The sequence below is a fragment of the Paraburkholderia sp. GV068 genome, assembly GCF_003058125.1.
GTDB classification, from domain to species: domain Bacteria; phylum Pseudomonadota; class Gammaproteobacteria; order Burkholderiales; family Burkholderiaceae; genus Paraburkholderia; species Paraburkholderia graminis.
Window position 1 is genome coordinate 1 of sequence record NZ_QBUB01000026.1, and the last position, 57,671, is coordinate 57,671.

Genomic DNA, 57,671 nt, shown 5'->3' on the forward strand with positions numbered 1-57,671 from the left:
GATAGTGCGGATTACCCGTGTGAAAGTAGGTAATCGTCAGGCTCCCCAGCAGTGTCAGAAACCCCACCCCGCAAAGGTGGGGTTTCTGCGTTTACACGGCGGAACAAAGGGCGGAACAAAGGGCGGAACAAAGGGCGGAACAAAGGGCGGAACAAAGGGCGGCAAAATGCGGCGCGCCGTCACGGCCCGCCCATGCGCAGAGCGCCCGCATAGCCAGTCAGTTCCAGATACGCCCGCCCGAGCTCCGCGCCATCGCGGCTCACCCGCGCCGCGCCTTCCCAGTACACCGCGCCGGTGGACTGCCGCGAGTCCAGTTCCTGATCGTCCATCAGCGGATCGAGCTGCCAGGTCAGCGCGCCGGTCCTCACCGTCATCGCGACCGGATACGGCGTGTCGGTGCGCGGTGAACGCCACGTGCGGCGCGGCGTGAACTCGACCTCGTTCGGGGCGAAAGTCGTGACATGTCCATCACGATCGCGCATTGCAGCGTGCGCCCAAATAGCGTGTCCGTCGCGGCCGCGCACCTTGAAGGCCATTAAAGCCGATCCGTCGAACAGATTAGCGCCCAACCAGTCCCATCCCACTGCATTCGCATCGAGCAGGGTGCTCGACCATTCGTGATCGAGCCATGCAACGCCTGTTACCGCAGTGACGGATTGCGATGAACCGCCTCCAGTGACAGGCCTTGTGACGCTGCCCGACACACGCAGTTGCGGCTCGCTGTAGTAGTAGCTCGCCTGTTCCGGTCGCGGGCCCTTGCGGGAGTAGCCGCGCTCGCCTTGAATCAACGGTGCCTGTGTCGGTGTTAGCGTGAGATGCAACGTGAATTCGCCCGCATCGACGGCGACATCGTAGCGGCCATCCGCGGCACGGACGATTTTCCATGCATCGAGCTTCACGTCGGTGTTGGCGGGCTTCGCATACGCAAGCCCGAACCCCTGGCGCGCAATCCGTTGATCGTGCACGAGATGACCCAGTGCCGGATCACTCAGCGCCGCGTGCGCAATGATCAATTGAGAAGGCGCAAAAGTACTCGGGTCCGCGGCATCGTGGCCCGTTGCGGACCGGAAGAAAGTGATCTGGAAACCAAGCGGCTTGTTGTCCGGCGTGTTGAGCCAGCCCGTCGCGTACCACCACTCGGTGCGAAAATCGGCGTGAGCGCCAGTGTCCATCGGCAGCACGATGGGACGTTCTTTTGTGACGACGGCAAACTCCGGCGTTTCGCCGAATGCCGGCGAAACAGTGAGTACGGTAGAAAGGAACAAGACAGAAACTCGCGGACGTACACGCCAAAACCGCGCAATGCGAAGCCTGATCTCAACCGCAAGGCGAAGAACCGCCGCGCGCCGCACGAGTCCGCACGTCGACGAGAAGCGCAGCCGCGTTCGCATCACCAGTCCTCCTTGACGGCGCGCAGCGCATCGACGGAAACCGCGCCGCGTCCCGCGAGCACGGCCGTCGAGCACGACGACGCCAGCATCACCAGTGCAACGGTGCCGAGAATAATCCACGGAACATGCAGCGACATGCTCCAATGAAACGATTGCGGATTGACGACGAATACAAGAATCAGGCTGATCGCAAACCCGAGAACGAAGCCCATTGCAATGCCGCATGCCGTGAGCAGACCGCCCTCGAGTGCGAGTACTGCGAGGATCTGCGAGCGCGTTACACCGACATGCCGCAGCATGCCGAACTCACGAGCGCGCGCGAGCGTCTGTGCGGAGAACGTTGCGGCCACACCGAACAAGCCGATAACAATCGCGACCGCCTCGAGAAGATAGGTGACCGCAAAGCTCCGGTCGAAAATCACGAGCGTGCGCGCACGAATGTCGCCGGGCTGCGCGATCTGCAACATCGCGCCGAAAGGTAGTGCGCGCAATCCGGCTATTACGCTTTCGACGCTCGCGCCTCGTTCGACGCTTACCGCGACATCGGTCGCACTCATGTCGGTGGTGAGGCGCCGATAATCGGCGAGCCGTATCTGTATCGCACCGCTTTGCCGCACATAGTCGCGCCACACGCCGGCCACGACGAACGCGTGTCCGCGCTCGCCAATCGGCAAGTGAACACGCTGTCCGAGCTTATAGCCGTATAGATCGATCATTGCTTCGGATACCCAAACAGGTGTTTCGTCGCCGTGCAGATCACGAATACCGAGTACAGGTCCCGTCATTTGCAGATTCGCGCCGGGATCGGCCACATCGATTTCGCGGGCAAGTATCGCGATGTCGGGGCGCGCGGGGGCGAGTGTGATATGCGACGCGCGCGTAAAGGCCGCTCTCGCAACGCCTGGGACGCTTGCAAGCCGGCGCTGCTCATCGGCGCTGAGGCCGCCGGTGTCGCCGTTCTGTGCGACCCGTACATAGAGATCGGCCGATAGCAGATGCACGAGCCAGTCTTCGACGGACACGCGAAAGCTCGCGACCATGATCGCCATCGCCACGATCAGCGCGAAGCTCGACAACACGCCGCCCATTGCAATCGACGCATGACCCGGCGCATTTGCAAGGCGTGCGAGCGCAAGCGTACTCGCGACGCCGCTGCGCGGCCGCGCAGCCAAACCGCGACTCGTTGCACCGAACACAAGGGCGGTCACGCGCGGCATCAATGCAATGCCGCCGATAAGTAACAACGCGACGGCCACATAACCGCCAATGGGCGCGTCGAACCAGGGCGGCGCTTGCGTCAGCAGCGCCGCGATCAGCAGGCATAGCAATGCAGGCCACGGCGTGGCGAGCCGCGCGAGCGCGCCTTCTTCGGCGCCTGCCTTCAGTGCCGACGCGGGCCGTGCGCGTGCCGCCTCGAGTGCCGGCGCGAGACTGCCGAGAACAGCCACCGCGATGCCGAGCGTCAAAAAGAGTGCGCTTGCAAGCGGTTCGAAGCCGACCTGCGGTTGCACGCCGGGAAAATAGCCGCCACCGAGATCGCTGCCAAAAAAGCGCAACGCGCCCGCAGCAAGCGCATAACCCAGCGCAAGGCCGCATAGCGAACCGAGCAAGCCGAGCAGCGCGCCCTCGAAGAGAATCTGACGCAATAGCTGGCCGCGTGTCAGTCCGAGTACGCGCAACATCGCAAACTGCGCACGACGACGCACGACACTCAACGCCTGCGTCGAAAAGACGAGAAACGCACCGGTAAAAAGCGCGACGAGCGCGAGCACGTTCATGTTGATTCGATAGGCACGCGAGAGTCTGTCAGTGCGGCTTTCGACGTCGCGCGTTTCCGCAATGATCCATTGACTACCTAGCTCTTTCTGCAGATCGCGCTTGAAGCGCTCGCGATCAACGCCACGTTTGAGCTGCACGTCGATGCGCGACAGTTTGCCGACCTTGCCGAATTTCCACTGAACGGCCGCGATATCCATGATGGCGAGCCGTTGCCCTGGCCGTGTTCTGGCGATGCCGCCGGCCACGCGCAAATGCACGAGCGCGGTGCCGTTTTGCAGCACGACCTGATCGCCCGTCTTCACATGCAGCCATTGCTGCGCGGCGGTGGAGAGAAACACGGCGTCGGAGGCGAGCGTGTCGAGCGGCTGCGCGGCTGACGGAACGCCGATCAGATCCGGCGCAATGCGGCTCGCCCTGAATACGTCGATGCCGAGCACCGGCAACGCGGCGTTATATTCATGCACGCTGACGTCGAGCGCCAGTACGGGGCTCGCGAGTGCGACGCCCGCTCTTGTGGCCACGCGCGGATAAATGGACTCGTCGAATAGAGGTTGTGCGCCGCGTACTTGCAAATCTGCCTGGCCCGAAAGACTGCGCGCCGCAGCGGAGAACTCGTTGAAGGCTGCACTGTTGATGAGTTGCACTGCATAGCCGAGCGCCACGCCGAGCGCGATCGTTGCAATTGCAACGAGTGCCCGTCCGCGATGACTGCGCCATTCGGCGCCGAGCAGCCAGCGCGCGAGAGTGCGATGCCCGCGCGTGCGCGCGGGGCGGTAGGAATCAGCGGGCGTCATCGACTGAACGCGCTGCAGGTTGCGAGCCGTATTCCGCGGGTGAAAGCGCCTGTGCTTGCGATGCGGGATGCAAGGCGCCGTCGCTGAGAATCAGGATGCGATCGGCGATCGCGGCCGCGGCCTGCGAGTGTGTGACCATCATCGTGGCCGCGCCGGTCGCCTTGCTTTGCGCGCGAAATAACGCGAGCACGCCATGCGCGGTGTCCGGATCGAGGTTGCCTGTCGGTTCGTCGGCGAGAATCAAGGTAGGGCGATGCACGAGGGCGCGCGCGATGGCAACGCGTTGCAGTTCGCCGCCCGACAGTTGCCGCGGAAAATCGTCGCCACGGCCTTCGAGCCCGACTGCCGCGAGCATGTCGAGCGCGGCGGAAACGGGCAGTTCATTTAACAGCAGCGGCAATGCGACGTTCTGCGCTAGCGTCAGATGTGGCAGCACGTGAAAGGCCTGAAAGACAAAGCCGAGTTTCTGACGACGCAAACGCGTCGCGGCATTGTCATCCAGACGCGAAACGGCAGCACCGCCGATCATCACCTCGCCGCTGTCCGCCTGATCGAGGCCGGCGATCAGATTGAGCAGCGTCGATTTGCCGACGCCCGAGTCGCCCATGATCGCCACGAATTCGCCGGGCGCGAGCGTGAAATCCAGATTGGCGAGTACGACTCGGCCGCTGCCGTACTTCTTGCTCAGCCCGCGGCACTCGAGCGCGGGTATCGCATCTTCGTCACGAAACTGCATGCATGGTCCGCAAAGTACTGTTGATCGCTGAGTATATTCGGCTTCTGTAAGGTGCGTCGGCGCATCGGCTTATTAGTGTCGCGCGGCGCCTTGCGCGAAAGTTGGCTGACGCTCGCGCCTTCTTTCGGGCGCGCGACAGAACAAAAATTTTTCGCGCTTTATAAAAAAGCTCTGCGCTACAGGCCGAAAAGAGCAATCGGGGAATGCCGTACGACGAGTACCGCGAGTGCCTTGCATGCGGAGCCTTGAGCGGACCCAAAAAAGTTCTCCCAAAGAGCCGGCAAAAGTCCGCTTCCTTCAGCAACTGCGCGACGTCGCCACCAGGTTTCGTGGGGGATTGTGCAAACGCACATTTTGATCCGTTGCGCAAGAGGCCACCGGCGCAACAATCCATTGCCTACGGCATTCGCGCATTGTTGCGATGCAAAATTATTCTTATCTTGGTAACCTTCCACCCTTGTCATTCGACTGCGGGTAAACGTGAACTCCGGCACTGCCGATTCACGCGAGTCCGATCAATAGAAGCCTACATTTTCGCTTCAATACTTTCCAAATAGAAAGCATTGCGGCGGCGTTTTGTACTCCAAGTTTCGATAGAGCACATGCCATTGCCTCTTCTTAGTCTACTTATCTGGATCCCTATCGTCGCCGGCCTGGTGCTTCTGCGCGCGGGCTCCGACGCCGCACGCGGCCGCACGCGCTGGCTCGCGTTGATCGGCGCCGTTGCGGGTTTCGTGCCGGTGATTCCGCTGGTCGCGACCTTCCGCAATGACGTCACGTCGATGCAATTTGTCGAGAACTTCCGATGGTCGCCGACATTCGACATCGCGTGGCACGTGGGCGTCGACGGTATTTCGCTGTGGCTCGTCGCCTTGACTGCGCTGACGACGATCATCATCGTGGTCGCTTCATGGGAGTCGATCACCGAGCGAACCGCGCAGTACTTCGGCGCCTTTCTGATGTTGTCCGGCTTTATGCAGGGCGTATTCACGTCGCTCGACGGCATGATGTTCTTTGTCTCGTTCGAAGCCACGTTGATCCCGCTCTATCTGTTGATCGGCACATGGGGACATTCCAATCGTTCATATGCCGCAGTGAAGTTCTTTTTCGTGTCGTTCCTCGGCTCGCTGATGATGCTGATGTCGATGCTGTATCTGTACAGCCAGACGCACAGTTTCGATCTCGCGCTGTGGCGCGAAACGCGGCTTGGCACGATGCCGCAAGTACTGATCTTCCTTGGCTTTCTCGCGGCATTCGGCGTGAAAGTGCCGATGTGGCCGTTGCATACGTGGTTGCCCGACGTGCACCTCGACGGCCCCACCGGCGCCGCGGTGATGATCGGCATGCTGAAACTCGGCGGCTATGGTCTGCTGCGCTTCGCATTGCCGATCGCGCCGCAGGCCAGCCATTTTTTCGCGCCGATGATGATCACGCTCTCGCTCGTCGCCGTGATCTACGCAAGCCTTCTCGCGCTCGTGCAGACCGACATGCGCCGACTGCTCGCGTATTCGACGGTGGCCCATATGGGACTCGTTACGCTGGGTCTTTTCGTGTTCAACCGCATCGGTCAGGCCGGCGCGATTGTGCAGATGCTGTCGTATGGCGTGGTGTCCGGCGCGATGTTGTTGTGCACGGGCATGCTTTACGATCGCACGAAAACTGCCGCCATTGACGAGTACGGCGGCGTTGCGAATACGATGCCGCGTTTCGCCGCTTTTGTGATGTTGTTCTCGATGGCGAATATCGGTCTGCCGGGTACTTCCGGTTTTGTCGGCGAATTCATGGTGCTGATGGGCGCGATTCGCTTTAACTTCTGGATCGGCGCAATGGCGGCGTCCACGCTGATTCTGAGCGCGGCTTACACGTTGTGGATGTACAAGCGCGTGATTTTCGGCGCGATCGCAAATGCGCGAGTCGCGGGATTGAAAGATCTCGGTAAGCGCGAGTTTGTATTGCTCGGCGCAATGGCGCTGCTGGTGCTTGCAATCGGACTGGATCCGAAGCCTTTCACCGATGCAATCGATCCGTCTGTCGGTACGTTGCTGGCGCAATCGGAGCGCTCCACGCGTCCGGAGCCGACACATCGCGATGGCGGCGAACACCTGCAAGCAGCGGCGCCCGCAGCGGTTGTTGCGGTGACGCGCACGCCAGGGTGATAGGGTAGTGTAAGGCCGGAATAGTCGATTCCTGTTCGGCAAAATGCGCGCACAATAGACGCGGACGCAGACGCAATATGCGGCATAGGCCGCATATGTCGCATCTGCCGAACGGAGCACGAATCGCACTTTTCATGTAGTCAAACACAGGAGAGCCCATGAGTCAGCAGAAAGCCGTGGAGTATTCCGCAGCGTCACCCGAAGTCAAAGCCGTGTACGACGATATCAAGGAGACGCGTCAGGTCGACGACGTCAACAACTTCTGGAAGTACATCGCGCAGCATCCGCCGACTCTCGCGCGCACATGGGACACTCTGAAAGACGTGATGAAGCCCGGCGCGCTCGATCCGTTAATGAAAGAGCTGCTCTACGTGGCCGTGAGCGTGACGAACAACTGCGGTTATTGCGTTGCGAGTCACACGGCCGCCGCTCGCCGTGCGGGTATGACCGACGAGATGTTCGGCGAACTGCTTGCAGTAGTTGGCATGGCTAACGAAACCAACCGCCTCGCGGTGGGATACCGCGTGCCGATCGACGCAGCGTTCGAGTAGCCCGATTCACGCCTTGCCGCGCCACGCGGCAAGCAAGCCGGGCAAGTCGCTCATGTCCCGAAACACCTGCACGATGCCCGCCGCGCGCAACGCGGCTGCGCTGCTGTGCCCGAATTCATTCGGGCAGTAGCCGAACACCGTCGCACCTGCTGCCACGCCGGCAGTCGCGCCGGTCACCGTATCTTCGACGATCGCGCAGCGCGCCGGGTCCACGTTCAGCGCCGCCGCCGCTGCCAGATAAACATCGGGAAACGGCTTGCTGCGGGGCGTTTCGTGACCGCTAAAGATGCGGCCCTCGAAGCACTCTAGAATGCCCGCCTTCGTCAATTGCAATTCGACTTTCACGCGGTCCGCGCCGGACGCAACCGCAATGCGTCCATTCAACGCTGCATGAATAGCGCGAACCGCTGTGACAGCGCCCGGAATGGCGGCCAGTTCTTTATCGAGCGCTGCGTTGCGGCGCGCGCGGAATTGCATCAGCCAGTCGGTGGTGATCGCCACGCCGGTCTGCGCTTCGATCAACGGCGCTTCGTCCTTCACTGCCTTGCCGACGAAAATCCGCATTGTCTCTTCGATGCTCAATTGCCAGCCTAATTCGCCGAGCATTTCGGTGAGCACGCGGTTCGTAATCGGTTCTGAATCGACGAGCACGCCGTCGCAATCGAAAAGTACGGCGTCGAAGGGGAAATCGGCCATCGGTTGGAGTAGGGCAAGAGGTCGCGGAACCGGCAAGGATACCTCAACGGCTCGCGAGGCGCTGCGCAGCCTCACTCACGAGCCGCCCTCGCGATACCCATCGCTCAGCGTCTTCATAAACGCGATGATGTCCTGAATGTCCTCCTCGCTCATCGCGGGCTGGTCGCCCGGTTTGCGGTCGAAAGGCGCGTCGGAAACATCCACGTTCACGTGATATTGCGCGGGCAAATCGTTGTACTTCTGTACGTGGCCCGATGCATCGCGAGGATAGATTTTTTCCGGCGACGTATTACGCAGATTGTAGAAGTCCATCACCTGCTTCAGGTCGTGATAGACGCCATTGTGGAAAAACACCCTGCGGTTCGCGACATTGCGCAGCGTCGGCGTGAGGAACATGCCGCAGTATTGCGTCTGTTTCGCGAGATCATCACGAAACGGCCCACATACCCCCATATCGAAGAACTTCGGGTCCCTGTTCGCGGGAATGGCGGGATTGCGCGGCACGCCAAGCGCTTCATATTGCGTGTCGGTGAACACGGGCGGCAGGCCGTCCCTGGTCGGCTGACTCAAATGGCAGCCCGCGCAGTTGGCCTTGTCCTTATCGTTGAACAATTGCAGGCCGTGCAGTTCGGCATGCGTGAGCCGCGCTTTGCCTTCGAGCCAATAATCGTACTTGCTCGTGAATGCGTGAAACGACGGATCTTCGATCTGATAGCGGCCCACCGCGAACATCGCCTCGGAGATCAGCAGGCTCGGGTTCGCGGCAATCGCCGGCCCGAAGATCTGTTTGAACTGGTCGATGTACTTTGTCTGTAGCAACTTGTGCGCGACGTCTTCCGGCGTCTTGTTGGCCATTTCCACTGGATTGGTCAGCGGGCCAATTGCCTGGTCCTGCAAAGTATCGGCGCGGCCGTCCCAGAAGAGTCCGCCTTGCGGCACCATCGCCGGAGCGGCGGGCGCGGCGAGGGCGGTCTTCTGTGCGCGCTGCACGCCGGCGGCTTGCGAAGCGAGTTGCGTGAGATCGACGGGCGCGTCGGTGTCGCCCTGATCGGGGCCAATGCTGAACGGCGCCTGCCGATACAGATAAGTGAGCGACGGCGGCGGACGATAACCCGCTTCATTCATATGCGCGCCACCGAGCTGAACCGGAAATGCGTTGTCCGGCGAATAGGAATTCTTTGGCGAGTGGCACGACGCGCAGGATTGCGTGCCCGAAGCCGACAGCGACGGGTCGAAGAAAATCTGCTTGCCGAGCAGTGCGACGGCGCTCAACGGCGCGCGAGCGGGTCGCATTAGATGCACGGGGTGCGGATTCGCGCCGGTGATCTCTTCAACGATTGCGCCGACAGAAGCCGGCATGCGCTCGGGATAAACCAGTGCATACGCGCCAAGCGCAACGGCCGCAATCACGCTGCACGCAGCGCCCCATGCAGCGAGTTTCGGCAGCGAGCGGCGCGTGACAATGGGACCCGGTTCACCGCCGGCGGGAAGGGTCGGCGGCAGGGCGGCGTCTGAAGATCGGTTCATGGCGATGATGACGAATAGTGCTTCGTATACGATGAAAAAAGCGAATCGAGCCAGCATGCGGGGGCTGGCTCGACGCCTGATTACGCTTGTGCGATGAGTTGCGCGCGGCCGTCGAAAGACGGCAAGGTTCGCGCGCAACCCAGGCTCACGCTTACGCTCAGATTGCCGGCGCGGTCGCGAGCTTCGTGCCGAGGTTCTGATCGAGATACAACGGCGGATTGTTGCCCGAGCCCGCGAAGTCGAACATGTTCATGATGCTGCCCGCGGTCGCATCGAACGAACCGCCGCCGATGCGTTGCCCACCCAGCCAGTTGTCCTCGATGAACTTCACGACCGATGCCTGCGTGATCGCCGTGTCGTCGACGAAATTGGCCTTCGCCCACGGCGACACCACGACAAACGGCGTGCGCGTGCCCGGACCGCAACGGCCGTTCACCGCGCCGCCGTTCACGCCTTGCGGCTGCACCGCGCCGGCTGCCGTGCATTGGCCCGCCGCGCTCAGGTTGTCGCTGCCCGCCACCGTCTTGCCGCCCGCCGATTGCGCGGTCGTCGAGTCGAACGACGAACTCGTCGGCGCCTTGTAGCGATGGTCGTACCAGCCGTCCGAATCGTCATAGGCGATGATCACTGCCGTGTTCTTCCAGTCAGGCTGCTGTTGCAGGAAGTTGACGACCTTCGTGACGAATGCCTGTTCGTCGATCGGGTCCGAGTTGCCCGGATGGCCGTCCTCGACAGCCGGCGCCTTCAGGAAGCTGACCGACGGATAGTTGCCCGCCTTCACCGCGGCAAAGAAATCATCGGTGTCGTACTGGTGATGAACCGGCGTTGCCGTGTTATCCAGCGGATCGGTCGCACCGATCACAGCCGTCGACGAAGGACGCGTATGCGCGAGGTTCGCCGTGCTCGCGTAGTACTGGAACCACGCATGGTGCTGCACGTAGTCGGTCTTCGTCGCGTTGAGCACCTGCGAGAACGTCGAGCGCGCGCAGCCGGTTGTGCCGTTTGCGTTGACCGTCTGCAGATTGAAGCCGCCCATGAAGCCGCCCCACGTGATGTTCTTCGCGTTGAGCAGGTCGCCGATATTCTTGTTGTTCGACGACATCGTGCCCGTCACGGTGCTGTTCGCCGCGAGCGTGCAGACGTCGCCCGTGGGGTCCAGGTCGCCGACCATCGTGAAGCCGCCGGCCGAATCCGGAATCGCGTTGCCCGACGTGCCGCCCGCAATGATCACGCCGTTGTTCTGCCCGGACACGACTGCGAGCGCGCCCGGTGTCGACGGACCATACGTGTCGGTGTACGCATTCTGGTTCATCGCGAAGTGCTGCGCGTAGTTCCATAGCGCCGTGACCGTGTTGCCGTCGAAGTAGCCGAGCACCTGGCCCTTCGTCGCAAACGCGCCCGTGCTGCCGGCGATCGTCGAACCGGCCGCCGTGAAGAGCGGGAACGAGTCCATCGCGCCGTTGTTGTACGCGAGCTGTTCCGCGGCGTACGCGTGGTTCTGGCTCGACGTGTTCGCCTGCGAGCGGTCGAGGCGAAACGGCAGCAGATCCGCGGCGGGAAGGCCGAGACCGGCAATCGTCACGGCACCGACCGTGCGGCCCGCCGTATTCGGCGACGTTGAAAGCGCATTCGGATTCGTCGCGATCAGGTTGTTGTTCGCGAGGTTGTTGACCGCCGGTGTGCCCGCGGCTGCCGTGAACTGCGGCTCGCCGACGGGATTCGCCGCTTGCGGATAAGTGGCGAAGTAGTGATCGAACGACACGTTCTCGCCGAAGATCACGACGACGTGCTTGATCGGCGTCGCGGTCGCCACGGCGTCCTGCGCGGTCACCGTGGGCGCCGGCGACGAAGCCGGCGTCGACGACGCGGTCGAATTGACGCTGTGATCGCTGCACGCGGCGAGCGTCAGCAACGCGGCAAACGGGATGGGTAACAGGGTTCTGCGCAACATGTGACAGGCTCCAGATTCGACTTCGCCGTTCAGCGCTTCCATTGATGCACGTGTGGAGTCCGCTGAAGATCTTGTTTATTGGAAATGGTGCTGCGCCTGTCGACGTGCGCGCGGCAGCCCCGACAGGCTGCGCGCATTGAAGCATTCGATGATTAAGATTTAAGGGCGCGCATATTACGCTGGCTCTCGATCGCCATTCATTTGCATAACGCTTGCTGACGGTCTGCTGTCATGCTGTGCCGCGAGCCGCGCGGCAATTGGCGGGCGCGGGATTTGCCCGAAAAACACGAGTCGGCACGCCAGATGCTGCAACACGCGAACCCGGCCCACGCAGTGCGCCGTCTCCACGGTTCGCTGCCGCCATTCGTTACTTCTTTCGAGGACTTTGCCATGACAGTGAAGCTCAAACCCGTCTCCCAGCAGGTCATCGTCATTACGGGCGCGACGAGCGGCATCGGTCTTGCGACCGCGCGTCTTGCCGCCAGCAGGGGAGCGCGCCTGATGCTGATCGCGCGCGACGAGGAAGCGCTCCGCACGCTCGCCACCCAACTCGGCGATCAGGGGGCGCTTGTTGAATACGCGGTCGCCGACGTGAGCAACCAGGCGCAATTGCAGGCCGCCGCGGACAAGGCCATCGCGCGCTTCGGCGGATTCGACACCTGGGTGAACAACGCGGGCGGCTCGATTTTCGGACGCTGCGCCGATGTTCCCATCGACGAGCAGAAGGAGTTGTTCGAGACCAACTTCTGGGGCGTCGTGCAGGGATCGATGATTGCGCTTGCGCACCTGAAGCAGCGCGGCGGTGCGCTCATCAACCTGGGCAGCGAGCTATCCGATATTGCATTGCCGCTGCAAGCCGCTTACGTTGCGTCCAAACATGCAGTGAAGGGATACACCGACACGCTGCGCATGGAGTTGATCGAAGAGCGCGCGCCGGTTTCCGTCACGCTGATCAAACCATCGGGAATTCATACGCAGTTCGTCGAGCACGCGCGCAATCATCTCGACGTGCAGCCGAAGTTGCCGCCGCCCGTCTATGCACCGGACATCGTCGCCAAGGCGATCCTGCATGCGGCGTGCACGCCGGTTCGCGATCTGTATGTGGGCGGCGCATCGGCGGCGATGGTGACGTTCGCGCGTCGCGCGCCGAACCTGTACGACCGTGTGATGAGCCGCATCGGCATTGCTTCGCAACGTACGCAGGAACCGCCGCGCACGCCGGACGGCAATCATGGCGATGACGGCGCGTTGCGCGAGCGTTCGGGACAGAGGCGCAGGGTGCTGGAGTCGAGCCTGTACACGCAGGCGTCGATGCATCCGCGGCAAACCGTCATGCTCGCTGCCGGTGCGGCCGCGGTGTGGATGCTCGCGCGTTATGCGAGGTCGTCGCATGCGGGGCGCGTGTGAGCGGCGCGCCGTTGGACTTGTGATTCACATACCGGGACAAAGGGTAGCGCCGTATGCGCGTAACGCAGTGCGAGGCGCAACCCTTCGTCGTCCGATGCAATCCGGCAGGACGCCGTTGATCATGTGAAGCCAGAGGCGCTTAACCTCCGCCGTTCGGCGTGGCCACGGTCAGCTTGTTGGACACCGATTTCACACCGGCGACATTCTTCGCCACGTCCTCGGCTTGCGGAATCTGCGCACCGTCAGGCACCGATCCGGTCAACGTGACCGCGCCGCCGCGAGCCCGAACGTATACGTTCGACACGTCGAAGCCTTGTGCCTTGGACAACGCCTTGCGCACGTCGAGGCCGAGCTTGCGGTCCGTCTTTTTCACCGCTTTTGTGCGCGCAGCCGACGATGCGGTCGTGTCGGCCATTGCCGCATCGCTCGCTTGCGCATACGCGCTCGACGCCGTGGCGACGCACAATGCAATGCCGAGCGCCTTCAAAAGATTGACTGTTTTCACGTTTTCTCCATCCTCGAAAAGTTAATGTCGCTTCGTTGCATGCAAAAAACACACGCCTGTGAGCGGTTTTCTTCTCACTGGGAGCGTCCTGTTTTGTTCAAGCGTGCCGCGGCGGCGCTCCCGGCGCGCTTAAACAATAGCTCAGCACGCGCGCTCATGCAGAAAAAAACTGGCCGTGGCGCGAACTGCCGAGGTGCTGGCAACAACACGCGCGATGCGGTTTGGCATTAAGCTCTGACTGCGGCCGTGCATGGCATCATCGCGCGGTATCCGCGGCAGTGAACGATGCGTTCTGAACAAACTGAATGCAATTGCCAACTTGAGAGGAGTTAGCCATGAAGCCCATTGCCATCAAACAGATGATGCTCGGCCTCGCCGTATCCGCGCTGGTAGCAGGCGGCATGCCGCTTGCCGCCGCGCAAACCACGACCGACACGAACGCGCAGACCGCCCAACCTGGCGCGACCGGCGCGAGCGGCACCGCCAAGCCGACCAAGGCGGAGCGCAAAGCGGCACGCAAACAGGCTCGCGCAAAGAAGAATGCCGAGTTGAAGAAGCTCGAGGATGCGGGCTATCAGCCGTCGCGCAACGACCCCAACTATCCGGACGATCTGCAGAAGGCGCAGAAAAAAGCGGGCATCGGTACGGGCGCGAGTCAGTAGGTATTCATCCGCAATCATTGCAGTCGTGCGGCGCGATGCTCGTGCTGCACGCGTAAAAACGCGTGATAAGGCGCTGACCTCGGCAGCCTTCGCAGGCGGCTGCTGCAATGGCTCGCCGCTCGGTGAGAGCTCTTAGCGGACGCGTTGTCTCCTGGTGTTTCGCGTGTCATCTGCGTTTCGCCAGACGATTCCCGACGCGAGTTGGCGTTGACCACCAACGTCTGTTGCGCCGCGACACCCCCGCATTTCGTATTTCCTCGCCGTTTTTTGCTCCAAAAAAGCCTTCATTTGGCTTGGAACGACATCTTCGGCGCACTTCGTCGATATGCGTCAAACCCTTGCCCAGAAAGGCTTCCACGCTGGCGCGACAGCAACCACGCGACATAGGTGTCGTATTTCCACATGTGGTTGTCGCAAATAGTCGGCTAGTCGCACTTTTTTCTGGCAACTATGTATGCACAGCGCGGACGGACGTCCGCCACAGCTTTGCATGGGACCAGAGTAAGGTGCTAAAGCACCAACTCCGGCCCACATAGGAGAGCATTCAATGAATTCCCCCAAGGTCGTGGTCGAAGGGCTGTGCAAGGTGTTCGGCACCAACTCGAAACAGGCGCTCGGCATGCTGGCAGGAGGCGCGACGAAAGAAGAAGTGTTCGCGCGCACCGGTCAGATCGTCGGCGTTCACAACGTATCGTTTGAGGTCAAGGAAGGCGAGATCTTCGTGCTCATGGGCCTGTCCGGCTCCGGCAAGTCGACGCTGATTCGCCTGATCAACCGGCTCGTCGAGCCGTCGGCAGGCAAGGTGCTGATCGACGGGCGCGATGTGGCCAGCGTGCCGCGCGGCGAACTGACGGCGCTGCGCCGCAAGGACATGAGCATGGTGTTCCAGTCCTTCGCGCTGATGCCGCAACGCACGGTGCTCTCGAACGCGGCGTTCGGGCTCGAGGTGGCGGGCATCGGCCGCAAGGAACGCGAAGCGCGCGCGATGACGGTGCTCGAGCAGGTCGGCCTCGCGCCGTTCGCGCAGAAGCTGCCCGCGCAACTCTCGGGCGGCATGCAGCAGCGTGTGGGTCTTGCCCGGGCGCTGGCCGTGAACCCGTCGCTGATGATCATGGACGAAGCGTTCTCCGCGCTCGATCCGCTCAAGCGCAAGGAAATGCAGAACGTGCTGCTCGATCTGCAACGCGAGCAGCAACGCACGATTCTGTTCGTCTCGCACGATCTCGAGGAAGCGATGCGCATCGGCACACGCATCGCGATCATGGAAGGCGGCAAGGTCGTGCAGATCGGCACGCCGCAGGAGATCATCACCAATCCCGCCGACGACTATGTGCGCGCGTTCTTCGAAGGCATCGACACGAGCCGCTATCTGACGGCCGGCGATCTGATGCAGACCGACGCCGTGCCGCTGATGCATGCGCACTCGCCGCAGATCGACGTGTCGAGCGTGGCCGCCACGCTGAACGGCAGCGCCGATTACGCCTTCGTGCTCGACAGCGAGCGCAAGATTCGCGGCTTCGTGTGCCGCGACGAAACGGGCAACGCGTCCGCGAAGCTGAACTACGTCGAATGCATCCGACGCACGACGCCGCTCGACGATGTGGTCCAGCGCGTCGTCGCGAGCCGCGCGCCCCTGCCGGTCGTCGAAGCAGACGGCTCCTACTGTGGTTCGGTCAACAAGACGAACGTGCTGCACGTTCTCACGCGCCATCGAGGTTCCCATGTCTGAAATCATTCCACTTGGCGCCTGGGTCGATCACGGCGTTCACTATCTGCTCGACCACGACGCAAAGACTTTCGATTCCATCGGCAAGGTCATCGAGAGCTTTGCGGCGATCGTCGAACACGGTCTGCAAGCGGTGCCCATGTGGGCGCTGATGGCGTTTTTCGTCGGCATCGGTTTGTGGCGGGTGGGCTGGCGTTTCGCGCTCTTCACGTTGCTCGCGATGCTGCTGATCTACGGTACCGGCTTCTGGGATCAGATGGTCATCACGCTCGGCCTCACGCTGTCGTCCACCTTCATTAGCCTCGTGCTCGGCGTGCCGCTCGGCATCTGGACCGCGAAGAGCCGCACCGTCGAGATGATGGTGCGCCCCGTGCTCGATCTGATGCAGACCATGCCCGCGTTCGTCTATCTGATTCCGGCCGCGATGCTGTTCGGTCTTGGCCGCGTGCCCGGCATTCTGTCCACCGTGATCTTCGCGATGCCGCCTGCAGTGCGTCTCACGTCGCTCGGCATCAAGCACGTGAACCGCGAAATTGTGGAAGCGGGACAGGCGTTCGGTTGCACGCCGTGGCAGTTGCTCTACAAGGTGCAGTTTCCGAACGCGCTGCCGTCGATCATGACGGGCGTGAACCAGACCATCATGATGGCGTTGTCGATGGTGATCATCGCGTCGATGGTCGGCGCAGGCGGTCTCGGCAACGACGTGCTCGCCAGTATTCAACGGCTCGACATCGGGCTCGGTTTCGAGAGCGGACTCTCGGTCGTGATGCTCGCGATCATTCTCGACCGCATCACGGAGAGCTTCGGCCGCTCGCCCGGCATGGCACGCGCGCCGCTCCTCTCGGGTGTGCGCAATCTGATGAAGGTGCGCCGGGCGCCGGCGGCGCAGCATAGCTGAGCCGCCCATGAAGCGCGACGCGATCACTCCGATAGAAGCCCCGTCCGGGTCGCCGCTTTCCCGACTCGCGCACGTCGGCTTCCTGACGCTGCCGAATTTTTCGATGATCGCGTTCACGAGCGCGGTCGAAGTGCTACGGATGGCTAACTATGTCGGCCGCGCGGAGCACTACAGGTGGTCGGTCATCACGCCGGACGGCGAGCCGGCGCGAGCCAGCAACGGCATCACCGTCAAGCCGACCACCACGCTCGAACAGGCCGGCATGCCCGACGTGCTGATTGTCTGCGCCGGATGGCACGTGCGCGATTACGTGGACGACACGGTGATCGCGCTGCTGCGCGACGTGGCCGCGCAAGGCATTCCGCTCGGCGGCATCTGCACGGGACCGTATGCGTTGCTCGCGGCGGGTCTGCTCGACGGTTATCGCTGCACCGTGCATTGGGAAGACATGTCGCCGCTGCACAAGAGCTTCCCACATGTGCGTTTCGCCGACGAACTCTTCGTGATCGACCGCGACCGCATGACGTGCACGGGCGGCACGGCGCCGCTCGATCTGATGCTGAACCTGGTCGGCATGCGGCTTGGCCACTCGGTGGCGGCGCAGGTGTCCGAGCAGTTCATCGTGGAAAGGATTCGCGGCTCGACCGACTACCAGCACATTCCCGTCGATGCGCGCGTCGGCTTCACGCGCGCCGAGTTGATCGAAGTCGTGCGACTGATGGAGGCGAACATCGAGGAGCCTCTGTCGCTCGACGAACTCGCGCGGCTCGTGCGTTTGTCGCAGCGTCACTTGCAGCGCATGTTCAAGATGTTCCTGAGCGTATCGCCGACGCACTATTACCTGACGCTGCGCCTGCGCCGCGCGCGTGAACTGCTGCGTAACACCGACGCGTCGATCGCGCGCGTGACGGCGGTCTGCGGGTTCCATTCGCCGTGCCATTTCAGCAAGGCGTATCGCGCGCAATTCGGTCATGCGCCGAGCGTGGAGCGGCGGCTGTCGGCATAAAGAAGCAGTCAAGCATTCATCACCCTGAGACCCTGAGGAACCGCCATGAAACGTTTGTGGGCTGCGTCGTTGTGCGCGCTGTCTGTGTCGTCCGTCACTTCCGCTATTGCCGCCGAACCTGCCGCGTGCCGCGACGTGCGCTTTGCCGACGTCGGCTGGTCCGACATTGCGGCGACGACCGGGCTTGCATCGACGGTGCTCGAGGGACTCGGCTACAAGCCGACCAAAACGATCGCTTCGGTGCCGATCACGTTTGCCGGCGTGAAGAGCAAACAGATCGACGTGTTCCTCGGTTACTGGTCGCCGACGATGGACCCGATGATCGATCCGTTCAAGAAAGCCGGCCAGGTGAATGTGCTGCCCACACCCAACCTTACCGGCGCGAAGTACACGCTGGCGGTGCCGGATTACGCGTATCAGGCGGGCATCAAGTCGTTCGCCGACATCGCGAAGAATTACGACAAGCTCGGCGGCAAGATCTACGGCATCGAACCGGGTAACGACGGCAATGCGCTCATCAAGAAGATGATCGACAGCAATCAGTACGGGCTCGGCAAGTTCAAGCTCGTGGAGTCGAGCGAGGCGGGCATGCTGGTCGAAGTGAACCGCTCGATTCGCGACAAGAAGCCGATCGTGTTTCTCGGCTGGGAACCGCACCCGATGAATGTGCAGATGAAGATCGATTATCTGTCCGGTGGCGACGACGTGTTCGGTCCGAATTACGGCGAAGCAAAAGTGATGACGGTGACGCCGACCGACTATGCGACGCGTTGTCCGAATGTCGCGAAGCTCGTGTCGAATCTGCATTTCACGACCGACATCGAGAACCACGTGATGATGCCGATCATGAACAAGGTCGATCCGAATAAAGCCGCGCGCGAGTGGCTGAAGGCGAATCCGGCGGTGCTGGATCAGTGGCTTGCCGGGGTGAAGACGTTTGATGGGAAGGATGGGTTGCCGGCAGTTAAGGCGTTTGTGGCGGGGAAGTGAAGCGGGAGTTTCGCGCCGCGTTAGGTATGCGGCGCGAAAATTGGTGCTGCGCGATTTGAGGCCATCAATAAGGGCCTCAAATCGAGATTTCGAATTGGACGCTTCGATTCAATACCTCAAATCGCCTGCGCCCGCCCCGGAAACGTCTCATCATAATCACCGCTATCTTCCGCTTCCGCCGCTGTGCCGCGCTGCTCGCGGTACATCATCGGCGGCAAACCGAATTGCTTGCGAAATTCGCGGCCCAGATGCGATGCATCGGAAAAGCCGCAACTCGAAGCAATGTCAGCCACCGTTTTGTCCGAACTCGTCAACAACCACGCAGCCGTGCGTAACCGCACCTGCTTCGCGTAAGCCTGCGGCGCCTTGCCGGTTTGCGCCTTGAAAAGCCGCTCCAATTGACGCGGCGACAAGTCCAGCTTGCGCGCCAGTTCGTCGAGCGATAACGAACGGCCCACGTGCTGTTCCATCAGCAGAATCGCACGCTTAACCTTCGGATGCGCGGCAGGCGCAAGTCCCGGCGGATGCGGCTGCGGCGCGTTGCCTTTTTGCATGTCGTCGACGAGCAGAATGCGCAGCGCCTTCTGCACCGTCGCCGTTTCGAAGTGGCGCAACAGAATAGCCGCGGCCACGTCGATGGACGCGCGTCCGCCCGAACACGTAATACGCCGCCGATCGATCACGAACAGCCGGTCGGCCACCAGCGCCTCTTCATTGACCGACGGAAATCGCTCGATGAAGTCCCAGTAGTGAAACCAGCTCACGCAAATCCGATAGCCGTCGAGCACACCCGCGCGCATCAGCGAGAACACGCCGGTGCACATGCCGACGAGCGTGGCATCGGCGGCAGCGGCGCGTCGAATGAAGGCGAGCGTCGCGTCGCTCGCAGCCGGTCCCGAATGCAGCAGGCCACCCACCACGACCACGTAATCGAATGGCTCGGCGCCGTCGAACGTTTCCCACGGCGTGATCTGGATGCCGCAGCTCGCGCGCACCGGAGCAAGGGTTTCCCCTATCACGCTCCACGAACAGCGCACGGGTTTGCTGAAGTCGCCTTCGTCCGCGGACAGACGCAGCAGGTCGACGAAACCCGAGAACGCCGTCAGCGTGAAGTTCGGCAGAAGAATAATGCCGAAGCGGATGCGCTGCTTCGGCGCACCGTCGATAGATTGAAGGGGAAGCGGTTCAGCGGAGTTCATGCAATGCAGCCGGAGCGAAAGAAGAGTTGAGCCAAGCATAGCACCGCGATGCGGCGCGGCATGCATCGTAATGCGGCGGAGGCGGCAACGGCAATCGCCATCGGGCCGGGCCAATGCAGCGCCAATGCAGCGCCTGTCGAAAATACGTCAGAAGCCTTCGTAAATACGCCGCGACGCTTGGCGCGCAAGGCGCTTGACGCCACTATCCCACTGTCATGCCGTTTTTATTCTATCGGTTCAATTTGACGTGCGGTGCAATAGGGCCTGTTTCAACGGATATCCCGCCAAACCGGCATTGCAACGCACAAGGAACGCCATGAACGTCAGCGTCTTCGATCTCTTCAAGATCGGCATCGGTCCCTCAAGCTCGCACACGGTCGGGCCGATGATCGCTGCTTGCCGCTTCGCGTCGCATATCGAAGATGCCAATCTGCTAGCCTTCGTGCGCCGCGTGAAGGTCGAGCTGTTCGGCTCGCTCGGCGCGACCGGCAAGGGGCACGGCACGGACAAGGCGGTGTTGCTCGGACTCGAAGGCAACCTGCCGGAACTGATCGACCCCGACACGATCGAGCCGCGTTTGCAGGCCATCCGCGAGACGAAGCAGCTTGCGTTGCTCGGCAAGCACACGGTGAAATTCGACGAGCGGGAACACATCGGCTTTTTCCGCAAGCTGATGCCGGGCGCACCGGGTTCGAGCATCGTGCATCCGAACGGCATGCGCTTTCAGGCATTCGACGAAAACGGGCAACTGCTCGTAGAAAAAGAGTATTACTCGATTGGCGGCGGCTTCGTGGTGAATCGCGAAGGCGATCGCGTGAACGGCGTGCGCGCCGGCGCGGAAGTGCCGCATCCGTTTCGTACCGGCGATGATCTGATGCGCGTGTGCCGCGAAACCGGCCTTTCGATCGCGCAAATCACGCTGAAAAACGAATGCGCGGCGCGCCCGGAACAGGAAGTGCGCGACGGCCTGCTCGCGATCTGGCGCGCGATGTCGGCTTGCGTCGAACGCGGCTGCAAGGTGCGCGGCGAATTGCCCGGCCCGATGCATGTGAAGCGCCGCGCCGCCGACCTCTGCGCTCAATTACGCTCGCGTTCGGAAGAGTCGCTGCGCGATCCGCTTTCCATGCTCGACTGGGTCAATCTCTACGCAATGGCCGTCAACGAAGAAAACGCCGCGGGCGGCCGCGTCGTGACCGCGCCGACCAATGGCGCAGCCGGCGTGATTCCCGCCGTGCTGCACTACTACGTGAAGTTCATGCATGCGTCGAACGACGAGGGCATCGTCGACTTCCTGCTGACCGCTGCCGCTATCGGCATCATCTACAAGGAAACCGCGTCGATCTCGGGTGCCGAAGTGGGCTGCCAGGGCGAAGTCGGCGTGGCCTGTTCGATGGCCGCCGCGGCGCTCGCCGCCGTGATGGGCGGCACGCCGACGCAAGTGGAAAACGCCGCGGAAATCGGCATGGAACACAACCTCGGCATGACCTGCGATCCAGTCGGCGGACTCGTGCAGATTCCGTGCATCGAACGCAATGCAATGGGCGCGATCAAGGCGCTCAACGCCGCGCGCATGGCGATGAAGGGCGACGGCCAGCACTACGTGTCGCTCGATAACGTCATCAAGACGATGCGCGAAACCGGCGCGGACATGAAGACGAAATACAAGGAGACGTCGCGCGGCGGCTTGGCCGTGAACGTCATCGAATGTTGAAGCACGCATTGCATATTTCATGAAGCACCAGGCAGCAAGCACCGACAGTACCCACAAGGATCAATGATGAGCCGCTATTCGATATTCAGCCTATTGCGCAACGGGATGTCGTATCACGAGAACTGGGAACGACAGTGGAAGAGTCCCGAGCCCAAACGCGAGTACGACGTGGTGATCGTCGGCGGCGGCGGGCATGGTCTCGCCACGGCCTATTACCTCGCGAAGGAACACGGCGTGCGCAATGTCGCCGTGCTCGAAAAAGGCTGGATCGGCGGCGGCAATACGGCGCGCAATACGACCATCGTGCGCTCGAATTATCTGTGGGACGAGTCGGCCGCGCTTTACGAAAAGGCCATGAAACTGTGGGAAGGACTCTCGCAGGATCTGAACTACAACGTGATGTTCAGCCAGCGCGGCGTGATGAATCTCGCGCATACGCTGCAGGACGTGCGCGATACCGAGCGCCGTGTGAATGCGAACCGGCTGAACGGCGTCGATGCCGAATTCCTCACGCCCGCGCAGATCAAGGAAATCGAGCCGACCATCAATCTGAATAGCCGCTATCCGGTGCTGGGTGCGTCGATTCAGCGGCGCGGCGGCGTCGCGCGTCACGATGCGGTGGCGTGGGGATTCGCACGCGGCGCGGATCAGGCCGGCGTCGATATCGTGCAGAACTGCCAGGTCACGGGCATTCGCCGCAACGGCAGCCAGGTGACGGGCGTGGATACCACGAAGGGTTTCATCAAGGCGAAGAAAGTCGCGATCGTGGCCGCGGGCAATACGTCGACGCTCGCGGACATGGCCGGCGTTCGCTTGCCGCTCGAAAGCCATCCGTTGCAGGCGCTCGTGTCGGAACCGATCAAGCCGGTGGTGAATACGGTCGTGATGTCGAACGCGGTGCACGCGTATATCAGCCAGTCCGATAAGGGCGATCTGGTGATCGGCGCGGGCGTCGATCAGTACACGGGCTTCGGTCAGCGCGGCAGTTTCCAGATTATCGAAGGGACGCTTGAAGCCATCGTCGAAATGTTCCCGGTGTTCTCGCGCGTGCGGATGAATCGTCAGTGGGGCGGCATTGTCGATGTGTCGCCGGACGCCTGCCCGATTATCAGCAAGACCGACGTGAAGGGCCTTTACTTCAATTGCGGCTGGGGCACGGGCGGCTTCAAGGCGACGCCGGGTTCGGGCTGGGCGTACGCGCACACCATCGCGAAAGACGAGCCGCATGAACTGAATGCGCCGTTCTCGCTGGACCGCTTCTATACCGGCCATCTTATCGACGAACACGGCGCCGCCGCCGTCGCCCACTAACGCACTCAGGCACTCACGCACTTGAGCCAGATAGAGAGACAACCATGCTGCTGATCGAATGCCCCTGGTGCGGGCCACGCGCCGAAACCGAATTTTCCTGCGGCGGCGAAGCGGACATCATGCGTCCGCTCGACACCGAAAAACTCACCGACAAGGAATGGGGCGACTACCTGTTCATGCGCAAGAATTCGCGCGGCGTGCATCGTGAGCAATGGATGCATGCGCAAGGCTGCCGCCGCTGGTTCAAGGCGCAGCGCGACACGGTGAGCTATGAGATTCAGGGCTACGAAACGTTCGACCGTCCGCTGCTGAAGATGGACAGCAACGACGGCAACGCACAAGAGGGCAAGACGCAATGAGCCAGAAAGACCGACTCCCGAATGGCGGGCGCATCAACCGCGCATTGCCGCTCACGTTCACCTTCAACGGACGCCAGTATCAGGGCTATCAGGGCGACACGCTCGCGTCCGCGCTGCTCGCGAACGGCCTGCATTTCGTCGCGCGTAGCTGGAAGTATCACCGGCCGCGCGGCATCGTGACCGCGGGCGTGGAAGAACCGAATGCCGTCGTGCAACTCGAAACGGGCGCGTACACGGTGCCGAATGCGCGTGCCACTGAAGTCGAGCTGTATCAGGGGCTCGTCGCGAATAGCGTGAACGCGAAGCCGAGCATCGAGAAGGATCGCATGGCGGTCAATCAGAAGATCGCGCGCTTTATTCCGGCGGGCTTCTACTACAAGACCTTCATGTGGCCGCGCAAGTTCTGGCCGAAGTACGAAGAAGTGATTCGCGACGCGGCGGGTCTCGGCAAGGCGCCGGAGCAACTCGACGCCGATCGCTACGACAAGTGCTTCGCGCATTGCGACGTGCTGGTGGTCGGCGGCGGGCCGACGGGTCTCGCGGCCGCGCATGCAGCGGCGTTGTCGGGCGCGCGCGTGACGCTCGTCGACGATCAGCCGGAACTCGGCGGCTCGCTGCTGTCGTGCCGCGCGGAGATCGACGGCAAGCCGGCTTTGCAATGGGTTCACAAGATCGAAGACGAATTGCGGCAAATGCCCGGCGTGAAGATTCTGTCGCGCAGCACCGCGTTCGGCTATCAGGACCACAATCTCGTCACCGTTACTCAGCGTCTGACCGATCATCTGCCGGTGTCGCAACGCAAGGGCACGCGCGAACTGATGTGGAAAATCCGCGCGAAACGCGTGATTCTCGCGACCGGCGCGCATGAACGGCCCATCGTGTTCGGCAACAACGATCTGCCTGGCGTGATGCTCGCGTCGGCGGTGTCGACGTATCTGCATCGCTACGCCGTGCTGCCGGGCCGCGACGCGATCGTGTTCACGAACAACGACGACGGCTATCAATGCGCGCTCGATCTGAAAGCAGCCGGCGCGCAAGTCACGGTGATCGACCCACGCGCGGGCGAATCGAAAGGCACGCTGCCTGCGCTCGCACGCCGCTATGGCGTGAAGGTGATCAGCGGTGCGGTGATCACGGCGGCGCACGGCAAACTGCGCGTGGCTTCCGTCGATGTCGCTTCGTACGCGAATGGTCAGGTGGGTGCCAAGCAAGGCGAGTTGCCGTGCGATCTGCTCGCGATGTCGGGCGGCTGGAGTCCCGTGCTGCATCTGTTCGCGCAATCGGGCGGCAAGGCACATTGGCATGACGACAAAGCCTGCTTCGTGCCCGGCAAGGCGATGCAGCCGGAGACGAGCGTGGGCGCCTGCAATGGCGACTTCACGCTGGGCCAGGGCATTCGTTTTGCCGTCGATGCCGGCGTCGAAGCCGCGCGCGCCGCGGGCTATATCGTCAAGCGGCCGAACACCGTGCAAGTCGCCGAGATCACCGAAGCGAAGATGCAGCCGCTGTGGCTCGTCGGCGGACGCGAACTCGCCACGCGTGGGCCGAAGCAGTTCGTCGACTTCCAGAACGACGTATCGGCCGCGGATATTTTCCTTGCCGCGCGCGAAGGCTTCGAGTCGGTCGAACACGTGAAGCGTTATACCGCGATGGGCTTCGGCACCGATCAGGGCAAGCTCGGCAACATCAACGGCATGGCGATTCTCGCGCAGGCGCTCGGCAAGACGATTCCGGAAACCGGCACGACGACGTTCCGCCCGAACTACACGCCGGTCACGTTCGGCACGTTCGCGGGGCGCGAGCTCGGCGAGTTTCTCGATCCCGTGCGCAAGACGGCGGTGCACGAATGGCACGTCGAAAACGGCGCGGAATTCGAGGACGTCGGCAACTGGAAGCGCCCCTGGTACTTTCCGAAGAAGGGCGAAGACCTGCATGCGGCCGTCGCGCGCGAATCGCTCGCGGTGCGAACGAGCGTCGGCATTCTCGATGCGTCCACGCTCGGCAAGATCGACATTCAGGGCCCCGATTCGGCGAAGCTGCTGAACTGGGTCTATACGAATCCGTGGAGCAAGCTCGAAGTCGGCAAGTGCCGCTACGGTCTGATGCTCGACGAAAACGGCATGATCTTCGACGACGGCGTGACCGTGCGCCTCGCCGACCAGCACTACATGATGACGACCACGACCGGCGGCGCCGCACGCGTGCTGACGTGGCTCGAACGCTGGCTGCAAACCGAGTGGCCCGACATGCGCGTGCGCCTCGCGTCGGTCACGGATCACTGGGCGACCTTCGCCGTGGTCGGCCCGAATAGCCGCAAGGTCTTGCAAAAGGTTTGCCACGACATCGACTTCGCGAACGCGGCGTTTCCGTTCATGAGCTATCGCGAAGGCACGGTCGCGGGCGCGGCGTCGCGCGTGATGCGCATCAGCTTCTCGGGCGAACTCGCGTATGAAGTGAACGTGCCGGCGAACGTCGGACGCGCGGTGTGGGAAGCGTTGATGGCCGCGGGCGCCGAATTCGACATCACGCCGTACGGCACGGAAACGATGCACGTGTTGCGCGCGGAGAAGGGCTACATCATCGTCGGTCAGGATACCGATGGTTCGATGACGCCGTATGACGTCGGCATGGGCGGGCTCGTCGCGAAGTCGAAGGACTTTCTCGGCAAGCGTTCGCTCACGCGCTCGGACACGGCGAAGGCGGGGCGAAAGCAACTGGTCGGACTGCTCGCGGACGATCCGTCGTTCGTGATACCCGAAGGCTCGCAGATCGTCGCGGGTCCGTTCCAGGGCGAGACCGCGCCGATGCTCGGGCACGTCACGTCGAGCTATTACAGCCCGATTCTGAAGCGCTCGATCGCGATGGCGGTCGTGAAGGGCGGCCTCGACAAGATCGGCGAAACGGTCACGGTCCCGCTTTCGAGCGGCAAACAGATTGCAGCGAAGATCACCAGCTCGGTGTTCTACGACAGCGAAGGAGCGCGTCAACATGTGGAATGAAACGAAAACGGCGGCGTCGGTGGTGGATCGCGCCGTCGGCAAGCAGACCGGCGTATGGCAGGAGTCGCCGCTCGTGGGCGTGGATGCGCTCCTGAAGAAGCATCAGGCTTCGGCAACCGCGGCATTCAGGCTGAGCGAGCGGCCGTTTCTTCAGCTCGTGAATGTGCGCGGCGATACGCGCGACGCCGCGTTCGTGCAGGCAGTCGAACAGGTGCTCGGCTGCAAGCCGCCGGAGACACCCAACACGATCGCGCGCGGCAACGGCTACGACATGCTGTGGCTCGGCCCGGACGAGTGGCTCGTGCGCTCGGCGATGACGCACGACGCGACGCGCACCGCGCCGTTGCAAGCGGCGCTCGGCACTGCGTTTGCAGGGGTATTCGCGTCGGCGGTGGACATCGGCAGCGGCTATACGGTGCTCGAAATCAGCGGCACGCGTACGCGTGAAGTGCTGTCGCGCGGCTGTCCGCTCGATCTTCATCCGAAGCTGTTCGGCGAAGGGCAGTGCGCGCAAAGCCATTATTTCAAGGCGTCGATCACGCTCGTGCCGACCGGCGCGGACAGCTTCGACATCGTCGTGCGCCGCAGCTTCGCGGATTACTTCGTGAAGATCATGCTCGACGCAGCCGAGCCGCTGATGTCGTGACCGCCGTCACGCCGCGAGCGCTGCTCTCACGCGCCGCTCGCGGTTTTCCCGTTGCGGGACTCACATGACGTCGACCCGTGTCGTCACCGCGCGACTCACCGAGCGCGCGTGCCACCAAGGCGATGCCGATGCCGCGCTCGCGCTGCTCGATCAAAGCATGCTGCTGCGGCACCGGCGCATTGCGCTGATCCGCTATCTGCTCGCGCAGCAACTCGGCGCGCCGTTGCAGGCGCGGCATCATGACTATGTGCGGAAAGTCGCCGCGCGTTTGAGTGCGGAGACGCTCGCGCGCATTGCGGGCGCGGCGCGGGCGCGCATGCGTTCGTAGGCGTTGGCTTTCGATTCGGCGTTGTGATGTGTTGGCCGCGCTGTTACCGGGCACTGACCACGCACCGCGTTGTCTTTGACATCGTAAGACGTGCCCGCGAGTGGGCTCATCGAGCCTACGCGGGCTGCTCTGGAAATGACGCGCTTGCTGTCGAACCGCTCGCGGCCTCGATCGCGACAATCGCCCGCTGCGCGGACGGCGACAGCGCGCGCTGCGTCAGGCTGACCACGGCAAATTGCGCGGAAAGGTTGAATATCGCCGGTACGGTCAACTGCACGAGGCTGCCTGTCTGCAATTCGTTCTGCACCGCGCGCGTCGGCGACAGCAGGACGAGATCCGAGCGACGCGTGACGTGAACCAGCGCATGAAAATCGTTGGTGACGACCTGAAGCGCAGGTTCTCGCCCGGCAGACAACCGAGAACCTCACGCATCCTTTGCTGCGCACTATGCGGCGCGCGCACACAAGCGAGCGCGGCTTGCCGCAGACGTTCCACTGTCATCTCGCCCGCCAGCAACGGATGCTGCGGACGAACGAAACAGCCGGCAGGCTCGACAGGCAAGCGGTGAATTTTCAGTTCCGCGGAGAGCGGGGCGTAACGATGTTCGACCACGACGAAGTCGAGCCGCTCCGTGCGCAGCGATTCGACCAGCGCTTCTCCTTCATTGACTTCCGCGTTCACGCGCAGCCCAGGCCAATCGCAATTGAGCGTGCAGAGCACCTCCGGCAGCATGATCGCGGCCGGCAGCGGCCCAAGCCCGAAGTCCACACTCCCCACTTCATGCTGCTGTAGAAGAACCAGATCGCGGGCGAGGCTGTTGGTCTCGAACAGAATGCGCCTTGCCCGTTCGGCCACCATCTGCCCCGCGGCGTTCAGTTTGACGCCGCGCGGGCCTCGCTCGCACAGCGGCAAGCCGGCTTGCGCCTCGAGCGCCTGAATGCTGCGCGTCAACGCGGGTTGCGACAGGTGAACGCGCCGCGCCGCGGCGGCGAGCGACCAATCGGCTTCGTCCGCGCTCAGCGATAACCACGCGACGTCCGCGCCCGCCTTCACGCATCGCTCGCGCCATTGGGCGAGGAGGGTGGTCTTGCCGTAGCCCGCGCTCCCGGTGACGAGCGCAAGCGTGGCGTGCCGCATGCGCTCGAGATGCGTGAGCAGGTCGGCGCGCCGGACCGTTTTCGAGCCGATGCGCGGCGGCGAAAACCTCGTGGATGCCACTTGTCTGGTGAATGCGGTCGTCAAGTCGTTACCCGAATCAGTGCCCAGTCCGAACAGCCATTGTCCCCAGAAAATCGCGCGCGCCGCAATCGGAGCCAACGTCAGGAGGCAACGTCAGGACCGTGCCTTCGCGTAAAAAAAGCCGCAAGAAAAAAAGGAGGCGATCAACTTAACACAACGTCCTCACGACGCCCTTGTTCCATCCGGATGACGTATTTCTTCTATGTGGCCGATTTATGTCGGCGTCTACTGAAAACGCTGCTCGAAACATCACTCGCGGCCGTCGCCGCATCATTCAGGGGATGCCATGCCTACCGTTTCTCAGCCTCGCGCAACTGCCGCCGCGCGACTCGAACGGCTGCCGTTCTCCGGTTATCACCGGACCATCTTCATCATCATCGCGATTGCGTTCTTCTTCGATTCCGTCGATCTCGGTACGATGACCTTCGTGCTCGGTTCGATCAAGACCGAATTCGGCTTGTCGACGGCAACCGCGGGGCTCGTCGCGAGTGCGAGCTTCTTCGGCATGGTGGGCGGTGCGGCCGTGGCGGGACTGCTGGCCGATCGCTTCGGACGCCGGCCGGTTTTTCAGTGGAGCATGGTGCTGTGGGGCCTCGCATCGTATCTCTGTTCGACGGCGCAAAGCGTCGAAGCGCTGATTTTCTATCGCGTGCTGCTCGGCTTCGGCATGGGCATGGAGTTTCCGATCGCGCAAACGCTGCTGTCGGAATTCGTTCCCGCTTCGTCGCGCGGACGCCTGATTGCGTTGATGGACGGCTTCTGGCCGCTCGGTTTCATCACGGCGGGCGTGGTGTCGTACTTCGTGCTGCCCGCCTATGGCTGGCGCACGGAGTTCGCGTTGCTCGCGATTCCGGCCGTGTTTGTGCTGATCGTGCGCCGTGTCGTGCCCGAGTCGCCGCGTTGGCTCGAACATCGCGGACGTCGCGGCGAGGCCGATAAAATTCTCGCCGACATCGAGGTCAAGGTGATGAACGCCGCCGGTCTGAGCCGTTTGCGCGAGCCGGTCATGCTGGTCGAACCGGTGGCCGCCAAAGGCGCGGGCGCGTTTCGCGAGATCTGGAGCGCGGCTTACCGGCGTCGCACGATCATGGTGTGGACGTTGTGGTTCTTTGCGCTGCTCGGCTTTTACGGATTGACTTCGTGGCTCGGCGCGTTGATGCAGCAGGCGGGCTTCGCGGTGACGAAGTCGGTGCTGTATACGGTGCTGATTTCGCTCGGCGGCATTCCCGGATTTATCTGCGCGGCGTGGCTGGTCGAGCGTTGGGGACGCAAGCCGACATGTATCGCGTCGCTCGCGGGCAGTGCGGTGATGGCCTACGTCTATGGACAAACCGCGCTGCACGCGCAAACGCCCACGCTGCTGATTTGCGCCGGTCTCGCGATGCAGTTTTTCCTGTTCGCGATGTGGGCGGTGCTCTACACGTACACGCCGGAACTGTACGGCACCGGCGCGCGCGCGACGGGCTCCGGTTTCGCGTCGGCAATCGGCCGCGTGGGCTCGCTGATCGGGCCGTACGTGGTCGGCGTCGTGCTGCCGATGTTCGGACAGGGCGGCGTGTTCTCGCTCGGCGCAATGTGTTTCGTGATCGCGGCCGCGGCTGTGTGGATACTCGGCATCGAAACACGCGGACTCGCGCTGGAGACGCTCGTCTCGGAAGCGGTGGAGACCGACGCGCACGGCGTGCTGAGTCCGGTGCGCGATTGACGACCCACCCGCGAAGAGCGCAGTCGTTGTCGGCTGCGCTCTTCACAGCTAACCGGGCACCGGCGCTTACTGTTTGCTCGCCACCAGTGCCGACACGATCCGATACGCAGCGCTCACGCGGTCCTCGATCGGGAAATTCCTGTTGGCAAGCAAAACGACGCCGACGTGTTTCTGCGGAATGAAGGCAACGTAGGTGCCGAACCCATTCGTCGAACCGGTTTTGTTGATCCACACATTCTGCTGCGGCAGCAAGGGCGGCTCGATTGCGATGACCGGCGTCGCCGTGGTGGCCATCGCGGGCGCATTGCCTTCGTGCAAGGTCGTCAACGTGACGGGATACGCGTACTGCTCCCATATCAGGTCCTGCGTCAGCACGCCGGCCTTGAAGTAGCCCGTGTGTGTCGCCGTGATCGCGCGCTGAAGCTGGCTGTCGACGTCGATCAGATTCATGTTCGCTTGCACGAAACGCAGCATGTCGGCGGCGGTGGTCCTCACGCCGTACGCTTCGTCGGCGAGCACGCCGCCTTTCATGCGGATCGGCGCGCCGTCCTTCGTGTAGCCCTGCGCGTAGTCGGACATTTTCGTCGGCGGAACATGGATGTAGCTGCTCGTCATGCCGAGCGCCGGAAACAGGCGCTGCTCCATCAGCGACGCAAAGTCCTGATTCATGTTTTTCGCCGTGATCAGACCGAGCGTGCCGATCCCCGGATTCGCGTAGGTACGATACGTGCCCGGCGCGTAGGCCGGTTTCCATGTGCTGAAGTACTGCAACAACTGCGCGTTGTCGTGGATCTCGTCGGGCACCTGGAGCGGCAGACCGCCGGGCGTGTGCGTGGCGAGATTCAGCAGGCTAACCTTGCCGAATGCGCTGCCTCGCAAGGACGGCAAGTATGTTTGCGTCGGGTCCGATAGCCTCAGATGGCCGTTCAACTGCGCATATTCGGCGAGCGTCGCGGTGAATGTCTTGCTCACGGAGCCGATTTCAAAGAGCGTGCGCTGCGTGACCGGCTTGCCGGTTTCCGCCGATGCCATGCCGTAGTCGAAGACGTAGGTTTTGCCATTGGCGACGATTCCGACCGCCATCCCGGGCACATGATGTTTCGCGATTAGCGGCTCGATTGCGGAGTCCACTACGGATTTCACCTGGCGTTCGGCTTCGCCTTCGCTTGCCGCGCGGCTTGCCTGCGCAGGTGCGCCCAGCGCAAACAGCAGGGTGACCATCAGGCTCACGGCTTTTAGCTTCATGTGCAATGCTTCCTCGAACGGTTATCGGCGGGTGTCCAGACGCAGCACTATCCCGCTTTGGCAAAGCGCTGACAATCGACGATAACTTATGCGAGGGTCAAGAAAAACTGAGGGCGTGCAGTTGCAGTTCGCGGTGAGCGCAATACGGTCTCCTCGCAACCGTAATCGCGCCGTTGGAAAATGCTTACGGTTCCGCGATAGAAAACCAGTAATCGAACTTATCGAACATTCCGAGCATTTCCCGGAACTTCGCTTTATCGCCGTCGAACTTCACCTTACCCGTCTCGGACAATTGCTGCAGCTTCACATTGCCGAGCGCGATGTCGTCCAGGGTCGACTTGTCGAACGTGATCGTTCCGTCGGCATGCTCCAATGGACGGCCTTCCACATAGTTCATCACACCGTTGCGCACGGTAAGCGCAAATTGCTTCTTCACGTCGGGGAGGATCAGATTGAACGCATAGTTTTTATTGGCCGCGCGCGGGCCGTTCAGGTGGATCGCCAGGAAGTCGAGGAACATTTCCGGCGACATGGCCGTGATGATGTCGGGTGCCGCCGTGTTCACGCCGGCCATCTTCTTCACGCCACCGCGCAACTCGTGAGCGCCGCTCAGATAAACATTGCGGACGGTGCCCGATTCCGACTGATAGCCCAACTGTTCAAGTGCATCGGCTTCGAGACGCCGCGCGGCCTGATTATCAGGTTGCGCGAATACCAGCTTGTTGGTGATGGTGGCGACCCATCGGTACTCGCCTTTGCTATAGGCGTCACGCGCGTTCGCCATGATCTTGTCGGCGCCGATAAGCTCGACGTATTTCTTCGCTTCTTCGGTGGGTGGAAGCGGATCGAGGTTCGCGGGATTGGCATCCCACCATCCCAGGTAGAGTTGATAAGTCGATCTGACGTCGTGTTTCAGATTGCCGTAATAGCCACGGTTATAAAATTCCTTGGCGAGCGAATCGGGAAGCACGAACTGTTCGGCGATTTCATGCATGGTCAAGCCTTCGTTGGCCATGCGCAGTGTCTGATCGTTGATGTACTTGTACAGGTCCCGCTGTTTCGACAAATGCTCGACGACGCGTTCATTTCCCCACTGCGGCCAATGGTGGCTTCCGAAAGACACTTGAGCGTCGTTGCCGAACATGGCAATGGTTTGATCGAGCGCCGCAGCCCACTTCTGCGCGCTTCTCGCCTTCGCGCCTCTGAGCGTCAGAATGTTATGCAACGAATGATTCGCGTCTTCGGCGAGATCGAGCGCCTTGAACTGCGGGAAGTAGAACAGCATCTCGGCGGGCGCTTCGGTGCCTGGCGCCATCTGAAAGACGACGTCGACGCCGTCCACCGTCAGCTTCTCGCCCGTCTTCTTGATGAGGCGGTTCGGTTGAAGCAGCGTGAGCGTGCCGGTCGCATTGACGAGGCCGAGGCCGCTGCCGACCGTACCTTTCGGGTCTTTCTCGAGAAGATCGCCGTACATGTACGACGCGCGGCGGCTCATTGCGTTTCCAGCGAAAATGTTCTCGCTGATTGCTTCTTCCATGAAGCCTTCCGGCGCGATCAATGGAACCTTGCCCGAGGCCACGTCTTTTTCGTCGACCACGCCTCTGATGCCGCTGAAATGGTCGACGTGGCTATGCGTGATGATGACGGCGCTAACCGGCCGGCGTTCGACCTTTTCATTGACCAGTTCCAACGCTGCCTTCGCTGTCTCGGCTGAACTTCCGGTATCGACTACGATCCAGCCGGTCGCCCCTCGAATAAACGTGATGTTGGCCAGGTCGATATTGCGCACCTGATAGATGCCGTCGACCACCTTGAACAGGCCGTTCATCGTCAGTATCTGCTCCTGACGCCACAGGCTTGGATTGACCGTTGGCGGAGCTTCGGTTCCGGGACGCAGGAAAGCATAGCGTGTGAGGTCGACCACCGTACGGCCCGACGCGGTGGTCAGAACTGGTTGCGGCAGGGACGATATGAAGCCGCGTCCTGCATCCTCGAAATCCCGTTTGTCTGCGAGATTCAGGTAACTCCCGATCTGCTGGTTTACCTGCCCGGTCTGTGTCGTTGCGTCGTTTCTCGCGGGACTAGTCGCGCCTGCTTCGTTCGATTGTGCATATGCCTGCGCACCTATGCTTAACGGCAACAGCCATGCTAACCATTTCATCTTGCCTCCGGGCCACGCTAGCGGTTTGCCAACAACATCCATCTGCGGACAACGAGTCCTCAGAGAGCTTTCAATACTCCTGATCTAATCTGGATGTTGGGTAGGAGGAAGTCAAGAACGAGATGCGTGACCGCCTGACGGCCTCACGGCATCATGATTCGCAAACAGAATCGGGCGGCTGACGCAATGCGCTAAACGGTCACACGTTCGCGCTTTCTGAAGGGCGCACCGTTCGCGACGAAGTAGGGCGTGTCCACGCGCGCCAATGCCTCGCGTCCACGAATCCGGTCGGCGATCTTCTCGGCCAGCATGATGGTCGGCGCGTTCAGATTGCCCGTGGTGATAAGCGGCATGATCGACGCATCGACCACGCGCAGCCCCTCCGTGCCATGCACGCGTCCTTCGTTGTCCACCACGGCCATGTCGTCGTAGCCCATCTTGCACGAGCACGAAGGATGAAACGCCGTCTCGGCGCGTGCCCGCACGAAAGCGTCGAGTTGCGCGTCGGTAGTCAGCTCGGCGCCGGGATTCAGCTCGCGTCCGCGATAACGCTCCAGCGCCGGCTGCCGCATGATCTCGCGTGTGATGCGAATGCCGTCGCGGAACTCGCGCCAGTCGAGCGGATCGGCCATGTAGTTGAATAGGATGCTCGGATGCGCCGCCGGATCGCGCGACGTGAGCTTCACGCGTCCGCGGCTTGGCGAACGCATCGAACCGACATGTGCCTGAAAGCCATGCATCTTGATCGCGTTCGAGCCGTTGTAGTTGATCGCGACCGGCAGAAAGTGATACTGGATGTTGGGCCACAAGTCGTCGTCGCGTGTACGGATAAAGCCGCCCGCTTCGAACTGATTGCTCGCGCCGATGCCGGTGCCGTTCACCATCCATTCGAGCCCAATAGCAGGCTGATTCCACCATTGCAATGCGGGGTAGAGCGAGACGGGCTCCTTGCATTCGTACTGGATATACATCTCCAGATGGTCCTGCAAATTTTCGCCGACGCCCGGCAAGTCGTGGACGAGCGGAATGTCCAGTTCGCGCAGCCACGTCGACCGGCCCACGCCGGAGCGTTGCAGCAATTGCGGCGATGCAATCGCGCCGCTGCAGACTAGCACTTCGCGGCGCGCATGCGCGTTGACGGCCGCGCCATGCTGCAGATACGCGACGCCGACCGCGCGCTTGCCGGAGAACAGCACGCGATCGGTCAGCGCGTGCGTGACGATGGTCAGGTTCGAACGCGCCTTCGCGCGGTCCAGATAGCCGCGCGCCGTGCTCGCGCGCCGGCCTTTGGGCGTGACTGTGCGATCCATCGGGCCGAAGCCTTCCTGCTGATAGCCGTTCAGATCGTCGGTGCGCGGAAAGCCGGCCTGCACGCCGGCTTCGACCATCGCCGCGAACAGCGGATTGTTGCCGGGCTTGCTGGTGGTCACATGCACCGGACCGTCGCCGCCGTGATAGGCGTTCGGGCCTACGTCGCGCGTTTCCGCCTTGCGGAAGTACGGCAGGCAGTCGAGATACGTCCAGTTTTCGAGGCCTGGGCGCTGAGCCCAGCCGTCGTAATCGAGCGCGTTGCCGCGGATATAGCACATGCCGTTGATCAGCGACGACCCGCCGAGTCCCTTGCCGCGTCCGCATTCCATGCGGCGGTTGTCCATATGCGGCTCGGGGTCGGTCTCGTACGCCCAGTTATAGCGGCGCCCTTGCAGCGGATAGGCGAGGGCGGCGGGCATCTGCGTGCGGAAATCGAAGCGGTAATCGGGACCGCCCGCTTCGAGCAGCAGCACAGTGACGTCGGCGTCTTCCGTGAGACGCGAGGCCAGCACGTTGCCCGCCGAACCCGCGCCGACGATGATGTAATCGTATTCGATGGAACTCATGGCAGCGCTCTCAGAACACCGGTTGATAAGGGCCCAGCTCGACCTGCACGGACTTGATGCGCGTGTAGTGCTCGAGTGTCGTGATGCCGTTTTCGCGGCCCACGCCGGATTGCTTATAGCCGCCCACGGGCATTTCGGCGGGCGACTCGCCCCACGTGTTGATCCAGCAAATGCCTGCTTCCAGCCGATGAATCACCCGATGCGCACGCGCCAGGTTTTCCGTGACGACGCCGGCGGCGAGGCCATACGCGGTGCGATTCGCGCGCTCGATGGCTTCGTCTTCTTCGTCGAATACGAGACTGCTCATGACCGGCCCGAAGATTTCCTCACGCACGATTCGCATGTCGTCGTGGCAACCGGTGAAGATAGTTGGCTCTACGTATTGACCTTGCGCATAATGATTTTCTGTCAAACGCTTGCCGCCCGCGATCAAACGCGCGCCTTCCTTAACACCGCTTTCTATATAGCCGAGCACCTTTTGCAATTGCGCGGCGCTCACGAGCGGGCCAAAGTTGGTGGACGCCTCGGTCGGCGCACCGACGCGAATACGCTTCACGCGTTCGAGCAGCAATGCCTCGAAGCGCTCGATCACATTGCGCTGCACGAACACGCGCGTGCCGTTCGTGCAGACCTGGCCCGAGCTGAAGAAGTTGGCGCTCATCGCGATGTCGGCGGCGCGTTCGAGATTCGCGTCGTCGAACACGAGCAACGGGGACTTGCCGCCGAGTTCCATCGTCACTTCTTTCAACGACGACGCGCCCGCCATCGACATCACCTTCTTGCCCGTTTCCACTCCGCCCGTGAACGAAATCTTTTCGATGTCCGGATGCGCGGCCAGCATCGCGCCTACGCGGCCGTCGCCTTGCACGACGTTGAACACGCCAGGCGGCACGCCGGCTTCGGTGTAGATTTCCGCGAGTTTCAACGCAGTAAGCGGCGTGACCTCGCTCGGCTTGAAAATCATCGCATTGCCTGCGGCAAGCGCGGGCGCGGACTTCCAGCACGCAATCTGAATCGGATAATTCCATGCGCCGATGCCCGCGCAAACGCCGAGCGGTTCGCGCCGCGTGTACACGAACGACGACGGCCGCAGCGGAATCTGCTGCCCTTCGATAGCGGTCGCGAGTCCCGCGTAATACTCGATGACGTCCGCGCCGGTCACGATGTCCACCGCCTGCGTTTCCGCGATCGGCTTGCCGGTGTCGCGCGTTTCGAGCAGCGCGAGTTCGTCGTTGCGCTCGCGCAGAATCTCGACCGCGCGGCGCAGGATGCGCGAGCGCTGCATTGCCGTGAGCGCGGCCCACTCGCGCTGACCGTCGCGCGCGGACTGCACTGCGCGATCGACGTCCGCGGCACTCGCCTGCTGCACGGTCGCGAGCGTTTCGCCGGTGGCGGGGTCGACGGTGTCGAAGGTTTCACCGCTGGTCGCGTCGACGTAAGCGCCGCCAATGTACAGACGTTGCATTGCGAATACCGCCATCATGTGCTCCTTTGTAGAGATGTCGCCGGCTGCTGCGCGCTATTCGCGCGCCGCCAGGACCAGGTCGATGTATTCGTTGGCGACGCGCAGCGCCGCTTTCGTGTCGAACGGTTCGCCCGACAAGGCGCCACGCAGCCACAATCCGTCGATCAATGCCGCGAGACCGCTGGCCGCGCGCCGCGCCGCCGCACGCGGCAGGGCTTTCGAAAAATCCGCGCACAGATTGGAGTTCAAACGGCGCGTGTTGACATACTGCAGACGCCGCAATTGCGGCTTGTGCATGCTCTCGGACCAGAACGCAAGCCAGGTCTTCATGACGGGCGCGCTGGTTTGCTCGGCATCGAAATTGGCGGCGACGACCGCACGCAGTTTCGAGCGCGGGTCTGTTTTTGCCGCGCGACGACGACGCGACGTGGCCTGCCACAAATCGCGCAACACATGGCGCATGGTGGCTTCGAGAAGTCCGTCCTTGTCGCCGAAATAGTGGCTCACGATGCCGGTGGAAGTGCTCGCGCGCTGCGCGACCGACGCGAGCGTGGCGCCCGCGAGGCCGGTCTGGTCGATGGTGAGCAGCGTCGCGTCGATCAACTGCGCGCGGCGAATTTCGCGCATTCCGAGCTTGGGCATGGCGTGACTGTAAAGATCAGACGGTTCGCTGCCGGCACCTCGCCCGCAGGTTCGATCGACGCATGGTAGTTTTTTTATATTGAACGGTCAATCAATAAAAACCTGCGAAGAAGGGCCATGTCGGTTTCGGCCAAACTCGTGTCGGGTTCGGTGCAGGTGGTTGGCCGCGGCGGGCGCTACGCTCGTTGAACGGCGTGCGGCGCATAGGCCGCGCACCGCTCACAAGACATGGAGACATTCAATGAGCAGCAATCGCGGCGTCGTCTATCTGGGGCAGGGCAAGGTTGAAGTGCAATCGATCGACTATCCGAAGATGGTCGACCCACGCGGCCGTGCGATCGGTCACGGTGTGATTCTGAAGGTGGTCAGCACGAATATTTGCGGCTCCGACCAGCACATGGTGCGGGGCCGCACGACCGCGGAAGTCGGCCTCGTGCTCGGCCACGAGATTACCGGCGAAGTGATTGAGGTCGGCCGCGACGTCGAGACGCTGAGCGTTGGCGATCTCGTCTCCGTGCCGTTCAACGTGGCATGCGGACGGTGTCCGACCTGCAAGTCGCAGCATACCGGCGTGTGCCTGAACGTGAACCCGTCGCGTGCGGGCGGCGCTTATGGATACGTGGATATGGGCGGCTGGATCGGCGGCCAGGCCGAGTACGTGATGGTGCCGTATGCCGACTTCAATCTGCTGAAGTTTCCCGACCGCGCGCAGGCGATGTCGAAGATTCGCGACCTGACGTGCCTGTCCGACATTCTGCCGACCGGTTATCACGGCGCGGTCATGGCAGGCGTCAAGCCGGGCGCGACGGTTTATATCGCAGGCGCCGGGCCGGTGGGCATGGCGGCGGCTGCGTCGGCGCGTCTGTTGGGCGCGGCGTGCACGATCGTCGGCGACATGAACGAGGAGCGCCTTGCGCATGCTCGCAAGATGGGATTCGAGACCGTCGATCTGTCGAAGGATGCGACGCTCGGCGAACAGATCGAGCAGATTCTGGGTAAGCCGGAAGTGGATTGCGCGGTGGACTGCGTGGGCTTCGAGGCGCACGGCCACGGCAGCAGCGGCTCGCACGAGGAAGCCCCCGCCACTGTGCTGAACTCGCTGATGGAAATCACGAGGGCTGCGGGGGCGATCGGTATTCCGGGGCTCTATGTCACCGACGATCCGGGCGCCGCGGACGCTGCCGCGCGCAAGGGGAGTCTGAGCATCCGCTTTGGGCTCGGCTGGGCGAAGTCGCATTCGTTCCACACGGGCCAGACGCCGGTGATGAAGTACAACCACAATCTGATGCAGGCGATTCTTTGGGACCGTCTGCCGATTGCGGACATCGTGAACGTGACGGTGGTGTCGCTCGATCAGGCGCCGGACGGTTATCGCCAGTTCGACGGCGGTGCGCCGCGCAAGTTCGTGATCGATCCGCATGGGCTGTTGAAGGCGGCTTGAGCTTCGGACGAAGTTAGAAGCCTGTAGTAAGGAAACGCGTTGAACGTGGTCACGTTCAACGCGTTTTTTGCTTGTGGCGAGCGATCCCAAAAACATGGGTGTCGGGCGATCTGCCAGGGTTACGCCGTCATAAGCGACGAGGCTCGCGATGGGTGGAACCGAACTGAAGACGGATTCGTTTCAACGGTGGGTGATGTACCGTAAGGATGACTATGGAAGTGGGCGTATCTTTCTTTCTACCGAGCAGAAAGAGGCGGTTGAAGAGGGCAAGAAGTTCTCACAACGCGCATATGCCGATGTGTGGGCTAAAGACGCGGCGCTCGTTCGGCGGGTCCGCGCGTTTCTCGGGACGAATTTCTATTGGCACGAGCGGTTGGCAAAGAATGGCGCTGACGTTGAGGTCGTAGAGACGTTGCAGTCGATGATCCGTGGCGAGAGTGTTGTGCTGATTGCCGAGCAATCGCGGACGGGAGGCGCGGTGGGAAATCCGGTGCCTAAGCCGGAGAGGGTCCCGAGCTTCCGCAGCTCGTTAATGAACGATTGCGGAATGTCCTACGATGCCGCGACGGCATACATTGACCGCTATAACGACATTGTGGACCGGGCGAATGCGGTTACGGCTCGGTATGCGAATGCTGCTCCTTCGTCATTGGTCGACGCCGCGAGCGATTTAACCGAAACCGCTACGCCGCTTGGCGATGCGCAGCCGTTCGATTACGCGCCGGATCCGGTGAGCGGCGACACAGAGGAACTGGCGGCTAGTACGAATAATCCACGCTATGCGGCGAAGATGCTTGGCTACGACTACAAAACGTTCGGGACTATGCTCCACAAGTTCAAAGATGCCAACCGTCTTGGACCAGCGGATAACAGCATCTTTCACGACAATGGCAACGTGGAATTCAACGGGAAAATATTTGAGGACAGCATTCACGACTATGCACCATAACCAGTCTTCAACATCAAATGCGAGCGCGGACGCCGGAGCCTACGCGTCTTTCCTGATAACCGGAGACGCCGTATCACCGGAATTCTGGACGCAGTACTTTCAGATAGCCCCTGACACCGCGATCGTCAAAGGAAAGTCATTTGCCCTTCCTTCCGGAAAGTCCAGTAAAGCTTTGGGGAAAACGGGCCTGTGGGGAGTAAGCAGCGAATCGGCGGTGGAAAGCGATCTGCTGGAACCGCATTTGCGGTATCTCATAGCGCGCCTTGGTTTGCCCCGCGAGGGTTTGAAGGAGATCGCGCAACAGAACGGTGCGAGGGTTGGGTTCTCCTGCTTCTGGTTTAACCCCTCCGGAAACCGCGTGCCCGACGTACCCGACGACATCCGCTCAATAATCGAAGCAATGCGCGGAACGATCGAAATCGACGAATATCGGTAGGATGGAACCCACTTCGCCCGAAGCATTGCAGCGCGCTGCACATCCCCCGGCAGCGCCACACCCGCCGCCCCCTAATGCGAAAACTCACTACCCGGCGGCTGCAGCCGTGCACGTTCCCCAACGTGAAGCGACCACGAGTAGTACGTCGAATGCGAATGCGTCTGCAGTTCCGGGTGTTCCGCCAGCATTTCGCCCATACTTTTCTGGTCATCGCTCAACGCGCCGACGCGAGACCAATGGTGCAGCATTCGTCTCGGCGCCGCGGTGACAGCCGTGGGCATATCGACAGTCGGCGTGACTTCGAGGGGCAACGTCGGCTCTGCAATGCCTGAATGGTCCTGCGCATACGCAAGGTGAGCCACAAGGCTTCCCCCAACGAACCAGAGCCTGCTCATCTGCATCAACGTTTTCTTTTTCATTCTCAAAGTGGAAACGGGTGTCATCGGGACCGCAACGATGCACAACCAGAGCGGAACCTGAAATAGGACTCTTCCGATTCACGCCATCGCGTCTCCGTTCTCGATGACGGCCGTCCAGCTCACTGCAAGCTGACAACGCTTTACGTCCAACGCCGATATTTTGCAAATATCAACATATAACCGCATGGGCCAGTGCCATAATTCGGCCCCCTAAACGCTGCGGGCAACTTTGCCGGCTCGATCGACGCGCGCAGTCATATATTTCAGGAGTAGTAGATGGCCGGCCTTCCACGCCGTAGCTTTCTGAAGGCCAGCGTCATCGCCGGCATTTCCGTGTATCTCGCGCCCGTCGGTGGGCGTGCCTTTGCCGCGTTGTTCGAAGAACGCATACTGACGCCGGTCAATTGGGACCCGGCGAGCGGCCAGCCCAAATTCCGCATCGACGGCATCGCCAAGGTCAAGGGTGAAAAAGTGTTCGCTCGCGATATGCGTGCATCGGATATGCCGCATTGGCCGCAGCAGCAATCACACGCGATGATCCTGCGCGCGACGCGTGCAGACTGCCTGTACGAAGGCTTCAATCTCGCGGGACTGGGCGACGACCTGATGCCGGACCGCCTCGTGACCGCCGACGACCTCACGCGCGACGGTCTGCAATTTCCCGCGTTCTACGGCAGCGACATGCTTCTGCCGAAGAGCAACACGCCTGCTTATCTCGGCCATGCCGTTGCAATTCTGATCTTCCACGACTTCGCGCGCTTTCGCCTCGCGAAGGACTATCTCAAGTTCCGCGACGACGTCATCCAGTACGGCCAGCAGACGGGACCGCTCGAACGTGATCCGTGGGGCACGTTCCGGTTCGTTCGTGTGGGCGGCAAGACTCCGTATGACGACGACGTCTTTTCAAGCCTGAAGAACGCGCCGTTGTTTCCCGGCTCGATGCGCAAGCATCAACCGGTATGGCCGGATGGCGTCGAGCGCGGATCGCTCGGCGAACAAGGCATTTTCTTCGCAGACGGCATCGCCGAAGAACTCGCACATCCGCCTGCGGACTGGCTGGTGATGGAGCGCGACTACAGCACGCAGTCGATCGATACCGCCGCACTCGAGCCGGACAATGCGAACTGTTGGTATGACGCCGACTCGCACGCGCTTCACATGATCGTGCCCACGCAAGGCCCTGCCGAAGTGGCTCAAAGCGTGGCGGAAATGGTCGCGAAGTGCCGCTTTGCGGTGAAGAGTGTGTTCCTTCACCCATGCTACACGGTCGGTTATGGATCGAAAGATCACTACAACATGCCGTTCTATGGTCTTGTCGCTGCGATGTATGGCGATGGCCGACCGGTGCGCCTCGCTAACGATCGCTACGAGCAGTTTCAAAGCGCGCTCAAACGCCATGCGTTCAACATGAAGTACCGCATTGCTGTCGACAGAAAGACGGGACTGCTTCAGTCGTTCAAAGGCGATCTCGAAGCGAATGGCGGCGGGCGCATGAACTTCTCGCGGTCTGTGGCGATGGTCGGTGCGACCGCCGCGCAATCGATCTACTACTTTCCGAAGAGCGATCTCACTGCAACGCCATTGCGTCGCGCGCAGTCGATGCCGGCTCTGCGCGCGGCTACGGCACGCTGCAAAGCATGGCCGCAACCGAGATGATGATCGACGAAATCGCCGAACAACTGAAGCTCGACCCAATCGATTTCCGTCTCACGAACGCATTGCGGTCGGGAATGAAGAATACGCAGGGCGCAATACCGGCTGGCGCTGTTCGCGTCGATGAAGTTCTGCAAAAGGCAAAGTCGCATCCATTGTGGAAGAACCGCGCGCGGAAGAAAGCGAAGTACGAAGCGGAGCATCCCGGCAAACGCTATGGCGTGGGCTTCGCGTGCGTGCAAAAAGACTTCGGCACAGGCGCCGAATGTTCTTTCGCCAAAGTCGAGATGAGTGAAGACGGCAAGATCACGCTGCATCATTCGGGCTCGGAAATCGGCACGGGTATGTCGACATCGCAAGCCATTGCCGTGGCGAAATGGCTCGGCGTGCCGGCGTCGACCGTGCATTTCGCGTTGGCGGACTGGCCCGATCTTCCGGTAATCACGAGCGGCGATCCTTACCTGATGTCGCAGGCGGATCAGGATCGCCTTTCGAGGAATCCGCGTTGGTCGCCGGACTTTATGTCGCCGTCGAGTGCGACTAACTCTGCCTATTACTTCACGCACAGTACTCGCGAAGCAGCGCGCGTTCTTTTTGTGCACGGCTTATGGCCGGCGGCAATGTCGATCTGGTCGAGCGGCGCGGGCGGCGGCCAGGCCGCATCGCTTGTCGTGCGCATAGAAGACGCGCGCTGGGTGAACGGCAAGCTGTCGGCGGATGGACTGGAAGCATTGCCGTTCGAGCAGATTGCGAAAAAGGCGCACGAACTCGGACTCGTGACGGGCGCCACCGTGCATGTATTCAATCGCTGGCAATGGACCGAGGCCGAGTTCGAAGCCGGCGGCAAGATAGAGCGCTTGCCAATCGACGGACTGTCGCTTCGCTACGGCAACGGCGCAATGCCGAACGGTCCGAAGTCCGCGACGACGCTCAATAGCTACCGTGTGCTCGACCGAAAGCGCGTGTTCATTCCGCCCGTGCAGCGCAATAACGCAATGGTCACGTACTACAGCGCGGTCGGCACGCTCGTCGAACTTGCAGTGAACGAGTCGAGCGGCGAGGTCGAAGTATTGACGCATCACTCCATTCTCGAATGCGGCAACCAGTTGTCGCCTCAACTGGTTTCGGGCCAGTTGCAAGGCGGTCTTGCGATGGGCATCGGCCATGCGCTGCATGAGTATTTGCCGCTCTACGAAGACGGCCCCGGCAACGGCACATGGAATTTCAACCGCTATCGTTTGCCACGTTCGACGGACGTTGCCGTATGGAGCCAGACGAGTGAAGTACTGCCTCCGCTAACAGAAACCGACCCGCCAAAAGGCATTGCCGAAGTGGTGATGATTCCGGTCGTCGGCGCCATCGTGAACGGCATTGCGCATGCGGTTGGACATCGTTTCCGCGACCTTCCCGTTACGCCACAAAAAATTCAGGAGGTGCTCGTATGACACTGCCCATATCCGATTCCACAGAAGTAGCCTCCGCAATCGCAAGCGTTGCCGAAAAGCCTCTGACGCGTTACGCCATGCAACCTGTGTCGATGACGGTCAATGGCCGATCCGTCGGGCTGATCCGCGTACCGGAGCAGCTCATGCTGATCGACTTTCTGCATGAGTACCTCGGGCTGACAGGCTCGCGCCTGGGGTGCGGCCAGGGCGTGTGCCACGCATGCGTCGTCATTCTCGATAACGCCGATGGCAGCAGTGAAGAAGTGCGATCGTGCATTACCGGCGCGAGCTTTTTCGACGGCAAAAAAATCCGCACGGTCGAAGCTCACGCGACGTGTGACGAGAGCGGCAAGCCTGTCGCACTCTCGCCGGTCCAGCAGAAGTTTCTCGAACACTTCAGCTTTCAGTGCGGATATTGCACGCCGGGATTCGTCAACGCGACGACGGTGCTGATCGAGCGCCTCAAGCGTCAGCCCATTGAACGCAGCAAGGTCGAGGAGACGATCACCGAGGCGCTCAACGCGCATATTTGCCGCTGCACGGGCTACGTACGCTATTACGAAGCGGTGAAGGACCTCGTACTGAACACAGCCGGACTGGTGAGGAACGTCTAAAGATGATTTCCCACAAGAGTACTTTTTCGTTGTTTCGCGCGGCGTTGGTGACACTCGCCGCGGCGATGTTGACAGCCTGCGGCAACGCACCTGATGCTGCCGCCCAGCGCACCGCGACTACACAAGATGCGCACGACGCCGCCTTGATCGCCCGCGGTCGTTATCTTGCCGAAGCGGCGGACTGCGCGGCATGCCATACGTCGCCCGATAGCGCGCAATTCGCAGGAGGCGTGAGGCTGGTCTCGCCGTTCGGTACGTTCTATGGATCGAACATCACGCCGGATAAGCAGCGTGGCATCGGACAATGGAGCGCCGACGAGTTCTACACTGCGCTCCACGACGGCAAGTCGCCCAATGGCCAACTGTATCCGGCGATGCCGTACACGTCGTATCGCCAGATGTCTCGCGAGGATAGCGACGCGATCTACGCATACCTGATGTCGCAAAAGCCGGCGGCCGTCGTAAGCCGCGAGGCCGATCTGTCGTTCCCGTTCAATGTGCGTTTCGCCGTGCGCTTCTGGAAAATGCTGTTTCTCGAAGACACGTTGCCCGATGCATCGCGGGGTCATTCGGCGGACTGGAATCGCGGACGTTATGTCGTGAACGCGCTCGGACACTGTACCGAATGCCATACGCCGCGCGGCCGCTTCGGGCAACTCGACCTCACCGCGCCCTTTGCAGGCGGCACGCTTGGCCGGGTCATCGCGCCGAGCCTCACACCGCAAGGGCTCGCCGAGCGCGGATGGTCCGCGGCCGATCTCACGACGTATCTCGCAACGGGCATCGCGTCGCAAGGCTCGGCGTTTGGCGAGATGCATTCCGTCGTGCATCTGAGCAGTCAGTACATGACGCCGGACGATCTGCGCGCGGTTTCGACGTACCTGCTCGGTGATCGTCCGAGTGAGCCGGTGCGGGTGCAAGCTCAGGCGGTCGATGCTACTCAATTCGCGCCGGGCCGCCGCCTCTATCTGTCTCTATGCGCAGGCTGTCATGGCGCGGATGGAGAAGGCGTGCCTCACGTAGCCGTACCGATGCGTGGAAACTCCACCGTCCGTCAAAGCAATCCGCACAATCTGATCGTGTCGATGCTTGATGGCATCGCCGAACAAAGCTTCCCCGGACTCGAACGCATGCAGGCCATGCCCGGCTTCGCGAGCAAGTTGAGCGACGACGAACTGGCGCAACTCGCGAACTATCTGCGGGCGACGTGGGGCGCGCAACCGGCCGACGTAAGCGCGGATTCGGCACGCGGACTAAGGCATTAATCCGCGTGAAGCGATCAAAGGCGGTATAAACCTTGGGGAGTGCTGAGGCGCTTCTCAGGCCGCCATCACCGGCGGCGAAGAAAGCGACGGTGCCTGCTTGCGACGCTCGCGCGTAGGCGCGGTGCCGAATGCATCGCGATAGCTCTTCGAAAAGTGGCAGGCCGACTGGAAGCCGCACGCCATCGTGATGTTCATGATCGACATGTCGGTTTGCAGCAGCAGTTCGCGCGCGCGCCGCAAACGCAGCGTCAGATAGTAATGCGTCGGGGTCATCCCGAGATGCTCGCGGAAGAGGCGTTGCAATTGCCGTTGCGACATGCCGGCAAGCCGCGCGAGTTCCTCGCGCGATAGCGGCTCTTCGATGTTGTTCTCCATCAGCGAGATCACTTCGAAGAGCGACTTGTTGGCCGAGCCGAGCCGCGCGACGAGCGGCATCTTCTGTTGCGCGCTGGTATCGCGCACATGCTCGACGATGAACTGCTCGGCGATCTGCGTGACGCGTGCAGTGCCCACACGCGGCGCAATCAGGTTAAGCATCATATCGAGCGGCGCAACGCCGCCGGTGCAGGTCACGCGATCGCGATCTATCACAAAGAGTTCTTTCAGAAAGCGCGTGTCGGGAAACTCTTCCTTGAGCGCCGACATGTTCTCCCAATGAATCGCGCACGCATAGCCCGCTAATAGTCCGGCGCGCGCGAGCGCATACGTTCCGGTGCACAGGCTCCCGAGCACGCAACCCATGCGCGCGAAGCGGCGCAATGCCGACAGATGCGCAGGCGTGGTCGCGCGCTGCACGTCGATGCCGCCGATCACGAACACGATATCCGGCTGGCCGACGCATTCGACCGGACCCGTATCGACCGACAACCCATTGCTTGCAGTCACCGGCCCGCCTTCGGGACTCACGATCGACCAGCGGTAAAGCGTTTGCCCTGTCAGGTAATTCGCCATGCGCAGCACTTCGATCGCGTTGGTGAATGCGATCATCGTGAAGTTCGGGACGGGCATGAAGGCGAAATGCGACAGTGACGCCGTGCGATCGGTGGACATGATGAGGAATGATTCCTTCGAATCTATAGTGCCGCGTCGCTGTGGGGAACTGCGACTTATGTAATTTTGAGGACTAGCGCAACTACCATGCCATCAGGCTAAACCCTCGGTTGCCTATGCTTGCCCATCAAACAGATAAGAAACGGCACCAGAAGCGCGCGGCGGCCATCGCGAACCGCACCGCAAACGCGCACTGCGTCCAGCCGCAGTGCAGCATCGCGTCGCCAGCGAACGACCGTTCGGCATCGGCGCGATGATCCGCCGGCGGTATGAACCAAGGGATCCGCAGAGGCGACTTGTCGAAAAAGGTCGCCTATGGCGGAAAAGGCAAAGAACGCGTCTGAATTCATAAATTGACGCGCGATGCAAGCGTCAAGAATAGACGTACGCAATCCGGCGGCGGCAGGGCAGAAACGAAGGCCCACCAACGCTTCCGGCGCCTAACGTCAATGACCCCACGGACCTTCCATGTCGAACCCGAATCCTTTCTTCGAAGAACCGCTGAGCACGCGCGATGCGGCGGTGCGCGGCGCAATTTTGAAAGAGCTCGAGCGTCAGCAGTCGCAAGTCGAGCTGATCGCGTCGGAAAACATCGTGTCGCGCGCGGTGCTCGAAGCGCAAGGCTCGGTGCTGACCAACAAGTATGCGGAAGGTTATCCGGGCAAGCGTTACTACGGCGGTTGCGAATATGTCGACGAGATCGAGACGCTTGCACTCGATCGCATCAAGCAACTGTTCAACGCGAAGTTCGCCAACGTGCAGCCGCATTCGGGCGCCCAGGCCAACGGCGCGGTGATGCTCGCGCTGGTGAAGCCAGGCGACACAGTGCTCGGCATGTCGCTCGATGCAGGCGGCCACCTCACGCACGGCGCCAAGCCGGCGCTTTCGGGCAAGTGGTTTAACGCGGTCCAGTACGGCGTGAATCGCGACACGCTCCTGATCGATTACGAGCAGATCGAGGAACTCGCGCAGCAGCATAAACCCGCGCTGCTGATCGCCGGCTTCTCCGCTTATCCGCGCGCGCTGGATTTCAAGCGGCTGCGTGCGATCGCCGACAGCGTCGGCGCGAAGCTGATGGTCGATATGGCGCACATCGCAGGCGTGATCGCGGCGGGACGTCATGCGAATCCGGTCGAACATGCGCACGTGGTTACGTCGACGACGCACAAGACCTTGCGCGGCCCGCGCGGCGGCTTTGTGCTGACGAATGACGAAGATATCGCGAAGAAGATCAACTCCGCCGTGTTCCCCGGCCTGCAAGGCGGCCCGCTGATGCATGTGATCGCCGGCAAGGCGGTCGCGTTTGGCGAGGCGCTGCAACCAGGCTTCAAGACTTATATCGACAGCGTTCTCGCGAATGCGCAGGCGCTCGGCGAAGTACTGAAGGCAGGCGGCGTCGATCTCGTGACGGGCGGCACGGACAACCATCTGTTGCTGGTCGACTTGCGCCCGAAGGGTCTCAAAGGCAATCAGGTCGAGCAGGCGCTGGAGCGCGCCGGCATTACGTGCAACAAGAACGGCATTCCGTTCGACACGGAAAAGCCGACCATCACCTCGGGAGTTCGCCTCGGCACGCCGGCCGGCACCACGCGCGGCTTCGGCGTGAACGAGTTCCGCGACGTGGGCCGTTTGATTGTCGAAGTACTCGACTCGCTGCGCGATCACCCCGAAGGCCATGCCGCCACCGAACAACGCGTGCGCCGCGAGATCTTCGCGCTGTGCGAGCGCTTCCCCATCTACTGAGAACGCCTGGAGCAAACGATGAGCAATCTGCACGAAAACAGCATCATCATCGACGGTTTGAACATTTCGAAGTTCGAGCGCTCGGTGTTCGAGGATATGCGCAAGGGCGGCGTGACCGCGGTGAACTGCACGGTGTCGGTGTGGGAGAGCTTTCAGAAGACGGTCGACAACATCGCCGAAATGAAGCAGCAGATTCGCGAATACGGCGAGATCCTGACGCTCGTGCGCACGACCGACGACATCTTCCGCGCGAAGAAAGAGAACAAGACCGGCATTATTTTTGGCTTCCAGAACGCGCACGCATTCGAAGACAACCTCGGCTATATCGAGGCATTCAAGGATCTCGGCGTGAACGTGGTGCAGCTTTGCTACAACACGCAGAACCTCGTCGGCACCGGTTGCTATGAACGCGACGGCGGCCTCTCGGGTTATGGCCGAGAAGTGATTCAGGAGATGAACCGCGTCGGCATCATGGTCGATCTCTCGCATGTGGGCGGCAAGACTTCTTCGGAAGCGATTGCGGCTTCTAAAAAGCCGGTGTGCTACTCGCATTGCTGCCCGTCGGGATTGAAAGAGCACCCGCGCAACAAGAGCGACGAGCAACTGAAAGAGATTGCAGATGCAGGTGGTTTTGTCGGCGTGACGATGTTCGCACCGTTCCTCAAGCGTGGTGCCGACGCGACCGTCGAAGACTATATCGAAGCAATCGAATACGTAGTGAATCTGATCGGCGAAGATCAGGTCGGCATCGGCACGGACTTCACGCAAGGCTACAGCACTGAGTTCTTCGACTGGATCACGCACGACAAGGGCCGTTATCGCCAGTTGACGAACTTCGGCAAGGTCGTGAACCCGGAAGGCATTCGTACGATCGGCGAGTTTCCGAATCTGACCGCCGCGATGGAACGTGCCGGCTGGAGCGAAACGCGCATCAAGAAGATCATGGGCGAGAACTGGGTGCGGGTATTCGGCGAAGTGTGGAAGGTCTGATCTTCCGCCTCATTCAATCAACGAAATAGCCCTATAAAAAGCGGAGTCCCACATGCAACCCCAACTGCCTATCGACGTCGATCCGAACACCGGCGTCTGGACCACCGACGCGCTGCCGATGCTCTACGTGCCGCGCCATTTCTTCACGAACAATCACACCGCGGTGGAAGAAGCGCTCGGCATCGACACGTATGCGGAGATTCTCTACAAGGCCGGCTACAAGTCCGCGTACTTCTGGTGCGACAAGGAAGCCAAACAGCACGGCATTGCCGGCATGGCTGTATTCGAGCATTACCTGAAGCGGCTTTCGCAGCGCGGCTGGGGCATCTTCTCGATTACCGAAGCCGACCCGTCAACTTCGCATGCGCGTATCGAGTTGCACCATTCGTCGTTCGTGCTGGCGCAGCCGGGCAAGGTCGGCAAGCTCTGCTACATGTTCGCCGGCTGGTTCGCGGGCGCGATGGATTGGGTCAACGACACCGCGCCCGATTCGTCGCGTAAGGGACCGCCTTCGCGATCGCGCGAAGCGCGCTGCGCAGCAGAAGGCCACGAGCATTGCGTATTCGAAGTCTCGCCGCTCGCTGCATAACGCGTACGGCACAGCACCACCAGCCATATCATTCCGAGGTCGATCGCGATGCGTTACCCGAACCTTTTCAAGCCTCTCACGCTGAACAAGCTGACCTTGCGCAACCGCATCGTGAGCACTGCGCATGCGGAGGTGTATGCGGAGCCGGGCGGCCTGCCTGGCGACCGTTATATCCGCTACTACGAAGAAAAGGCCAAGGGTGGTGTCGGCCTCGCCGTGTGCGGCGGTTCGAGCCCGGTGTCGATCGACAGTCCTCAAGGCTGGTGGAAGTCGGTGAATCTGTCGACCGACAAGATCATCGATCCGTTGTCGCGCCTCGCCGAAGCCATGCATGCGCACGGCGCGAAGATCATGATCCAGGCCACGCATATGGGCCGTCGCTCGGCATTTCACGGCGAGCACTGGCCGCATCTGATGTCGCCGTCCGGCGTGCGCGAGCCGGTACATCGCGGCAACGCGAAGATCATCGAAGTGGAAGAGATTCGCCGCATTATCACCGACTTCGCCGCGGCCGCTAAGCGTGTGAAAGACGCGGGCATGGACGGTGTCGAAATCTCGGCGGCGCACCAGCATCTGATCGACCAGTTCTGGAGCCCGCGAACCAATTTCCGTACTGACGAATGGGGCGGCTCGCTCGAAAACCGCCTGCGTTTCGGCGTCGAAGTGTTGAAAGCCGTCCGCGAAGCAGTCGGCCCCGATTTCTGCGTCGGCTTGCGCATGTGCGGCGACGAGTTTCATGAAGACGGGCTCGATCACGAGCAGTTGAAAGAGATCGCGCAGGCCATGAGCGAAAGCGGCCTCATCGATTATCTCGGCGTGATCGGTTCGGGCGCGGACACGCACAACACGCTCGCGAACTGCATGCCGCCGATGGCGCTGCCGCCCGAGCCGTTCGTGCATCTCGCAGCCGGCATCAAGTCGGTCGTCAAGATTCCGGTCATGCACGCGCAAAGTATTCGCGACGCAGGTCAGGCCGAGCGTTTGCTCGCAAGCGGCATGGTCGATCTCGTCGGCATGACGCGCGCGCAAATTGCCGACCCGCATATGGTCATCAAGATTCGCGATGGCCGCGAAGACGAGATCAAGCAATGCGTCGGCGCGAACTATTGCATCGACCGCCAGTACAACGGGCTCGACGTGCTGTGTGTGCAGAACGCTGCGACATCGCGTGAAGCGACGATGCCGCATGTAATTACACGCACGAGCGGGCCGAAGCGCAAGGTTGTCGTGGTCGGCGCCGGTCCTGCCGGACTCGAAGCCGCTCGCGTCGCGAAGTCGCGTGGTCATGACGTCGTGCTGTTCGAAAAGAACGACTACGTGGGCGGCCAGATCATGCTCGCGGCCAAGGCGCCGCAGCGCGAGCAGATGGCGGGCATCGTCCGCTGGTTCGACATGGAGACGAAACGGCTTGGCGTGGACCGCCGTCTCGGTGTTGCCGCCGACGAAAAGACCATCATGGCCGAGAAGCCGGACATCATCGTGCTGGCTACGGGCGGTTCGTCGTTCACGTCGCAAGTCGCGGCATGGGGTGTCGACGAAGGTCTCGCTGTCAGTTCGTGGGACGTGCTCTCGGGCAAGGTCGAGCCGGGCAAGAATGTACTCGTGTATGACGGCGTCAGCACACATGCCGGCGCAGGCGTGGCCGATTTCATCTCGAGCCGCGGCTCGAATGTGGAGATCGTCACGCCCGACGTGAAAGTCGCCGACGACGTAGGCGGCACCACGTTCCCGATTTTCTATCGCCGTCTCTATGCGCAAGGCGTGGTTCACACGCCGAATTACTGGCTCGACAAGGTGTACGAAGAAGACGGCAAGAAGATCGCCGTGCTTCGCAACGAGTACACCGAGGAGCAGGAAGAGCGCGCGGTCGATCAGGTGGTGATCGAAAACGGCAGCACGCCGAACGACGAGTTGTACTGGAAGCTCAAGCCCGAGTCGGTGAATCGCGGCCAGGTGGACGTGCATAAGCTCTTCGCATCCGAGCCGCAGCCGTCGCTTTCCGAAGAACTCCGCAATGGCCGCTTTCTGCTGTTCCGCGTCGGCGACTGCATCTCCATGCACAACATTCACGGCGCGATTTACGACGCGCTGCGCCTTTGCAAGGATTTCTGACGATGAGCCCCGTGTCTGTCATCACCGTGCTGTTGTGGTTGTCGATGGCGGGTCTGGCGTTCGCGCTCGCGAAGCGCGCCGCGTATTGGCGCGAGGGCCGCGCGACGGCGGCGGGCGCGTACGGCTGGGCCAATTTGCTGTCCATTCCAAAGCGCTACTTCGTCGACCTGCATCATGTGGTCGCGCGCGATCCGTACATTGCAAAGACGCATGTCGCGACCGCGGGCGGTGCGATCCTCGCGATGGCGCTCGTGTTCGTCAACTACGGTCTCGCGATCTACTCGCCGTGGCTCGACAAGCTGATCTTTCTGGCCGCGCTCGTGATGCTGGTCGGCGCCGTGTTCGTGTGGCGCCGCCGTCATGGTGCGAAGGCGGTGCCCGCGCGGCTTTCGCGTGGACCGTGGGATCACTTGCCGCTGCTGCTCGGCTCGTTCGCGCTCGGCCTCGTGCTGTTCGTCGCGCTGCCGGCTTCGGCGATGTCGGGCGCGCTCGCCATCATCGTCGCGCTGCTGATCGCGGTGGGCGCCTTCACGATGACGTTCGGTGCGGCGCGCGGCGGTCCGATGAAACATGCGCTCGCGGGTCTTTTGCATCTGGCTTTTCATCCGCGTCAGGAGCGCTTTGCCGAGCGTAACTCGAACGATGTCGTGCCGCCCACCGCATTGAAAGTGCCGCTGCTCGACGCGAAAGAATATGGCGTGGGCAAGCCGGTTGAATTTCGCTGGAACCAGTTGCTCAGTTTCGATGCGTGCGTGCAGTGCGGCAAGTGCGAAGCGGCATGTCCCGCGTTCGCCGCCGGCCAGCCGCTTAATCCGAAGAAGCTGATTCAGGATCTGGTCACGGGCATGGTCGGTGGCACCGACGCGGAATACGCGGGCAGCCCGACGCCCGGCATTCCGGTCGGCAAGCACGGCGGCGCACCACAAAAGCCCTTGATTTCCAGTCTCATCGAAGCGGAAACGCTGTGGTCATGCACGACCTGCCGCGCTTGCGTGCAGGAGTGCCCGATGCTGATCGAGCATGTCGACGCAATCGTGGACATGCGCCGCAATCAGACGCTCGTCGAAGGCACGGTGCCCGGCAAAGGTCCGATCACGCTCGCGAATCTGCGTGAGACCGGCAGCGCGAATGGTTACGACATCGGCGCGCGTTACGACTGGGCCGTCGATCTTCAGGTGCAGGTCGCGCAGCCCGGACGTCGCGTGGATGTGCTCTTGATCGCAGGAGAAGGCGCGTTCGACATGCGCTATCAACGCACGCTGCGCGCGCTCGTCAAGGTGCTGAACCGCGCGGGCATCGACTATGCGGTGCTGGGCGGAGTGGAAACGGATACCGGCGATACAGCCCGGCGTCTCGGCGACGAAGCCACCTTCCAGCAACTCGCGAGCAAATTGATCGGCACGCTTTCGCAGTATTCGTTCGGCAAGATCGTGACCGCGGACCCTCACGTGCTGCACAGCCTGCGCAACGAATATCGCGCGCTGGGCGGCTTTTACGAGGTCCAGCATCACACTGCGCTGATCGACGAACTCATCGCGAGCGGCAAGCTGTCGCCGCGTGCCGCCGCCGCTTACGCGGATAGCAAGATCACGTATCACGATCCGTGTTATCTCGGCCGCTATAACGGCGAAACGGAAGCGCCGCGCCGCGTGTTGAAGAGCATCGGCATCAAGGTCGTCGAAATGGAGCGCAACGGTATGCGCGGACGTTGCTGCGGTGGCGGCGGCGGTGCACCGTTGACGGACATTCCGGGCAAGCGGCGCATTCCCGACATTCGCATCGACGACGCACGCGGCATCGGCGCAAACATCGTCGCCGTGGGTTGCCCGAATTGCACGGCGATGCTCGAAGGCGTGGTCGGTCCGCGTCCCGAAGTGCTGGACGTCGCCGAACTGGTTGCAGCGGCGCTGGAGTAACGCGATGAACACAATCAAACGAATCGATCCGCGCCGGCCGTTTACGATCACGGCTGACGGACTTCGGCGCATTACGTTGGGCGCTATCGGTGTGGCCGGTGCGCTGGATTTCACGGCCGCGAGCGGCGCACACCGCGAACAGCCGAAGCCGCGCCGCACGACAGCGGCGCCTTCGCACACGATGCTGGTCGCCGCGCACGCGGACCGCGGCGCGCTCGACGAGCATGCGCGCCAAACACTCGCCGCCGCTGCATTGGTTGCGGATGCATCGACGGAAGTCGTGCTGCTGGTATTCGGCGAGTTCACCGGCGACGCTGCGGCGCTCGGCGCCGACAAGCTAATCGAATTGCCCATGTTCGATAGACGCAAGTTCGCGCCCGTCGATGAACTGAATGCGCTTGCGGCGTGCGTCGCGGCGTATGCGCCCGTGCATGTGTTCCTGCCCGACAACGCGACCGGCGACGGCGATCTCGGCCGCCGCTATGCAGCCGCGGCGAATGCGAGCGTCGCGACGCATGTGGTCGAAATCGACGCCTCGCACGTGGCCGCGTATGTGCATGCGAATACCGCGTTGGCTTCGCGCGCGTTGCCCGAAGTGGTTCTGCTCGCAGCGAATGCGGTCGATCCGAAGTTGCCGTTCGTCGGCGCGGGCGAGCGAGTGGTGTGGCGCTTCGATGGCGAGTCGGCCAGCGCGAAAGGCACGGTGCGCGATCTCGGCATCGAGGAAATGGACGCGGCGCAACTTGCATTGGAAGAGGCGGACTTCATCGTGTCCGCGGGCAACGGCGTGAGCGACGTGCCGGCGTTCGAGCGTCTCGCGGCCACGCTGGGCGCGGCGATCGGTGCAAGCCGCGTGGCCGTCGACGACGGCAAGTTCACGCGCGACAAGCAGATCGGCGCAACGGGCAAGACGGTCGAAGCGAGCGTGTATATCGCGTTCGGCATCTCGGGCGCCGTGCAGCATTTGCAAGGCATCAAGGATTGCCGTCATGTGATCGCCGTGAATCTCGACGCGAGCGCGCCGATTGCCAAGCGCGCGAATCTGACCGTGATCGCGGACGCGCAGGAAACCATTGCGGCGCTCAACGATGCCGCGGCTGCAGCGCGTTCGGCGCGCGGCACCGGCGCGGCGTTACTCAATTCGAAGGCCGTTGCGGAAGGAGCGCTTGCATGAAAATCGCCGTACTCGTTTCGGTGGGCCGGCATCCGGTAAGCGGCGTTGCGCGTTACAGCCGCAACGACGCAGCCGCACTCACGCTCGCGTTGTCGCTAGTGAAGCAGCACAACGCCACGCTCGATGTGCTGCATGCAGGCGACGCAGCGAATCCCGCGTTGCAGGAATATCTGGCGCTCGGTGCGCGCTCGGTGGAAGTGCTTGCGGTTCCCGCAGTTGGGGACGACGCGCAAGCGGATGCTTCCGCGCCGCTCGCCGCGCGTTTGCATGGCTACGATCTGGTATTGACCGGAACGCGCGCGGAAGGCGCATTCGACAGCGGCATGCTGCCGTATCGCGTCGCCAATGCGCTGAATATTCCGCTCGTCGGCGCGGCCGTCGACGTGACGTTGAACGACGGTTGCGCGCAGGTTCGCCAATTCATGCCGAAGGGTTTGCGTCGACGTGTCGAAGTTCAATTGCCTGCGTTGATCGCGGTGCATCCGATGGCGAATGCGACGCCGACGTATGCATACGCACGACTGCGCGAAGGCACGATTCGTCCGGTTGCGAGTACGGCAGGCGCGGGAACAGCCGCGAGCAATGCCACCACAGAACCCGCCTGGACGATCCGCCCCGCAACCGCCAAACCCGTGCGCCTGGCCGCCGCTGAAAAGCGTTCCGGCCATGCCCGCATGCTTTCGGCAACCACGACGGAAAGCCGCGGCGGAAGCGTCGTAATTGAAGGGAGTTCCGTCGAAAAAGCACAAGTGATTCTCGCGTATTTGCGCGAGCATCAACTCGTGGATTACTGATTTCCGGTTCAGGCGAACCAGCGGCCAGGAGGGCCTGGCGCGGCGCCAGACGTGACACGCAACGGAGCACACAATGAAAGTTTCCGCAGACGTTCGCGCAATGATCGAACGCCGCAAAAAGAATCACACGCTGGAAGCGCCGTTCTATACGAGCGAGGACATCTTCGCGCTCGACATGGAAGCGATCTTTCGCCAGCACTGGATTCAGGTCGCAGTCGAGCCGGACGTGCCCGAACCGGGCGACTACATCACGGTGGAGATCGGTCATGATTCCATCCTGATCGTTCGCGACGACGACATGCAAGTGAGGGCGTTTCATAACGTATGCCGTCATCGCGGCTCGCGCCTGTGCAATACCGACAAGGGCTCGCTTGGCAACATTGTGTGCCCGTATCACAGCTGGACGTACAACCTGAACGGCGACCTGATGTTCGCCGAGCATATGGGCGACCAGTTCGACCGTTGCAAGCACAGCCTGAAGAAGGTTCATGTCGAGAACCTCGCGGGACTCATCTTCATCTGCCTCGCTGAGAATCCGCCCGCGGACTTTTCGGTGATGCGCGCTGCAATGGAGCCGTATCTGCTGCCGCACGAACTGGCCGGCTGCAAGATCGCGGCATCGATCGACATTATCGAGGAAGGCAACTGGAAGTTGACGATGGAAAACAATCGCGAGTGCTATCACTGCGTCGCGAACCATCCCGAACTCACCATTTCGCTTTACGAATATGGCTTCGGCTATCAACGCTCGCCGGCCAACGAAGAAGGCATGGCCGCATTCGAAGAGACCGTTGCACGGCGCACCGCGCAATGGGAAGCGATGAAACTGCCGTCGGCGGAAATCGAACGGCTCGCGGATCTCGTGACCGGTTTTCGCACGCAGCGCCTGCCGCTCGATCGCGACGGCGAATCGCAGACGCTCGACGCAAAAGTGGCGTCGAAGAAACTGCTGGGCGGCTTCGAGCAGGCGGATCTCGGCGGGCTTTCTTTCTGGACGCAACCTAATTCGTGGCATCACTTCATGAGCGATCATATCGTGAGCTTTTCGGTGATTCCGCTTTCGGCGGGCAAGACGCTCGTGCGCACGAAATGGCTCGTGCACAAGGACGCACGGGAAGGCATCGACTATGACGTGAACAACCTCACGGCAGTCTGGCGCGCGACCAACGATCAGGACCGTGCGCTCGTCGAATACTCGCAGCGCGGCGCATCGAGCAGCGCGTACGAGCCGGGTCCTTATTCGCCGTTCACCGAAGGTCTCGTCGAGAAGTTCTGCGAGTGGTATATCGGCCGCATCGCGGATTACAGCAATGCACCGCAAACCCACGATGCCACGCCGCTTGCGCATGGCGAGAACGTCGTGTCCTTCGTGCGCTGAGCGCCGAGCGCAACCAGGAGCGGGAGAAAACAATGATGCGC

At 61.8% G+C, this 57,671-nt stretch carries 46 protein-coding genes and 1 pseudogene (1 of these 47 running past the window's edge); 30 read left to right on the plus strand and 17 right to left on the minus strand.

Going from position 1 to position 57,671, the window contains the following annotated elements; translation table 11 throughout:
- Nucleotides 1-179: 179 nt before the first annotated feature.
- The 3 genes from C8K18_RS31230 to C8K18_RS31240 are packed head-to-tail and all read right to left on the minus strand — an operon-like array spanning nt 180 to nt 4,700.
- Nucleotides 180-1,391: a lipocalin-like domain-containing protein gene (locus tag C8K18_RS31230; protein WP_107710913.1), complete on the minus strand. Its 1,212-nt coding sequence runs from the start codon at nt 1,389-1,391 to the stop codon at nt 180-182.
- Entirely contained in the window at nt 1,391-3,964 is a 2,574-nt protein-coding gene (locus C8K18_RS31235; RefSeq protein WP_107710912.1) for an FtsX-like permease family protein, read from the minus strand. The genes C8K18_RS31230 and C8K18_RS31235 overlap by 1 nt, the downstream gene beginning before the upstream one ends.
- A complete protein-coding gene (locus C8K18_RS31240) occupies nt 3,951-4,700 on the minus strand; it encodes an ABC transporter ATP-binding protein (RefSeq protein ID WP_006052209.1) in 750 nt (249 codons plus the stop codon). The genes C8K18_RS31235 and C8K18_RS31240 overlap by 14 nt, the downstream gene beginning before the upstream one ends.
- A 602-nt stretch (nt 4,701-5,302) precedes the next feature.
- Here C8K18_RS31240 and C8K18_RS31245 point away from each other — a divergent pair.
- Together C8K18_RS31245 and C8K18_RS31250 are read left to right on the plus strand one after the other, a co-directional pair.
- Complete coding sequence (locus C8K18_RS31245) at nt 5,303-6,856, plus strand: NuoM family protein (protein ID WP_107710911.1); 1,554 nt, start codon at nt 5,303-5,305, stop codon at nt 6,854-6,856.
- Nucleotides 6,857-7,014: 158 nt separating this feature from the next.
- On the plus strand, nt 7,015-7,407 hold the full coding sequence (locus tag C8K18_RS31250) for a carboxymuconolactone decarboxylase family protein (RefSeq protein ID WP_006052207.1): 393 nt from the start codon (nt 7,015-7,017) through the stop codon (nt 7,405-7,407).
- Nucleotides 7,408-7,413: 6 nt separating this feature from the next.
- Here the strand turns inward: C8K18_RS31250 and C8K18_RS31255 are convergent, their stop codons facing one another.
- The 3 genes from C8K18_RS31255 to C8K18_RS31265 form a co-directional block, all read right to left on the minus strand.
- On the minus strand, nt 7,414-8,103 hold the full coding sequence (locus C8K18_RS31255; protein WP_107710910.1) for an HAD family phosphatase: 690 nt from the start codon (nt 8,101-8,103) through the stop codon (nt 7,414-7,416).
- A gap of 75 nt (nt 8,104-8,178) precedes the next feature.
- A complete protein-coding gene (locus tag C8K18_RS31260) occupies nt 8,179-9,768 on the minus strand; it encodes a cytochrome-c peroxidase (protein WP_375135828.1) in 1,590 nt (529 codons plus the stop codon).
- A gap of 19 nt (nt 9,769-9,787) precedes the next feature.
- Nucleotides 9,788-11,581, minus strand: a complete 1,794-nt coding sequence (locus C8K18_RS31265) for a phospholipase C (RefSeq protein ID WP_107710909.1) — start codon at nt 11,579-11,581, stop codon at nt 9,788-9,790.
- 390 nt (nt 11,582-11,971) lie between these two features.
- Between C8K18_RS31265 and C8K18_RS31270 the strand changes: the two genes are divergently transcribed.
- Nucleotides 11,972-12,988: an SDR family oxidoreductase gene (locus tag C8K18_RS31270; protein ID WP_107710915.1), complete on the plus strand. Its 1,017-nt coding sequence runs from the start codon at nt 11,972-11,974 to the stop codon at nt 12,986-12,988.
- Between the two features lie 139 nt (nt 12,989-13,127).
- Here the strand turns inward: C8K18_RS31270 and C8K18_RS31275 are convergent, their stop codons facing one another.
- Complete coding sequence (locus tag C8K18_RS31275) at nt 13,128-13,493, minus strand: BON domain-containing protein (protein WP_107710908.1); 366 nt, start codon at nt 13,491-13,493, stop codon at nt 13,128-13,130.
- A gap of 335 nt (nt 13,494-13,828) precedes the next feature.
- Here C8K18_RS31275 and C8K18_RS31280 point away from each other — a divergent pair, with 335 nt between their 5' ends.
- The 5 genes from C8K18_RS31280 (at nt 13,829) to C8K18_RS31300 (ending at nt 18,775) form a co-directional block, all read left to right on the plus strand.
- A complete protein-coding gene (locus C8K18_RS31280; RefSeq protein WP_107710907.1) occupies nt 13,829-14,155 on the plus strand; it encodes a hypothetical protein in 327 nt (108 codons plus the stop codon).
- A 547-nt stretch (nt 14,156-14,702) separates the two neighbouring features.
- On the plus strand, nt 14,703-15,884 hold the full coding sequence (locus C8K18_RS31285; protein ID WP_107710906.1) for a glycine betaine/L-proline ABC transporter ATP-binding protein: 1,182 nt from the start codon (nt 14,703-14,705) through the stop codon (nt 15,882-15,884).
- Entirely contained in the window at nt 15,877-16,779 is a 903-nt protein-coding gene (choW, locus tag C8K18_RS31290; RefSeq protein WP_006052199.1) for a choline ABC transporter permease subunit, read from the plus strand. The genes C8K18_RS31285 and choW overlap by 8 nt, the downstream gene beginning before the upstream one ends.
- A gap of 7 nt (nt 16,780-16,786) precedes the next feature.
- On the plus strand, nt 16,787-17,785 hold the full coding sequence (locus C8K18_RS31295) for a GlxA family transcriptional regulator (protein WP_053860604.1): 999 nt from the start codon (nt 16,787-16,789) through the stop codon (nt 17,783-17,785).
- A 45-nt stretch (nt 17,786-17,830) separates the two neighbouring features.
- Complete coding sequence (locus C8K18_RS31300; protein ID WP_006052197.1) at nt 17,831-18,775, plus strand: choline ABC transporter substrate-binding protein; 945 nt, start codon at nt 17,831-17,833, stop codon at nt 18,773-18,775.
- Between the two features lie 116 nt (nt 18,776-18,891).
- Here C8K18_RS31300 and C8K18_RS31305 read toward each other — a convergent pair whose 3' ends face one another.
- Nucleotides 18,892-19,974 carry a GlxA family transcriptional regulator gene (locus C8K18_RS31305; RefSeq protein ID WP_006052196.1) on the minus strand — a complete coding sequence of 361 codons (1,083 nt, stop codon included), beginning with the start codon at nt 19,972-19,974 and terminating at the stop codon, nt 18,892-18,894.
- A gap of 316 nt (nt 19,975-20,290) precedes the next feature.
- On the opposite strand from C8K18_RS31305, the gene C8K18_RS31310 reads away from it, so the two are divergent.
- The 6 genes from C8K18_RS31310 (at nt 20,291) to C8K18_RS31335 (ending at nt 27,328) form a co-directional block, all read left to right on the plus strand.
- Nucleotides 20,291-21,685: an L-serine ammonia-lyase gene (locus C8K18_RS31310; protein WP_107710905.1), complete on the plus strand. Its 1,395-nt coding sequence runs from the start codon at nt 20,291-20,293 to the stop codon at nt 21,683-21,685.
- A gap of 66 nt (nt 21,686-21,751) precedes the next feature.
- On the plus strand, nt 21,752-22,996 hold the full coding sequence (locus tag C8K18_RS31315) for a sarcosine oxidase subunit beta family protein (protein ID WP_006052194.1): 1,245 nt from the start codon (nt 21,752-21,754) through the stop codon (nt 22,994-22,996).
- Nucleotides 22,997-23,040: 44 nt separating this feature from the next.
- Nucleotides 23,041-23,355, plus strand: coding sequence for a sarcosine oxidase subunit delta (locus C8K18_RS31320; protein WP_006052193.1), 315 nt, complete (start codon nt 23,041-23,043; stop codon nt 23,353-23,355).
- Nucleotides 23,352-26,354 (plus strand): sarcosine oxidase subunit alpha family protein, encoded by a 3,003-nt coding sequence (locus C8K18_RS31325; protein ID WP_053860606.1) that lies wholly within the window; start codon nt 23,352-23,354, stop codon nt 26,352-26,354. The genes C8K18_RS31320 and C8K18_RS31325 overlap by 4 nt, the downstream gene beginning before the upstream one ends.
- Entirely contained in the window at nt 26,344-27,000 is a 657-nt protein-coding gene (locus tag C8K18_RS31330; RefSeq protein ID WP_006052191.1) for a sarcosine oxidase subunit gamma, read from the plus strand. Before C8K18_RS31325 ends, C8K18_RS31330 begins: the two co-directional genes overlap by 11 nt.
- 64 nt (nt 27,001-27,064) lie before the next feature.
- Nucleotides 27,065-27,328: a hypothetical protein gene (locus C8K18_RS31335; RefSeq protein WP_006052190.1), complete on the plus strand. Its 264-nt coding sequence runs from the start codon at nt 27,065-27,067 to the stop codon at nt 27,326-27,328.
- Nucleotides 27,329-27,443: 115 nt separating this feature from the next.
- On the opposite strand, the gene C8K18_RS33960 is transcribed toward C8K18_RS31335, so the two are convergent.
- Nucleotides 27,444-27,605: a hypothetical protein gene (locus C8K18_RS33960; protein ID WP_258196239.1), complete on the minus strand. Its 162-nt coding sequence runs from the start codon at nt 27,603-27,605 to the stop codon at nt 27,444-27,446.
- Complete coding sequence (locus tag C8K18_RS31340) at nt 27,596-28,546, minus strand: LysR family transcriptional regulator (protein WP_258196238.1); 951 nt, start codon at nt 28,544-28,546, stop codon at nt 27,596-27,598. Before C8K18_RS31340 ends, C8K18_RS33960 begins: the two co-directional genes overlap by 10 nt.
- A 307-nt stretch (nt 28,547-28,853) precedes the next feature.
- On the opposite strand from C8K18_RS31340, the gene C8K18_RS31345 reads away from it, so the two are divergent.
- The gene (locus C8K18_RS31345; RefSeq protein WP_107710904.1) at nt 28,854-30,272 is read left to right on the plus strand and encodes an MFS transporter; all 1,419 of its coding nucleotides are present in this window, start codon (nt 28,854-28,856) and stop codon (nt 30,270-30,272) included.
- A gap of 66 nt (nt 30,273-30,338) precedes the next feature.
- On the opposite strand, the gene ampC is transcribed toward C8K18_RS31345, so the two are convergent.
- The 5 genes from ampC to betI all read right to left on the minus strand — a co-directional run bounded on the left by ampC (nt 30,339) and on the right by betI (nt 37,662).
- On the minus strand, nt 30,339-31,517 hold the full coding sequence (gene ampC / locus C8K18_RS31350) for a class C beta-lactamase (RefSeq protein WP_107710903.1): 1,179 nt from the start codon (nt 31,515-31,517) through the stop codon (nt 30,339-30,341).
- Nucleotides 31,518-31,701: 184 nt separating this feature from the next.
- Nucleotides 31,702-33,678 (minus strand): alkyl/aryl-sulfatase, encoded by a 1,977-nt coding sequence (locus tag C8K18_RS31355; protein ID WP_107710902.1) that lies wholly within the window; start codon nt 33,676-33,678, stop codon nt 31,702-31,704.
- A gap of 191 nt (nt 33,679-33,869) precedes the next feature.
- On the minus strand, nt 33,870-35,555 hold the full coding sequence (betA, locus tag C8K18_RS31360; protein ID WP_107710901.1) for a choline dehydrogenase: 1,686 nt from the start codon (nt 35,553-35,555) through the stop codon (nt 33,870-33,872).
- Between the two features lie 10 nt (nt 35,556-35,565).
- The gene (gene betB / locus C8K18_RS31365) at nt 35,566-37,035 is read right to left on the minus strand and encodes a betaine-aldehyde dehydrogenase (RefSeq protein WP_107710900.1); all 1,470 of its coding nucleotides are present in this window, start codon (nt 37,033-37,035) and stop codon (nt 35,566-35,568) included.
- Nucleotides 37,036-37,074: 39 nt separating this feature from the next.
- Nucleotides 37,075-37,662, minus strand: coding sequence for a transcriptional regulator BetI (betI, locus tag C8K18_RS31370; protein ID WP_107710899.1), 588 nt, complete (start codon nt 37,660-37,662; stop codon nt 37,075-37,077).
- 241 nt (nt 37,663-37,903) lie between these two features.
- On the opposite strand from betI, the gene fdhA reads away from it, so the two are divergent.
- The 3 genes from fdhA to C8K18_RS31385 all read left to right on the plus strand — a co-directional run bounded on the left by fdhA (nt 37,904) and on the right by C8K18_RS31385 (nt 40,488).
- Nucleotides 37,904-39,103, plus strand: a complete 1,200-nt coding sequence (gene fdhA / locus C8K18_RS31375) for a formaldehyde dehydrogenase, glutathione-independent (protein WP_029971749.1) — start codon at nt 37,904-37,906, stop codon at nt 39,101-39,103.
- Nucleotides 39,104-39,251: 148 nt separating this feature from the next.
- A complete protein-coding gene (locus tag C8K18_RS31380) occupies nt 39,252-40,052 on the plus strand; it encodes a hypothetical protein (protein ID WP_107710898.1) in 801 nt (266 codons plus the stop codon).
- Nucleotides 40,042-40,488 carry a DUF4279 domain-containing protein gene (locus C8K18_RS31385; protein WP_107710897.1) on the plus strand — a complete coding sequence of 149 codons (447 nt, stop codon included), beginning with the start codon at nt 40,042-40,044 and terminating at the stop codon, nt 40,486-40,488. Before C8K18_RS31380 ends, C8K18_RS31385 begins: the two co-directional genes overlap by 11 nt.
- A 71-nt stretch (nt 40,489-40,559) precedes the next feature.
- On the opposite strand, the gene C8K18_RS31390 is transcribed toward C8K18_RS31385, so the two are convergent.
- Complete coding sequence (locus tag C8K18_RS31390) at nt 40,560-40,907, minus strand: hypothetical protein (RefSeq protein ID WP_132384644.1); 348 nt, start codon at nt 40,905-40,907, stop codon at nt 40,560-40,562.
- Between the two features lie 276 nt (nt 40,908-41,183).
- Between C8K18_RS31390 and C8K18_RS31395 the strand changes: the two are divergent.
- The 3 genes and pseudogenes from C8K18_RS31395 (at nt 41,184) to C8K18_RS31405 (ending at nt 45,884) form a co-directional block, all read left to right on the plus strand.
- Nucleotides 41,184-44,005: pseudogene (locus C8K18_RS31395) on the plus strand (xanthine dehydrogenase family protein molybdopterin-binding subunit).
- The gene (locus C8K18_RS31400; RefSeq protein WP_181324960.1) at nt 44,002-44,619 is read left to right on the plus strand and encodes a (2Fe-2S)-binding protein; all 618 of its coding nucleotides are present in this window, start codon (nt 44,002-44,004) and stop codon (nt 44,617-44,619) included. Before C8K18_RS31395 ends, C8K18_RS31400 begins: the two are co-directional and overlap by 4 nt.
- A 2-nt stretch (nt 44,620-44,621) precedes the next feature.
- Nucleotides 44,622-45,884, plus strand: a complete 1,263-nt coding sequence (locus tag C8K18_RS31405) for a c-type cytochrome (protein WP_107710895.1) — start codon at nt 44,622-44,624, stop codon at nt 45,882-45,884.
- 54 nt (nt 45,885-45,938) lie between these two features.
- Here the strand turns inward: C8K18_RS31405 and C8K18_RS31410 are convergent, their stop codons facing one another.
- Nucleotides 45,939-46,934 (minus strand): GlxA family transcriptional regulator, encoded by a 996-nt coding sequence (locus C8K18_RS31410; RefSeq protein ID WP_006052173.1) that lies wholly within the window; start codon nt 46,932-46,934, stop codon nt 45,939-45,941.
- Between the two features lie 468 nt (nt 46,935-47,402).
- Here C8K18_RS31410 and C8K18_RS31415 point away from each other — a divergent pair, with 468 nt between their 5' ends.
- The 9 genes from C8K18_RS31415 to C8K18_RS31455 form a co-directional block, all read left to right on the plus strand.
- Complete coding sequence (locus C8K18_RS31415; RefSeq protein WP_107710894.1) at nt 47,403-48,677, plus strand: serine hydroxymethyltransferase; 1,275 nt, start codon at nt 47,403-47,405, stop codon at nt 48,675-48,677.
- An 18-nt stretch (nt 48,678-48,695) separates the two neighbouring features.
- Nucleotides 48,696-49,667 carry a dipeptidase gene (locus C8K18_RS31420; protein WP_027798645.1) on the plus strand — a complete coding sequence of 324 codons (972 nt, stop codon included), beginning with the start codon at nt 48,696-48,698 and terminating at the stop codon, nt 49,665-49,667.
- Nucleotides 49,668-49,719: 52 nt separating this feature from the next.
- Nucleotides 49,720-50,256, plus strand: a complete 537-nt coding sequence (locus tag C8K18_RS31425) for a DUF5943 domain-containing protein (protein ID WP_107710893.1) — start codon at nt 49,720-49,722, stop codon at nt 50,254-50,256.
- A gap of 48 nt (nt 50,257-50,304) precedes the next feature.
- The gene (locus C8K18_RS31430; RefSeq protein WP_107710892.1) at nt 50,305-52,368 is read left to right on the plus strand and encodes an NADH:flavin oxidoreductase; all 2,064 of its coding nucleotides are present in this window, start codon (nt 50,305-50,307) and stop codon (nt 52,366-52,368) included.
- A 2-nt stretch (nt 52,369-52,370) separates the two neighbouring features.
- The gene (locus C8K18_RS31435) at nt 52,371-54,284 is read left to right on the plus strand and encodes a (Fe-S)-binding protein (protein WP_107710891.1); all 1,914 of its coding nucleotides are present in this window, start codon (nt 52,371-52,373) and stop codon (nt 54,282-54,284) included.
- A gap of 4 nt (nt 54,285-54,288) precedes the next feature.
- Nucleotides 54,289-55,458 (plus strand): electron transfer flavoprotein subunit alpha/FixB family protein, encoded by a 1,170-nt coding sequence (locus C8K18_RS31440; protein WP_006052167.1) that lies wholly within the window; start codon nt 54,289-54,291, stop codon nt 55,456-55,458.
- Nucleotides 55,455-56,252 carry a drug:proton antiporter gene (locus tag C8K18_RS31445; RefSeq protein ID WP_107710890.1) on the plus strand — a complete coding sequence of 266 codons (798 nt, stop codon included), beginning with the start codon at nt 55,455-55,457 and terminating at the stop codon, nt 56,250-56,252. Before C8K18_RS31440 ends, C8K18_RS31445 begins: the two co-directional genes overlap by 4 nt.
- Before the next feature lie 73 nt (nt 56,253-56,325).
- The gene (locus C8K18_RS31450) at nt 56,326-57,630 is read left to right on the plus strand and encodes an SRPBCC family protein (RefSeq protein ID WP_029971734.1); all 1,305 of its coding nucleotides are present in this window, start codon (nt 56,326-56,328) and stop codon (nt 57,628-57,630) included.
- A gap of 32 nt (nt 57,631-57,662) precedes the next feature.
- Nucleotides 57,663-57,671: the 5' end (the start) of a hybrid-cluster NAD(P)-dependent oxidoreductase gene (locus tag C8K18_RS31455; RefSeq protein WP_107710889.1), read on the plus strand. The gene runs 1,260 nt beyond the window's last position; the window shows 9 of its 1,269 coding nt (coding positions 1-9); the start codon lies at nt 57,663-57,665; its stop codon lies beyond the right edge, outside the window.

Coding starts and splice junctions, on each gene's coding strand:
- betB (WP_107710900.1), bottom strand. CDS start 37,035: ATGGCGGTATTCGCAATGCAACGTCTGTACATTGGCGGCGCTTACGTC.
- C8K18_RS31265 (WP_107710909.1), bottom strand. CDS start 11,581: ATGTTGCGCAGAACCCTGTTACCCATCCCGTTTGCCGCGTTGCTGACG.
- C8K18_RS31415 (WP_107710894.1), top strand. CDS start 47,403: ATGTCGAACCCGAATCCTTTCTTCGAAGAACCGCTGAGCACGCGCGAT.
- C8K18_RS31270 (WP_107710915.1), top strand. CDS start 11,972: ATGACAGTGAAGCTCAAACCCGTCTCCCAGCAGGTCATCGTCATTACG.
- C8K18_RS31330 (WP_006052191.1), top strand. CDS start 26,344: ATGTGGAATGAAACGAAAACGGCGGCGTCGGTGGTGGATCGCGCCGTC.
- C8K18_RS31320 (WP_006052193.1), top strand. CDS start 23,041: ATGCTGCTGATCGAATGCCCCTGGTGCGGGCCACGCGCCGAAACCGAA.
- C8K18_RS31405 (WP_107710895.1), top strand. CDS start 44,622: ATGATTTCCCACAAGAGTACTTTTTCGTTGTTTCGCGCGGCGTTGGTG.
- C8K18_RS31280 (WP_107710907.1), top strand. CDS start 13,829: ATGAAGCCCATTGCCATCAAACAGATGATGCTCGGCCTCGCCGTATCC.
- C8K18_RS31430 (WP_107710892.1), top strand. CDS start 50,305: ATGCGTTACCCGAACCTTTTCAAGCCTCTCACGCTGAACAAGCTGACC.
- C8K18_RS31230 (WP_107710913.1), bottom strand. CDS start 1,391: ATGCGAACGCGGCTGCGCTTCTCGTCGACGTGCGGACTCGTGCGGCGC.
- C8K18_RS31295 (WP_053860604.1), top strand. CDS start 16,787: ATGAAGCGCGACGCGATCACTCCGATAGAAGCCCCGTCCGGGTCGCCG.
- C8K18_RS31385 (WP_107710897.1), top strand. CDS start 40,042: ATGCACCATAACCAGTCTTCAACATCAAATGCGAGCGCGGACGCCGGA.
- C8K18_RS31390 (WP_132384644.1), bottom strand. CDS start 40,907: ATGAAAAAGAAAACGTTGATGCAGATGAGCAGGCTCTGGTTCGTTGGG.
- C8K18_RS31250 (WP_006052207.1), top strand. CDS start 7,015: ATGAGTCAGCAGAAAGCCGTGGAGTATTCCGCAGCGTCACCCGAAGTC.
- betA (WP_107710901.1), bottom strand. CDS start 35,555: ATGAGTTCCATCGAATACGATTACATCATCGTCGGCGCGGGTTCGGCG.
- betI (WP_107710899.1), bottom strand. CDS start 37,662: ATGCCCAAGCTCGGAATGCGCGAAATTCGCCGCGCGCAGTTGATCGAC.
- C8K18_RS31245 (WP_107710911.1), top strand. CDS start 5,303: ATGCCATTGCCTCTTCTTAGTCTACTTATCTGGATCCCTATCGTCGCC.
- C8K18_RS31450 (WP_029971734.1), top strand. CDS start 56,326: ATGAAAGTTTCCGCAGACGTTCGCGCAATGATCGAACGCCGCAAAAAG.
- C8K18_RS31440 (WP_006052167.1), top strand. CDS start 54,289: ATGAACACAATCAAACGAATCGATCCGCGCCGGCCGTTTACGATCACG.
- choW (WP_006052199.1), top strand. CDS start 15,877: ATGTCTGAAATCATTCCACTTGGCGCCTGGGTCGATCACGGCGTTCAC.
- ampC (WP_107710903.1), bottom strand. CDS start 31,517: ATGAAGCTAAAAGCCGTGAGCCTGATGGTCACCCTGCTGTTTGCGCTG.
- C8K18_RS31410 (WP_006052173.1), bottom strand. CDS start 46,934: ATGTCCACCGATCGCACGGCGTCACTGTCGCATTTCGCCTTCATGCCC.
- C8K18_RS31400 (WP_181324960.1), top strand. CDS start 44,002: ATGACACTGCCCATATCCGATTCCACAGAAGTAGCCTCCGCAATCGCA.
- C8K18_RS31310 (WP_107710905.1), top strand. CDS start 20,291: ATGAACGTCAGCGTCTTCGATCTCTTCAAGATCGGCATCGGTCCCTCA.
- C8K18_RS31335 (WP_006052190.1), top strand. CDS start 27,065: ATGACGTCGACCCGTGTCGTCACCGCGCGACTCACCGAGCGCGCGTGC.
- C8K18_RS31300 (WP_006052197.1), top strand. CDS start 17,831: ATGAAACGTTTGTGGGCTGCGTCGTTGTGCGCGCTGTCTGTGTCGTCC.
- C8K18_RS31445 (WP_107710890.1), top strand. CDS start 55,455: ATGAAAATCGCCGTACTCGTTTCGGTGGGCCGGCATCCGGTAAGCGGC.
- C8K18_RS31285 (WP_107710906.1), top strand. CDS start 14,703: ATGAATTCCCCCAAGGTCGTGGTCGAAGGGCTGTGCAAGGTGTTCGGC.
- C8K18_RS31315 (WP_006052194.1), top strand. CDS start 21,752: ATGAGCCGCTATTCGATATTCAGCCTATTGCGCAACGGGATGTCGTAT.
- C8K18_RS31380 (WP_107710898.1), top strand. CDS start 39,252: ATGGGTGGAACCGAACTGAAGACGGATTCGTTTCAACGGTGGGTGATG.
- fdhA (WP_029971749.1), top strand. CDS start 37,904: ATGAGCAGCAATCGCGGCGTCGTCTATCTGGGGCAGGGCAAGGTTGAA.
- C8K18_RS31345 (WP_107710904.1), top strand. CDS start 28,854: ATGCCTACCGTTTCTCAGCCTCGCGCAACTGCCGCCGCGCGACTCGAA.
- C8K18_RS31435 (WP_107710891.1), top strand. CDS start 52,371: ATGAGCCCCGTGTCTGTCATCACCGTGCTGTTGTGGTTGTCGATGGCG.
- C8K18_RS31305 (WP_006052196.1), bottom strand. CDS start 19,974: ATGAACTCCGCTGAACCGCTTCCCCTTCAATCTATCGACGGTGCGCCG.
- C8K18_RS31420 (WP_027798645.1), top strand. CDS start 48,696: ATGAGCAATCTGCACGAAAACAGCATCATCATCGACGGTTTGAACATT.
- C8K18_RS31240 (WP_006052209.1), bottom strand. CDS start 4,700: ATGCAGTTTCGTGACGAAGATGCGATACCCGCGCTCGAGTGCCGCGGG.
- C8K18_RS31325 (WP_053860606.1), top strand. CDS start 23,352: ATGAGCCAGAAAGACCGACTCCCGAATGGCGGGCGCATCAACCGCGCA.
- C8K18_RS31255 (WP_107710910.1), bottom strand. CDS start 8,103: ATGGCCGATTTCCCCTTCGACGCCGTACTTTTCGATTGCGACGGCGTG.
- C8K18_RS31235 (WP_107710912.1), bottom strand. CDS start 3,964: ATGACGCCCGCTGATTCCTACCGCCCCGCGCGCACGCGCGGGCATCGC.
- C8K18_RS31355 (WP_107710902.1), bottom strand. CDS start 33,678: ATGAAATGGTTAGCATGGCTGTTGCCGTTAAGCATAGGTGCGCAGGCA.
- C8K18_RS31425 (WP_107710893.1), top strand. CDS start 49,720: ATGCAACCCCAACTGCCTATCGACGTCGATCCGAACACCGGCGTCTGG.